Genomic DNA, 57,671 nt, shown 5'->3' on the forward strand with positions numbered 1-57,671 from the left:
AAGTGCCCCGCCTGGGGAGTACGGCCGCAAGGCTAAAACTCAAAGGAATTGACGGGGGCCCGCACAAGCGGCGGAGCATGCGGATTAATTCGATGCAACGCGAAGAACCTTACCAAGGCTTGACATGCACGGCGGCACTGCAGAGATGTGGTGGCATTTGGTTGGTCGTGTGCAGGTGGTGCATGGTTGTCGTCAGCTCGTGTCGTGAGATGTTGGGTTAAGTCCCGCAACGAGCGCAACCCTTGCCCTATGTTGCCAGCACGTGATGGTGGGGACTCGTGGGGGACTGCCGGGGTTAACTCGGAGGAAGGTGGGGATGACGTCAAATCATCATGCCCCTTATGTCTTGGGCTTCACGCATGCTACAATGGTTGGTACAGAGGGTTGCGATACTGTGAGGTGGAGCGAATCCCTTAAAGCCAGTCTCAGTTCGGATTGGGGTCTGCAACTCGACCCCATGAAGGTGGAGTCGCTAGTAATCGCAGATCAGCAATGCTGCGGTGAATACGTTCTCGGGCCTTGTACACACCGCCCGTCACGTCACGAAAGTTGGTAACACCCGAAGCCCATGGCCTAACCGTTTTTGTGGGGGGAGTGGTCGAAGGTGGGATTGGCGATTGGGACGAAGTCGTAACAAGGTAGCCGTACCGGAAGGTGCGGCTGGATCACCTCCTTTCTAGGGAGCCCGTTTTTGTGGGGAACAAGTGGTGCGTCTGCGTTTTGTGGGTGTGTTGCTTTGTTTTCTTGTGCTTGCATTTGTTCATCACTGTTTGTGGGTGGTGGGTGTGGGTGCGTTTTGGGTTGGGCATAAATGTTTGATGCAGATGAGCACACTGTCGGGTTCACGTTCAACACCGTGTTGGCGTCCGCCATTGTTGTGGTGGTTGCCCGCATGGCCTGCTGGCAGTGTTGTGTTGTTGGTGTGGGTGTGTGTGGTGGGTTGTTTGTGATTTGTATAGTGGTTGCGAGCATATTTGTTCTGTACTGTTTTTTGTGTTTTGTTTAGTTTTGTTGGGCATTCGGTGGATGCCTTGGCATCAAGAGCTGATGAAGGACGTTGCGGCCTGCGATATGCCTCGGGGAGTTGGCGAGCGAGCGTTATTATCCGAGGGTGTCCGAATGGGGGAACCTAACCTGGGTTGTGCTGGGTTACCATCATCTGAACGTGTATAGGGTGGTGGGGGGAACGCGGGGAAGTGAAACATCTTAGTACCCGTAGGAGAAGATATTCCGTGAGTAGTGGCGAGCGAAAGCGGAGGAGGCTAAACCAGATGCGTGTGAGAGGCGGCGGCTGTTGCGTGTTTGGTGTTGTGGGGCCATGTTGGATCCTTCTGCCGGGGGGTCGCGCATGTTGTTGCTGGGAGTTGAACAGTCTGGGATGGCTGACCGTAGAGCGTGAGAGTCGTGTAGGTGGACTGGTGATGGTGTGTGTGGATGTGGTGCCCGAGTAGTGCGGGACTCGTGGAATCTCGTGTGAATCTGCCAAGACCACTTGGTAAGCCTAAATACTACTTGATGACCGATAGTGCATAGTACCGTGAGGGAATGGTGAAAAGTACCCCGGGAGGGGAGTGAAATAGTACCTGAAACCGTGTGCCTGTAAGCCGTCAGAGCCTTGTGGGGTGATGGCGTGCCTTTTGAAGAATGAGCCTGCGAGTTAGTGATACGTGGCGTGCTTAACCCGTGTGGGGTATGCGTAGCGAAAGCGAGTCTGAAAGATGGCGTGTGTCGCGTGTTCTAGACCCGAAGCGGGGTGATCTACCCATGGTCAGGTTGAAGCAGAGGTAAGACTGTGTGGAGGACCGAACCCACCAGGGTTGAAAACCTGGGGGATGAACTGTGGGTAGGGGTGAAAGGCCAATCAAACTCCGTGATAGCTGGTTCTCCCCGAAATGCATTTAGGTGCAGCGTTGCGTGGTCCCTGGTGGAGGTAGAGCTACTGGATGGCCGATGGGCCCTGTGGGTTACTGACGTCAGCCAAACTCCGAATGCCATTAGGTGTAGCGTGGCAGTGAGACTGCGGGGGATAAGCTTCGTAGTCGAGAGGGAAACAGCCCAGATCATCAGCTAAGGCCCCTAAGCGTGCGCTAAGTGGGAAAGGATGTGGAGTCGCGGTGACAACCAGGAGGTTGGCTTAGAAGCAGCCATCCTTGAAAGAGTGCGTAATAGCTCACTGGTCAAGTGGTTCTGCGCCGACAATGTAGCGGGGCTCAAGCGTACCGCCGAAGCTGTGGCAGCAACACGTATGGCTGGCGCCTTTTATTGGTTGTTGGTGTGTTGTTGGGTAGGGGAGCGTCCTGCATGAGGTGAAGCCTGGAGGTGACTTCTGGTGGATTGTGTGGGAGTGAGAATGCAGGCATGAGTAACGAATCTGCGGTGGGAATCCGCAGCGCCGATTGACTAAGGGTTCCAGGGCTAGGTTTATCCGCCCTGGGTTAGTCGGGTCCTAAGGCGAGGCCGACAGGCGTAGTCGATGGACAACCAGTTGATATTCTGGTACCAGGTTGTGACCGCCCATGCTGAGGTCATTGTGCTAACCAATTTGCCTGCCGCGCTCTGGTCCTTCGGGATTGGGGTTGTGTGTGGGTCTTGGGGTCCCGGTGATGGTAGGCAAGCGTGTTAACAGGGGTGACGCAGACAGGTAACTGCAGTGCGCCGATGGTTGTGCGTATTTAAGGTTGTGGCCCGCCCTTTAGGTAAATCCGGGGGGCACTAGGGTGAGGACTGATGAGGGACACACGTGTGTGTGGACTTGTGGTGATCCTATGCTGCCGAGAAAAGCCTCGACGTGAGGGCATGACCTGCCCGTACCCTAAACCGACTCAGGTGGTCAGGTAGAGTATACCGAGGCGTTCGAGTGAATCGTGGTTAAGGAACTCGGCAAAATTCCTCCGTAACTTCGGGATAAGGAGGACCCCGTGACTTCCCAATGCTTTGCGTGTTGGTGGGGTTGTGGGGTCGCAGAGAATAGGGAGAAGCGACTGTTTATCAAAAACACAGGTGCGTGCGAAGCCGTAAGGCGATGTATACGCACTGACGCCTGCCCGGTGCTGGAAGGTTAAGAGGAACCGTTAACATTCTTTGTGGGTGTGAAGCGGTGAATTTAAGCCCCAGTAAACGGCGGTGGTAACTATAACCATCCTAAGGTAGCGAAATTCCTTGTCGGGTAAGTTCCGACCTGCACGAATGGCGTAACGACTTCTCCGCTGTCTCAACCGCGAACTCGGTGAAATTGCAGTACGAGTAAAGATGCTCGTTTCGCGCAGAAGGACGGAAAGACCCCGGGACCTTTACTATAGCTTGGTATTGGTGTTCGCTTGGACTTGTGTAGGATAGGTGGGAGACTGTGAAGCTGCCGCGCCAGCGGTGGTGGAGTCGTCGTTGAAATACCATTCTGGTTTAAGCGGTCACCTTAACCTTGGCCCGTGATCCGGGTTGGGGACAGTGCCTGGTGGGTAGTTTAACTGGGGCGGTTGCCTCCTAAAATGTAACGGAGGCGCTCAAAGGTTCCCTCAGCCTGGTTGGTAATCAGGTGGCGAGTGCAAGTGTACAAGGGAGCTTGACTGTGAGACCGACGGGTCGAGCAGGTGCGAAAGCAGGAACTAGTGATCCGGCCATGGCACGTGGGTGCGTGGTCGCTCAACGGATAAAAGGTACCCCGGGGATAACAGGCTGATCTTGCCCAAGAGTCCATATCGACGGCATGGTTTGGCACCTCGATGTCGGCTCGTCGCATCCTGGGGCTGGAGTTGGTCCCAAGGGTTGGGCTGTTCGCCCATTAAAGCGGTACGCGAGCTGGGTTCAGAACGTCGTGAGACAGTTCGGTCCCTATCCTCTGTGCGCGCAGGAAATTTGAGGAGGGCCGTCCCTAGTACGAGAGGACCGGGATGGACGAACCTCTGGTGTGCCAGTTGTACCGCCAGGTGCATGGCTGGTTAGCTACGTTCGGAAGGGATAACCGCTGAAAGCATCTAAGCGGGAAGCCTGCTCCAAGATGAGGTTTCCACGCCCCACTTGTGGGGTGAGAGGCCCCCGCCAGACGAGCGGGTTGATAGGCCAGAGGTGGAAGCACCGCGAGGTGCTCGTGAGCCGACTGGTACTAATGGGCCAACACTAAACAACAACCCCAACCAATCAAGGGGACGGGTAAAACAACAGTGAACAACTTATTGCCGCAACCACTATACGAACCACGATCAACCCACACCCCCCACACACAAACAGTGAACGGGGGGAACAGTGTTGAACACCAAGTCTTGTGGTGGTCACAGCACCGGGGAAACGCCCAGCACACATTCCGAACCTGGAAGCTAAGCCCGGCAGCGCCGATGGTACTGCAACCGATAGGTTGTGGGAGAGTAGGACACCGCCACAACACACCCAACGGGAGCGGCCAGAAACCTCAAGGTTTCTGGCCGCTCCCTATTCACACACCCAGACCCAGACACAGAGGACCCACACACACCCACCCACAATTCGACCAGCCCACACCATCCAACACGCGAGGCCCCCACAGTTTTATATACAGCTGTATGTCGGTTGAAGGGCGTCAGGCAGCAAGATAGGGTTTAATGCGTCGGGACACTGTAGGACCTGTATCCTAAGCGATATGAGTTTTTCCTTGTCAAGTACCGTCGGTGCATTTATAGTAGTTGATGTTTCAATAAGACTTTGAAAGGAAACATCATGACTTCCGTTGCTATCGTTCTCGGTTCCGTACGCCCCGGCCGCGCTGGTGAGCAGGTCGTCCGTTGGATCGAGGAGCAGGCCCGTCAGGTCGACGGCGTTGCGACCGTCTTCTTCGATCTGCGCGACTATAATCTGCCGCTCTTTGCTGAGGAGATGCCCCCGTCGATGCAGGCTCCTGAGCTGCCTGAGGCCGTTCGTCTGCGCACGAACATCGAGGCGCAGGATGCTGTCCTTTTCGTAACCCCGGAGTACAACCACTCCGTCTCTGCGGTTCTGAAGAATGCAATCGACTACCTGCCCCCGGCGACGCTCAAGGATAAGGCGGTCGGCCTCGTTGGATACTCTTGGTACGGTGCTGTGAAGCCTCTCGAGCACCTGCGCGAGATTGTGGCGACGTTCGGAGCTGACGTTCGTGAGCAGCAGGTCGGTATTAACCTTGGTTCTGACTTCCAAGACGGCGTTTTCAAGCCCTCCGATGAGCTCAATGCTCAGATCCGCGAGATCCTGACTTCCTTGGCCTAAGATGCGCCTGTGAGGGTCTGGTTAGCTCTCATGCTGACACTGAATGCTTCTCCCGCTGAGGAATGTAGTGAAACGGGTGGCTCGGCTTTTCTGCCGAGCCACCCGTTTCTCGTACGCTGGATTCAGATCCAGGATGGCAACCACATGTGTGCCCGCCAGAAGTCGTAGTCGACGACGTCGGCGCGCCACAGCGGCATGAAGTAGAGTGCGCATCCGAGGATCGCGACGATGAGGACCCCTGCCATGATGCGTCCGGTGATCACCGTGTGACGCGGCGGGAGAACGGCCTCGGGGACTCCATCCACCGTGACGAACCCGGCGAGCAGCGAGATCATCCAGGCGACCGCGAGGGCTACGAAGGGGACGAAGGCGACCGTGTAGAAGGTGAAGATCGTGCGGTGCGCGTAGAGAAGCCACGGAGCGTACAGCGCGAGATAGCCTGCCAGAATGACTCCCGAGCGCCAGTTTCGACACCACAGGGTCGCCACGATCACGACGAGCAACGCTCCGATGCCGATCCACCAGAGTAGAGGGTTGCCCAGGGCAACGACGTTTGTTGCGCAGTTGCCGGAGGCGCAGCCGGTAATCGTCGCGTCGTTAGCCCAGTGGAAGGAGGTCGGGCGCACCTGGGTGAGCCACATGTAGGGATTGGACTGGTAGGTGTGCGGGGTTGTCAGGCCGGTGTGGAACGTCCACATTTCCTTGTGGTACAGCCATAGGTCGGCGAGTGCGCCGGCGAAGCCTGGAATGCCCGAACGGCCGTGCCCGTGTGCCTGGGGGTGCATAAACCAGCCGATCCAGGAGGCGATGTAGGTCAGGATCGCGCTGGGGACCATCAGGATGAATGCCCACCAGACGTCGGCGATGAGAGCGCCCCGGATGGGGGAGGGGTGCCCGAGTCGCCAGCGGTAGGTGACCTCGCGAATTGCGACGAAAAGGCCGAGGCACGCCAGGACGTAGATTCCGGACCACTTGACCGAGGAGGCGAGGCCGCACAGGATGCCGGCAGCGAGCAACCAGGGGCGTCTGCCGGCATTGGGGCCGACCATGAAGCCGCGTCGGTCGCGTCCGCGCAGGAATTCACCCAGGTCGTGCCATCCGCTGCACGGAGCGCCAATGCCGTCCCATGCGGTGAGCCTGTGCGCCAGCATCGGTCGGGACATCTGCTGGTCTTTGACGAAGCAGAAGAAGGCGGCAAGCGCGAACATTGCGAGGAAGCCGTCGAGGATAGAGGTGCGGCTCATGACGATGGCGATGCCGTCGGTTGCCAGGAAAAGCCCAGCGAGGAGGGTAAGGGCGGGGGAGCGGAACAGGTTCTGCGTGATCCGGCAGAGGAGAAACACGGTGATGATGCCGCAGATTGCGGTCGTGATGCGCCATCCCACGGGGTCTGTTTGTCCGAATATCTTCATGCCGATCGCAATGATCCACTTGCCGGTGGGCGGGTGGACGGGGTAGCCGCCCGCGGCGGAGAGCCCGGATACGTTGCCTGCGACGAAGGAGGCGTCGTAGTTGTTGGGCCACGTGCCCTCGTAGCCGAGCGTGAGCAGGGACCATGCGTCCTTCACGTAGTAGGTCTCGTCGAAAACGAGTGTGCGGACGTTGTTCAGGCCGGGCAGGCGGATGAGTGCTGCGACAATCGTCGCGATCGCGGTCGTCGCCCAGCCGGCGGCGGGGCTGTGGAGGCGGGCACGCCAGGGGCTTGGCTCGGTTGTCGACGAGGCCGTGGCTGGCTCCGCGACAACGGTCGCCGCAGGGGAGTCCTCTGTCGGTGACGAATCCGCGGGCACGGAAGCTGTTTCCCTTGCCTGCGTGTTGTCGGCTGTCTGGACGTGGGTATCGGGTGCCTCGGCGTCCTCGGATGTGTCGTGGTGTGCGTTCGTTGTGTCCATTACTGCCGAGTGTAGCTGTCTGCGCCAAGGCGTGAACAATTGCCTGCACGCCTGTTGAGGGGTGTGGGAGGATGTGCACTGCGACAGTCTTGAGAATTATTCTCGAATGATTCTATAATTTTCGGGTACCCGAAAATATCGTAGGAGCTATGATGATCCTCTCAACAGCTCGCCGTGCGGCTGTGGCCGTCCTGGGCCTCGCACTCGTACCCCTCGCGGCGTGCGCCCCCGCCTCCTCGGCTCACGGCCTTAAAATTGTCGCCACAACCACACAGATCTGCGACTACGTCACCCAGATCGCGGCGGCTTCCACCGACCTTTCCCTGGACAAAACCGACGCATCGGGCAAGCAATCCCACGTCGGCCCTGCCCCCGACAGTGCGGCCCTTACGATGAGCCTAACCTGTCTGCTGGCCCCCAATGCCTCGGCGCACGAGCATGAGATGACTCCCGCTCAGACCGCCGCCCTGGCCGAGGCAGACGTCATGGCCGTGTCCGGCGTCGACCTCGAGCACTTTCTCGACGACGCGGTTGCCTCCTCCGGCTTCCACGGACGCATGGTCGTCACCTCCGGCGTTCTGACCGCCGCCGACGTCGACAAGCCGGGTGCCCCCGACCCGCAGGCTCCCTACACGATTGACCGTGGCAACGAGCGCGTTGAGGTCGCCCCCTGGCCTTTCCCTCCGGAAAACGCGGGCGAGGAACCCGAATTCCGCTTCGACCCCCACGTGTGGACCTCGCCGGTGCGTGCCAGCATCCAGGTTGGTAACCTCGGCGCAGGCCTCGCTGCCGCCGCGCCCGACGCTGCCTCTTCGATCAACGCGGCCACGGCCTCGTACCTGGAGGACCTGGGTGCCCTCGACGCGTGGGTGGCGGAGTCGATCGAGACTGTGCCCGAAGGCCAGCGCGTCCTGTTCACCTCCCACGACGCCTTTGGATACTTCTCGGCTGACTACGGGATCCGCTTCATCGGCGCGGCTCTCACCGACTTCAACGATCAGCAGGACGCGACGGCCGACCACATCGCATCCGCCGTGCAGGCCGTTAAGGACTCGGGCGCGGTCGCCCTCTTTGCTGAAAACTCCAACAATTCGAAGTCCATCGAGGCGATTGCGCGCGGTGCCGGCGTGACCCCTATCGTGGGCGACGACGCGCTCTACGGAGACTCGCTCGGCCCCGACGGGAGCGCCGGAGCCACCTACGTGGGATCGATCATCCACAATGTGCGCACGCTGACCGATGCGTGGGGAGGGACCGTCCCGGCGCTGCCCGAGCGGCTGGCGGGTCAGTGATGTCTCACCTCGTTTCTTTTCAGGATGCGGCGCTGGGGTATGGGAATACCCCGGCGCTGTCCGGCCTGACCCTCGACGTGGATGAGGGCCAGGCCCTGGCGCTTGTCGGTCCCAACGGCGGCGGCAAGACCACGCTCATGCGCGGCATTGTCGGCGGCTGCTCGCTCCTGTCGGGCAGCGTGCGCGTCGCCGCCTCGCGAATCGGTCTGGTCCCGCAGAGCGCCGACCTGGACCTGACCTTCCCGGTCAGTGCGTCCGAGGTCGTCACCATGGGACTCATTGCCGAGGCCGGGTGGGGTCGGCGCATCACCGCTGACATGCGGCGTCGGGTGGGGGAGGCCCTCGAGCGGGTCAACCTCTCCGACCGCGCCTCCCATCGATTCGGTACGCTCAGCGGCGGGCAACGCCAGCGAGTCCTCGTGGCGCGTGCCCTCGTCGCCCGGCCCGAGCTGGTCATGATGGACGAACCCTTCAACGGCCTCGACGCGCCGAGCCGCGACATCATCACGGGTCTGATTGCCTCTCTGACCGGCGACGGGGTGGGCGTCGTCGTCTCCACGCACGACCTGTCGCTCGCACGCGACGTGTGCTCACGGGCGTGCGTGCTCGCCTCGCGGCTGGTGGCCCTCGGCCCAGTCAACGAGGCCTTGGACCCCTCCGTGCTCGCGCGCGCCTACGGGTCGGGGGCCGACGAAGCGATAGCGGCGCTGTCATGATCGCTCCCTATCTGCTGCGTCCCATCATCGTCCTAGGGCTGCTGGCCCTGGCGGCGGGGCCGGCCTCGACGCTCGTGAACCTGCGCCGGGCCGAGTTCAGCGCCGAAACAATGGTGCACGGCGTCTTCCCCGGCATCGTGGTGGGCATGGCCGTGGGCGGGCGCGACGCCATCATTCCCGGCGGTGCCGTATGTGCGGCGCTCATTGCCGCCTCCCTGACGGCGGCCTCGCGCAAGCCACGCTCCTCCGAGGCCACCACCGCCGTCCTGCTGACCGCCTTCTTCTCCCTGGGTATCGTCATCTCCCTGCGCATCGGTGACATGTCCGGTCAGCTCGAATCCCTCATGTTCGGGCGCCTCCTCGACATTACGCCCTCTCGGATGTGGACCAGCGCCGCGGTGCTCATGGTGGCCGCCGTGGTCCTGGCGCTTACGTGGCGCGCCCAGATCGCCGTCGCCTTCGACCGCGAGGCCGCGCGTGTGTCCGGCATCCCCGTCACCTGGATCGACATCGCCTTCAACGCCGCGCTCGGTGCCATTGTCGTCGCGGCCTCGACGGCCGTGGGCGTCCTCCTCGTCGTGGGCTACCTCATTGTGCCAGGTGCTTTCGGGCGCTTGCTGGCTGCCGGGACGCGCTCGATGGCGGTGTTGTCCGGTGCCTGCGCCCTGCTTGGCGGCTGGGCGGGCTTCAGCGTCGCGCTGGTGCGTGTGCCCCGGCCCCTGTCCCCGCAGGCCTGCGTAGCCCTGGGCGTTCTCGCCTGTTTCGCGTTCGCATGCGCGCTCCGGCAGCTGCGTGAGGTTCGCATGGGTCGGGACGAGGCCTCGGCGGGCTCTCAGGGAACCCTCACCGCGCGTGAAACAGTACGTGAAACGGGAGATCGAGTCGGCGATAACGCGGCAAGCGTGCGTGAAACGGCGCGTGAAACGCGGTCCTCGGATCTGCTGGCGCTGGGGGAGGCATCGTGATCCTGAGCCTCCTCATCGTCCCCGCCCTGCACGTCACGCTCATCGGAGCGCTCGGTGGCCTCGTCGGCGCGTTCGCATACCTTGATCGGCGCATTTTCTTCGCGGAATCCGTCACCCACGGCACCTTCCCCGGCGCGGTCCTCGGCGTCGTCGTCGCTGCCAGCCTCGGCCTCGGCCATTCGGGCATGTCCGCCGCGCTCTACGTCGGTGCCTTCCTCGGGACGATCCCGCTGGTTGCACTCATGCGCTACCTCGCGTCGATCCCCGGAATCTCCAGCCAGGGGGCCGCCGGCATCGTCCTGACGGCGGGATTCGCCGCAGGATACTTCCTGGCGACCTGGTTCAAGCCCCTGCCCCTCGCCGTCAGTTCCTTCCTAACCGGATCCGTCATGACCGTCTCGCCCGCGGACGTCGCGTGGGCCGGGGCCGTCCTGCTCCTCGCCTCGGTTCTCATCGCCGTCGGACACCGCCAGCTCCTGGCCCACTGCTTCGACCCCGTCGAACCCGGCGCGGCGCGCGGGGCTGCCCGCAACGAACGCATTATTCTCGGGCTCATCCTCGCTGCCGTCACCGTCGCGATCCCCGCCGTCGGCACTATTTTGTCGATTGCGCTCATCGCCGCCCCCGCTGCGGCGCTCGCGCCCAGCGCTCGCAGCGCCCGCTCCTTCCTCATCGGGTGCCCCCTCCTCGGGGCGGCCCTCGGCCTAGCCGGTCTGGGAATCGCCGTGCCCGCTCGCCTCAGCGCCGGCGGCACCATCGCGCTCCTGTGTGCGGGCGCCGTCCTGGCCTCGCGCCTGCCCGGCTGGGTGCGCGCGCGAGGTACCGCTCGCCCGCGCGCCGCGGTGGCCTCCCACTGAGGGAAACCAGGCCTCGGGGCTTCTCGGCATAAACGCCCGGCGTCGCGATGCGCGCGAAGGTCACCCAGGCCTCGTTTCCGAGCAGGGAGGTTGGGCGACAGGCATCCATTGTCCCTTCAAAAACCCCGACAAACGCGGCGTCTAGGCGCTCGGTGGGTGTCGATGCTTCCCTTCCCTCACTGAGCAGATCACAAGCAAATCTGCGCAGAGATCGTGACTCAAAATGCCTGCTGACCAGGGATGTTGAAAAAAGCGTTCCTGAGCAATTAGACTGAGAAAAAATTACGTTTTAACGCGGTCAACGAGACCCGGAAGCGCGGGGGAGGCACGATGATAAAAACCAGCACGCAGATCGTCGTTATTGACGACCACCGCGTCGTCGGCCTCGGTGTGAAGGCCGCATTCGAAGATCGTGGTGCCGACGCATCCATTAGCTGGGCACCAACCGTCCGCGAAGCGCGGTGGAAGCGCGGGCAGATCGCCGTCCTCGACCTGCGCCTCGCCGACGGCTCCGCCCCCGACAAGAACATCGCGTACATCAACGGATACGGGATCCCCGTCGTCGTCTACACCTCCGGCGACGACCCCTACCTGGTGCGACGCGCGATCGCCGGCGGGGCCCTGTCCATCATCCGCAAGAGCGCGCCACCCGACGACCTCGTCGAGGCCGTCCTCGCCGCCGCCGAAGGCGTCACCTTTCCGACCCCGGATTGGGCCGCCGCACTCGACGCCGACGAAGACTTCGTCGCCGAACACCTCTCAGACCTCGAGGCGCAGATCCTCGCACACTACGCCTCCGGTGAGAGTTCCGCCTCCGTGGCGCGTGCCCTCAGCGTCTCCAAAAACACCGTCAACACCTACATCGCCCGAATCCGCGACAAATACAGGGAATCGGGACGCCCCGCAGAATCGCGCGTCGACCTCTTCCGACGCGCTGCTGAAGACGGCCTCGTCAGCTACTACGACTAATGCACCCGCGCGACCTCGGCCCCTACGCGCTGCACATGCAGCGCCTCATCGTCCTCGCCGCCGTCTGCGCCGCCGTCTGCACCACGATCATCAGCGGACCCCAGCTGATCCCCGCCTCGGCCTCGCCGTCCGACCTGGCGCAATGGGTGTTCTACTCACCGAACCTAATTCTTCCGCTCTGCGCCGGAGCCTGCGCGCTCGCTGCGATCATCAAGGCGGTAACCGCACGCAGACACACGCACATGTGGACCGATACCGGCTGGTTCATCCTCACGCGCCTCTACCTCGCGTGCTACCTGGCACTCATCGTCGCGTGCGCGATCCTGCCAGCCATGCACCTCGGCTCCCCGGTGCCCCCGGTTTATGTCCACGCCATCGCCTCCGACACGAACCCGATCCTGGCGCTCTACCCACTCGCCGCGATCAGCAGCATCGCAGTCCTGCGCGGACGCTCCACCGCTGCCTACCTCAGCGCCATCGCTCCACTGCAGATCATCGCCATGATGAGTGCCAACCCCGACAACAAACTACTCGAAACATCGGTCGGCCCCCTCTACTTCCTGCTCGTCGCCATGGCCAACGCGGGAATGCTCGAATGGACCCTCATGATCGTGCGCGGCCTCGACCAGACCCGCAGCAACGCACGCGACGCCGAGCGTGCGCTCGCGGGAGAACGCGCCCAGGGGCGCGCACGGTCGCGTAGCAACGGTCTCATCCACGACTATGTGCTCTCGGCCCTGATTCTCGCGTGTAAACGGGGCATCGACAATATTGAGGTACGCGCGGCAGCCCACTCCGCGCTGTGCGCCCTCGTCCCCGCCCCACCCTCCAACGGGTTCATGGACGCTACACAGATGCGAGGGGCCTTCGAAGCCCTCGTACGCCCTCAGCAGTCGCGCTGGAAGGTCACATGCCACCTTCCTGCTCAAGGCTGGCAGATCCCCGCCCAGGTGGGCACCGCGCTCGTCTCCGCGACCCACGAGGCGCTCAACAACGTTCGTCTCCACGCAGGATCTGACACCTCGGACCCGACCCAGCCCGCGCGCTGCCGCGTCGTCGTCTCAGCCGAGGTGGACTCCATACGCGTGACGATCACCGACACGGGACAGGGCTTCGACCTTGAACACCCCACCGAGGGGCGTCACGGCGTCCGCCGCTCCATCGTCAATCGGATGGAGTCGGTCAGGGGACACGCAACCCTGGTCTCGCAACCCGGCGGAGGGACGTGCGTGACCCTGGAATGGCACGACCCCCAGAGTCGACGCTTCAGGCCGCGGCAGGCGATTCGCTCCGCCTTCGCCTGGCGGCCCCGCGCGGGTACGCGCGACAAAGACCCGTCGCGCACTGCGTGGGATTCGCAGGTTCGCGCGGCCGCAGAGTCGCGCGGCGCGCGGCTGCTTGTTCTGGTCGGCGTTGTGTTTCATAGCTATATGGTGGCGATCGAATTCAGCCACGGGGCCTACTCACATAGGGGCCCCGTCATCCTCTCCCTCGCGATCATGGCGGTCGCAGGAACCCTGTTGGTGGCACCGTGGCCCGACCGCGTGCCCCCGAAACTCGTGACGTGGGGGAGTGCCGCTGTAATCGGTGTGTCTAACCTGCTGGTGCTCACCCCGATTCGGGGAGCGTCCGCATGGCCGGGCTGGTCCGGGTGGAGCGCGGGCGCATCGATGTTCCTCGCTGCGCTGCTCCTCCTGCGTCAGCGCACGGCCGAGGCCGTCGTTGGTTGCGTCTGCTTTGTGGTCGCAGTCGCCGCATGGGTTGCACTCTCAGGTAGGCCGCCCGGCCTCGTCTTCACCTTCACGATCGGCCACATCATCACGTTCATATTCTGGTTTGCTCTCGTGTCGTGGTCGGGCACCGTGACCTCCGCGATCGAACGAGCCCTCAAAGCCGAGGAGCAGGCTCGCCTGGAGAGGGAACTGCAGGTGAGCATTAATTCGGCTATGGCGGTCAAGCTCGCCGACGTGTCCGTTCGCGCGCGCGGGACCCTCGAGGCGCTCCGGGATGAAGAAGTGACACCTGAGATCGCCATGGAGGCGCGCCTGCTCGAGGCGGAGCTGCGCGACGAGATCCGCGCTCCCTTCTTCACCGGAACCGCCGTCGTGGAAGCGGCGCGTCGCGCGCGAGGACGAGGGGTCGAGGTCCTTCTGCTTGATGACCGCGGCAACGGGGACCGAGGGGAGGATAAGGAGAACGAGGTCCGGCTGCGTGACCTCATCGTGGCGCGGGCAACCGCCGCACTTGACGAGGCCGTGGCCGGGCGCGTCGTCGTGCGTGCCTGTCCCGCTGGCAGACGGTGGGCCGCGACGATCCTCACCGACGCGGGGCTGGCCGTCGTGGAGTCTGAGGAGAGCACTGTCGAGGTGGGGAAAGGAACTCTTCGCATGTGAGGGTGCAGGGGTGGGGCTCGGCGTGTCGTGGCCGTGTAGGGGTTGAGGTCTTTCGATGATAGAGATTCCTACACCGTCCATCTGAAAGACCTCGACAGGTCCAATTCTGTCTTCTCACGCTACGTCAGCCCTTGGGAGCGCTTGGCTCTCCCCTTGTACAACTTCTAGTACAGTCCTGTGCTCCCGAGTGAACCCGCGTCGTGCGCGCACCGGAAAGCAGTGAGACGATACCGGCATGGAAGCCGCGACCGACCAGACTCATCCCGCCGAACCCGCCCAAGCCTCGTCCCCGACGACCCACGGCGGGCGCGGACCCCAGCCCTACCGGCAGGATCCCGGTTCCATCCTACTGGCCGCCACCCCCATCGGTGACGTGCGCGACGCCTCGCCCCGCGTCATCGCAGCGCTCGAGGAAGCAGATGTCGTCGCTGCTGAGGACACGCGCCGTGCGCTCGCACTGGCCTCACGCCTGGGCATCAAGCTGGGTGGTCGCCTGATCGCCCTGCACGACCACAACGAGGCCGAGAAGGCCGCGGGCATCGTCGAGGCGGCCAGGGGAGGGGCGCGCGTCGTCTTCGTGTCCGACGCGGGCATGCCCACCGTCTCCGACCCGGGCTTCCGCCTGGCGTGCGCCGCCATCGACGCGGGCGTGCCCCTGTCCGTCCTGCCCGGCCCTTCCGCGCCGCTCGTCGCCCTCGCGCTGTCCGGCCTGCCCTCTGACCGCTTCGCCTTCGAAGGCTTCCTGCCACGCAAGGACGGGGAAGCCACGCGCTACCTGCAGGACCTAGCCACCGACCCGCACACGCTGATCTTCTTCGAATCGCCCCGGCGTGCAGCCGCCACACTCACTCGCATGGCCGAGGTGCTGGGCGGCGACCGCCGTGCAGCCCTGTGCCGCGAGCTCACGAAAGACTACGAGGAAGTGCGCCGCGGCACGCTCGGGGAACTCGCGGAGGGGGCGGACGATATCCTCGGCGAGGTCACCATCGTCGTTGCCGGGTACGAACGCAGCGCGCGCGCCGAAGACCACGTCGGCGCGGTCCTCGCGCTTGCGGCTGAGGGCATGCGCCTGAAAGACGCCGCCGCCGAGGTCGCCGCCGCAACGGGCGCGCGCAAGAACGACCTCTACAAGGCTGCCCTCGCCGCGAAGTGACGAGGCCGGGGCGCGGATCTGCGATCAGCGTGGCCCACGCGGATAGGAAACGACTAGCTGGATAGGTTATCACCTCGTGGATAGGTTAATAACCTATCCGGATGCCCTGTTTCCTATCCGCACGTGCGCAAGCTATCCACAAGCGTGCGCCTACCGGCTGCGATGTGGCAGCACCCGAGCCTCAGACGAGCAAGACACCCTCCGTCATCATCCACTCGCGGGCCTGCGCGCCCAGCTCCTCGGTGACGGGGGCGGTCAGCTCACGCAGGACGCGCGTCGGGAACCCGGCGCGCACAGCGTCCACGGCCGTGCAGGCCACGCAGTGCGACTCGGCCAGGCCCACGACATCCACCTCGGTGACGCCGGCGGCGCGCAGCGCCTCCTCCAGCGTCTTCCCGTCCTCGGTCGTGCCCTCGAAGCCTGAGTAGGCGGCCTCGTACTGGCCCTTCTTGACCGTCACGTCCGCGTTCACGTTCGCGAGCGCCGGATGCAGCTCGGCCTCGTCCGTGCCCGCTACGCCGTGCGGGGGCCACGTGTCCACGAAATCCGGCGTCTCGGAGAAGTGCGCGCCCGGATCGATGTGCCAATCCTGCGTCGTCACGATCAGCTGGTAGTCCCCGCGGTGGGCCTCCACGTAGGCGGCCACGGCCTCTGCGACCGCGTTGCCTCCCGTCACCGGGAGGGCCCCGCCCTCGCAGAACGTAGGCTGAACATCGACGATAATGAGCGCGCGGGTCATGTTTCCTCCATGAATGTGGCGTTTTCGCCAGGATAGCACCACGGCGACTTTCCTCGGAGGGTGCGACTATCCCGCAACAAGCCACCAATTCCCCCTTCGAGCGTGCCAAGCAGTATTGTTAGTGACTATGAGTCGTATTCTGTCCGCCGTCGCATGGCCCTACGCCAACGGCCCCCGTCATATTGGCCACGTAGCGGGATTCGGTGTCCCCTCCGACGTTTTCTCCCGGTACATGCGAATGGCCGGGCACGACTTGCTCATGGTGTCCGGTACCGACGAGCACGGCACGCCGATCCTGGTGGCCGCCGACGGCGCGGGCATGAGCGCTCGCGAACTCGCGGATCAGAACAACCGCCTCATCGTCGAGGACCTCGTGGCCCTCGGCCTGTCCTATGACCTGTTCACCCGCACGACCGCTGGCAACCACTACCGCGTCGTCCAGGACATGTTCGCCACCGTGCGTGACAACGGCTACATGATCGAGCAGGTCACGCGAGCCGCCATCTCCCCGTCCACTGGCCGCACCCTGCCCGACCGCTACATCGAGGGCACCTGCCCGATCTGTGGTGCCGAGGGGGCGCGCGGCGACCAGTGCGACAACTGCGGCAACCAAATGGACCCGACCGAGCTCATCAACCCGCACTCGCGCATCAACGGTGAGACCCCTAACTTCGTGGAGTCCGTCCACTACTTCCTCGACCTGCCCGCCCTGGCCGATGCCCTGTCCGCTTGGCTGGATGAACGCGAACAGTCGGGCACGTGGCGTCCCAACGTCATCAAGTTTTCCCAGAACTTCCTGGAAGACATCCGCCCGCGCGCCATGACGCGCGACATCGACTGGGGCATCCCGGTTCCCGGCTGGGAGGACCAGCCCACCAAGCGTCTGTATGTGTGGTTCGACGCCGTCATCGGCTACCTGAGCGCCTCCATCGAGTGGGCGCGCCGCACCGGCGACCCCGAGGCGTGGCGCAAGTGGTGGAACGACCCCGAGGCCCTGTCCTACTACTTTATGGGCAAGGACAATATCGTCTTCCACTCCCAGATTTGGCCCGCCGAGCTGCTCGGCTACAACGGCCAGGGCGCGAAGGGGGGCGCTCCCGGTGACCTGGGTGTCCTGAACCTGCCCACCGAGGTCGTCTCGTCTGAGTTCCTCACCATGGAGGGCAAGAAGTTCTCCTCCTCGCACGGCATCGTTATCTACGTGCGTGACTTCCTCTCGCGCTACCAGGCCGACGCCCTGCGTTACTTCATCAGCGCGGCTGGCCCCGAGACCTCGGACTCCGACTTCACGTGGGCCGAGTTCGTGCGCCGCACCAACGGCGAACTCGTCGCCGGCTGGGGCAACCTGGTCAACCGCACGGCCTCGATGATTGCCAAGAAGTTCGGCGAGATCCCGGCCCCCGGTGAGCTGCAGGACATCGACTGCGCCCTCCTGGACGCCATCGAGGCCGGTTTTGAGACCGTGGGCAACCTGATTCGCCACCACCGCCAGAAGGCGGCGCTGTCCGAGGCCATGCGCCTAGTCGGCGAGGCCAACAAGTACGTGACCGACACGGCCCCCTTCAAGCTCAAGGCCCCCGAGGAGCGCGAGCGCCTCGCGACCGTGCTGTGGACTCTCGCTCAGGCCGTCGCGGACCTCAACCTCATGCTCTCCCCGTTCCTGCCTCACGCGGCCAATGACATCGACCGCGTCATGGGCGGCAGCGGCGAGATCGCGCCCATGCCTCGTATCGAGGAGGTCGTCGAGCTCGACCCGCAGGTCCTGCCCGTCGACTTCGAAGGCCGAAGCGGCTACCCGATCATCACGGGCGACTACACGAACGTGCCGACCTGGGAGCGCCACGCGATCACCGTGGGCACTCCGATTGCCAAGCCCACGCCCGTCTTCGTCAAGCTCGACGAAGCAATCGTCGAGGAGGAGCTTGCCCGCTACGCGGACGCTCACCCCGACGACGTGACGGGTGCCTGATCTGGTTTTTCCTTGAAATATCGCCCCTTGTAACAATTGTGGCGTACGTTTGACAGCGCGCGGGCGGGACAGATGCGTCCCGCCCGCGCGCTCGTCTATGCGAGGGTGTTACCTTGTGGTCATGGCCGAAGATTTTCTCGCGTCCGCCCTCGCTGCCGAGGCCTCGTCGCGCGCCCCTCACGATCCCGACTACCCGCTCTTCCACGTCGCACCCCCGGTGGGACGACTGAACGACCCGAATGGCCTCATTGAGGTCGGCGGAACCTATCACGCATTCTTCCAGTACACGCCCGAGCACCCGCGTAAGCTCGTCTACTGGGGCCACGCTACGTCGCGTGACCTGACCCGCTGGGACTACCACGCCCCCGCGATCCTGCCCGACACCCACCAGGACGCGAGCGGTGCCTACTCGGGCACCGCCATCGACGCTGGGGACCACGTCGAGCTGTGGTACACCGGCAACTACAAGGATCCCGAGACGGGGGAGCGCGAGGCCACCCAGTGCGTCGTCACCTCGACCGACATGGAGCACTTTAAGAAGCAAGTGCCCCCGGTCATCGCCCGCCAGCCCGAGGGCTACACCGCTCACTTCCGCGACCCGCAGGTGTGGCGCGATGTGGACGGATCCTATCGGATGCTGCTCGGCGTTCAACGCGAGAACCTCACGGGCGCGGCCCTGCTCTACCGCTCCTCAGACCTGCGCGCGTGGGAGTGCGAGGGGGAGATGACCTTCCCGGACGCCGACAGCGCGTTCGATGCGTTCGGTTACATGTGGGAGTGTCCCAACCTGGTGCGCCTCGTCGACGAGGAGACTGACGAGGCACGCGACGTCCTCATCATCTGCCCGCAGGGCATCTCGCCGGAGCGCGAGGGCTTCGAGAATGTCTTCCCGTGCATCGCCATCGTCGGCGAACTCGTGGGCACCGAGCTGCGCGGGGCTGACGGCTCCTTCGAGGAACTCGACCGTGGCACCGAGTTCTACGCGCCCCAGGTCATGGCCCGCTCCGCTTCTTCGGACCCGGGCGCGCCGACCCTCCTCTTCGGCTGGGCGGGCAACGCCGGCGAGGACGACCAGCCCTCCATCGAGACCGGCGGCTGGGTGCACTGCTTCACTGCCCCGCGCGCTCTGACCCTGCGCGGTGGACGCGTCATTGCACGCCCGTACCTGCCGGGCCTGCCCATTGCGCCCGCCACCCTCGAGGGCACACCAACGGACGAGGCCGGGACTCGCGTTGTCGAGCTGGAGGGGTCGCGTTCGTGGCGCCTGGCCTTCGACGCTTCTTACGAGGGGGCGCTGTCCGTTCGCATCGGCTCCGATTCTGGCCTGTCGATCACTCTCGAGGAAGGGCGCCTGACCGTCGACCTGACGGGCACGCGCTACCCCCACGGTGGCCGTCGCATCGTCACCCTGGATGCGGGGGAGGCCAGCCGCGTGGAGATCCTCCATGACCGTTCTATCACCGAGATCTACCTGGGTGACGGCTCGCGTGTCTTCACCACCCGCAGCTTCCTGCGCGGCGAGGGCACCGGAGTGACGCTCTCGGGCGCCGCCTCCGTGACGAATGTGAGCGCCGTGCGCGCCGACTGAGTAACCCCAAGACGAGGCCGTGGCTGCGTTGGTGGCTACGGCCTCGTTCTATGTGAGGGGAGTCTCAGTGCTCGGGCGTGAGATTTTTTCTCATCACCTTGCTAAGTAAAGTTCCGCACTCTACTATGTCAATCGATTGCTACACACTGCCCAGTGCGATGCGGACAATGACGTACTGCGTGGGTTTTTCAGAAAGGAATGTGGTCAGCAATGGATCATGCCAAGGTGGCAGGGGAGGTCGTCGAAGCAGTCGGCGGTGCCTCCAACATCAGCGCAGCAGCTCACTGCGCGACACGTCTCCGTCTGGTGATCGCGGATCAGTCCAAGATCAACCAGCAGGCCCTCGACGATAACGAAGATCTGAAGGGCACATTCGCTGCCGGCGGTATGTTCCAGATCATCGTCGGCCCCGGCGACGTCGACCAGGTTTACGCCCGCATGGTCTCCGACCATGGCGTGCGCGAGGTCTCCAAGGATGAGGCCAAGGAGGAAGCCGAAAAGGGCGGCAACCTCTTCTCGCGTTTCATTAAGATGATCGCCGACATCTTCGTTCCGATCCTCCCGGCGCTGGTCGCCGGCGGTCTGATGATGGCCATCAACAACGTCATGACCGCTGAGGGCCTGTTCGGCGAGCAGTCCCTCACCACCATGTACCCGGCGATCGCTGACTACGCGGCCCTGATCAACATGGTTTCCTCCGCCGCCTTCGCCTCCCTGCCTGTGCTCGTCGGCTTCTCCGCCGCCAAGCGCTTCGGTGGCAACGTCTACCTGGGTGCCGCAATCGGTGCGGCCATGGTGTCCTCCGACCTGCTCAACGCCTGGAATACGGGCGCGGCGCTGGCCGGTGAGCAAACGGTTAGCTACTGGCACATCTTCGGCATGGACGTCGCCAAGATCGGCTACCAGGCGCAGGTTATCCCCACCTTGGCCGTCACTTACGTCATGTGCCTCATCGAGAAGAACCTGCACAAGGTCCTTAAGGGTACCGCAGACTTCCTGCTCACCCCGCTCATCACGATGCTGGTCACCGGCTTCCTGGCCTTCACGATCATCGGCCCCGTTACCCGCGTGGCCGCCGAGTACCTGACCTGGGGTATCAACTGGACGTACACGACGCTCGGCGTGTTCGGCGGTCTGCTCTTCGGTTTCATCTACAGCCCCATCGTAGTCACCGGCCTGCACCAGTCCTTCCCCGCCATCGAAATCCCGCTGCTGCCTGTTAACGGCGGTGTCGGCGACTTCATTTTCCCCGTCGCCTCCATGGCGAACGTCGCGCAGGGTGCGGCCGCTCTGGCCATCTTCTTCAAGACCCGCGACGCCAAGCTCAAGGGCCTGGCCGGTGCCGGTGGTGCATCCGCCGTCTTCGGCATCACCGAGCCCGCGATCTTCGGTGTCAACCTGCGCCTGCGCTGGCCCTTCTTCTGTGCCATGGCCGCAGCCGCCATCGGCTCCGCTGGCGTCGCGCTGCTGAACGTGCGCGGCCAGGCCCTGGGTGCCGCCGGCTTCGTCGGCTTCGTGTCAATCATGCCCAAGTCGATCCCCGCGTACCTCGCCCTCGAGATCCTCGTGTTCGTCCTGTCCTTCGGCTTCACCTTCGCCTACGCCATGACGCGCGGCAAGGCTGACATGGAGGGCCGTGCGCCCGCCGCTAAGGCTGCCGCTCCCGTGACCGCCGCTGCGGTTGCTGTCCCCGCGGCTGCCCCGGCTGCCGCGCCGGCTGCTGAGGCTGCCCCCGCCCCGTCTTTCAGCGACGAGGCCAAGGCTGACCTGACGCTGACCTCCCCCATGACAGGTGAGCTGGTTGCGCTCTCCGACGTGAATGATGAGGTCTTCTCCGCCGGCGCGCTCGGCCCCGGCGTCGCCATCTCCCCCGCCGCTCACGCGGTCGTCGTCGCCCCCTGCGACGGCAAGGTGACGGTCGCCTTCCCGACCGGCCACGCCTACGGCCTCAAGTCCGCCTCCGGCGTCCAGATCCTTATCCACATCGGTATGGACACGGTCAAGCTGGACGGCAAGGGTTTCACGCCCCGCGTCTCGAAGGGCGACATCGTCAAGCGTGGCGATGTCCTGGCTGAGGTCGATTGGGACGTCATCCGTGAAGCCGGCTACGACACCATCACCCCGATGGTCGTGACGAACAAGAAGAAGTTCGGCGAGATCACGCCCGCCGCTACCGGCCCGGTCAGCATCTCTGATACGGTCGTGACGGTGGCTCCCAAGGAGGCCTGAGCCGCTTCGGAGTGAATCCTCGGGTGGGCGGCACCAGCATCGAGCTGGTGCCGCCCACCCGTTGTTTGTTGTCGCTGGTAACCGCCTCTTCCGCACGTTAACCGGCTGATCTGAACGTGGGCGGGGGTGCCCACGTGCGGAATAGCAGGCCCACGTGCGCAATAGGGAGTCCACGTGAGGAACGTGGACGTGCCAGTCGATGGCCTCATACGCGGAAGGCGATGAAGATACGGGAGAAGACCCGTCGCCGCGAGGCCGAAACGGCTCATGGAGAGAGGGAGCGCCCCAGCTGGGGTGCGATGGACACGCGGCAGATGGTGACAGGCGGTGTGGGCCTGTTGCCGTGGCACGAAGACCGGAATGCGAGCTATAGGCTGAGGGAACGCCCCTGAATCAGCGTGCCCGCAAACTCGAGCGTCGGAGCGGGATTATCCCCGGCCTCGTCGATGGGACGGGGGAGCGTACCCCTCATTTGCCCGAGGAGGATGTCGACAGCCGCGCGGGCAATCTGCGCGATGGGTTGACGGATAGTTGCTAGGTGAGGCAGGGCACGGCGCATCGTTTCAGTGCCGTCGAAGCCGATGATGGACAGGTCGCCGGGTACGGACAGGTTGCGGGAGCGCGCCCACTCGAGGACTTCGGCGGCGGCCAGGTCGTCGGTGGCGAAGACTCCGTCAATGGGAGCCTGGGCGCGCGCCTCGTCGAGGCTGCCCTGCACGAGCGCGAAGCGCTGCGGGATCGGTGTGTCGAAGGGGACCGTGACGATTCGGGGTTCGAGTCCGGCGCGTTCGACCTCGGCGCGGTAGCCGGCCTCGCGCAGGTTGCGCGGCCCTGAGCGGGAGGTCAAGAGGAGCGGATGGCGTCGGCCTGCCTCGATGAGGGCGCGCGTGGCCATGGCACCTGCGTCGCGGTTCGCGCAGCGCACGTTGGGGATCGATGGGCTGAGTTCGCGGTCGATGGTGACCAGGGGCATACGGATCGTGTCGTATTCGTTGAGTCCCTCGTTGTGTGCGCCGGAGATAATGCCGTCGACGCGGTTACCCACGAGCAGGGATAGGTATTCGCGTTCGCGCTCGGCTCGGCCCATCGAATTACAGATGAGGATGCGGTATCCGGCTTCGGCCAGCGCGTTTTCGACCTCGACGGCGAGTTCGCCGAAGAACGGGAGGGAGACGGCGGGCACGATGAGGCCCACGGTCTGGGTGCTTTTGCCGTGGAGGGCGCGCGCCAGTGAGTTGGGGCGGTAGCCCAGGGTGGCGATGGCGTCGGCGACGCTGCGCTTGGTCTTTTCTGATAGGTAACCCCGGTTGTTGAGGACTCGCGAGACGGTCGTCGGGCTGACGCCGGCGAGCTGGGCGACGTCGGCCAGCGTAGGTTCGCGGGAACTCATGCTCGCTTTCCTTTCGTTGATACCTCTCTAGTCTAGTCGGTGAGCGCGCCGTGGGCCTGGTGTCTCACGGACGAGGGCGTGGCGTGTTCCGTGGTCGGCGCTCGGTAGTGCGGGGTACGGGGGAGTGTAATGGATGGTTTGTTGGCATTTATGAGGGTGATTCATCCCATCTGGCCGCGTGGTGAAATCGAGTTTTCAAATCAGTGCACTACGTCATAGTATGGGCCGTACGGGTCCCCGTGTCTCACGATGGACATGCCCGCATTCGAAAGGAATGACTATGATTTCCCGCACCGTTGCAATTGGTTCCTCTGTTGGCCTTCATGCACGCCCCGCTTCCGTCCTCGCCGAGGCCGTGGATGACTCCGGCGTCGAGGTCACCATTGCGTTTGACGGCGAGGAGGCGGACGCTGCGTCGCTCCTCGAGATCATGACGCTGGGTGCCAAGCACGGCGACGTTGTCACCCTGTCCACCGAGGACGACGGCGCGGGCGAGGTGCTCGACTCGCTCGTCGCGCTGCTCTCGCGCGATCTCGATCAGGAGTGAGCTGATGGCGACGCACGACGTTCTGCACGGTATCGGTGTTTCCGCCGGTACCGCTGCTGCGCCCGCCGCGATCGTCCAGCCTGCGCCCGGCGTTGACACGTCGGAGCCGGGCAGCGTTGATGCTGCAGCTGACGGCGCGCGTGTCCGTGAGGCGCTCGCAGCTGTTTCCTCGCGCCTGAGTGAGCGCGCGGCAAAGGCGCCGGAAGAGACGAAGGCAATCCTGAAGGCCACGGCTCAGCTCGCGGGTGACCGCGGTCTGGCCAAGGCTGTCGATAAGAAGCTCAAGAAGGGCCTGGGTCTGACGCAGGCCGTCCATGACGCGGTCGAGGATTACGCGCAGATGCTGCGTGGTCTGGGTGGCTACATGGCGGAGCGCGCGACCGACCTGTATGACGTGCGTGACCGTGCGATCTGCGAGCTGCGTGGTCTGCCCGAGCCGGGTGTTCCCGCGTTCGAGGGCACGGTCATCCTGGTGGCCCGTGACCTGGCTCCCGCCGAGACTGCGACGCTGAACCCGGAGACCGTTCTGGGCATCATTACCGAGGTCGGTGGTCCCACGTCGCACACCGCGATTCTGGCTGCTCAGCTGGGTATTCCCGCGATTGTTAAAGCAGAGGGAATCATGGGCGTCGAAGAGGGCACGATGTTGGCCCTCGACGGCGGCGTCGGCGAGGTCATCATTGCTCCCACCGAGGACGAGGTCACCCTGCTCAAGGAGCGTTCGCTGCGTCGTGCGCAGGCACTGGCTGGCTCGACCGGTAAGGGCGCGACGTTCGATGGGTACCCCGTGAAGCTCCTGGCCAACATCGGCACGGTCGATGACGCGCTCAAGGCCTCCAAGGTGGACCTGGAGGGTTCTGGCCTGTTCCGTACTGAGTTCCTGTTCCTGGAACGCGCGGATGCTCCCTCCCTCGAGGAGCAGACGGACACCTACACGAAGGTTCTCCAGGCCTTCGGTAACCGTCGCGTCGTCGTGCGTACCCTGGACGCGGGCGCTGATAAGCCGCTGAGCTTCGCGGATCTGGGTGCCGAGGAGAACCCCGCCCTGGGCGTGCGCGGCCTGCGCCTGTGCCAGAGGCGTGAGGATCTCATTGACACGCAGCTGCAGGCCCTCGCGGCCGCCTACAAGGCGACCGGCGCGGAGCTGTGGGTCATGGCCCCCATGGTTGCTACTGCCAGCGAAGCTAAGTGGTTCGCTGACAAGGCGCGCGGCTACGGCCTGCCCAAGGTCGGCATCATGATCGAGGTGCCCGCGGCAGCCCTGCGCGCCGAGCAGCTTCTGTCGATCGTGGACTTCGCCTCCATCGGCACGAATGACCTGACGCAGTACACGATGGCGGCGGACCGCCTGGACGGCAACCTGGCGACCCTGCTCAACCCGTGGCAGCCGGCCGTCCTGGAGATGATCCGTACCGCCTGCAATGGTGGTCGTGCGACGGGCAAGCCGATCGGCGTGTGTGGCGAGGCTGGCGGCGACCCGCTGCTGGCCCTGGTCCTCACGGGCCTGGGTGTCGCTTCTCTGTCGATGGCACCCTCCAAGGTCAACGCGGTTCGTGCGGCCCTGCGCATGCACGACCTGGCGACTTGCCAGCAGATGGCTGCTTTCGCGGTGGACGCTCCCAACGCGAAGGAAGGCCGTGAGAACGTCCTGAAGCTGGTCGCTCCGGCCATGTTGGATCTGCTCTGATCTGCGGCGCGACGCCATAGAACGAGGGGTGGGCCCGGGAACCGATGGTTCCCGGGCCCACCCCGTTACGCAACGCCGCTGAGCGGCGCGTGATCTACTGCGTACGGATCGCGTCGGCGGCGCTCGTGGATTGGCCGCCACGAGACTTCTTTGAACGACCGGAGAAGATCGCGGTCAGAATCAGGATGACGCCGAGGGCCGCGACGGCGCTGATACCGAGAACAGGCAGGTTGAAGGTCGTGATGTAGGCTTCGGCGATCAGGAACGCGCCGACCATGCACACGAGGAGCGCCCAGACGAACGCGCCGACGCGCACACCCCTGCTGGGTGCCTCGGGCAGGTCGTGATAGTTGACGGGCCAAGCGGGGGCACTCCACGTCTGTGCGCCCGAAGCGCCCGGCCCCGTTCCCGTCGCCCCGGCGTGTGTCCCCGAGGGGTCCTGCGAGCGCGAACCGGCCCCGGCCTCGGGCTGGGAGGCCCCGGGGGACATCGCAGCCGCAGACGCCGTCGTCTCACCCGTGAACGCCGGATCGAAGGCTGTGCGACTCCCAGATGCGGTGGTACCATCGGCACCCTCCTCCTCGCGGAAGATCGCGAGCGGATCAGTGGAGGGCATCTCCAGGGTCGGTTCCGGGGTCGTGGGCAGCGTGCTCGTCACATCCAGTTCGGGGTAGCGCGAGGTGACGTCGATCCCGGTGAACTCGCTGGTCGCGTCGTTGTTGGGGGTAGTCATGGTCGTTTCCTTCCTCAGTTGCCCGGAGTGGTGTAGGCGGGGGTGGACGAGGGGGACGCTGACTGCGTCGGGTTGGGCGTCGGGTTAGACGAGGGTGCCTGTGCCGGGGTGGAACCCCACGTGCCCGAGGTGTCGGGGGACTGCAGGATCGTCAGGTTCTCAAGGTCCGCGTCATCCGTGATGAGGACGGTGATTCCCCCGAGCGACGTATCGCCCCATGAGGGGGAGGACACGGTCTGGCCCGGGCAGTTCTTCAACGGGGTTGCCCAGCCGTCGTTCGTCATGTTCGTTACCAGGGAGCCGATACTCGACTGGCACACGATCTGGACGGGCTGACCCTCCGCCGTCTGGATTGCCAGGTGCTCCCAGGCTTGCCAGCTCACGGTGATCTGCTTGGTTGTGCCGACAGGCGCCCCGGTCAGGTCGAGGGTGACGGTGCCCAGGGGACTCGCGCCCTGTACGGAGGTGACCGTCCAATCGACGGTTTTGTCGCCCGTGGAGTTGCTGATCGAGGAGCTGAACGTGGAGATCGTCTGCTGTGTCGCTTCGGTGCCGATGGCGGCCGTCGGCAGCGCGACGATGATGCCGAGAATCGACAGCGTGGTCAGCCAGCCGGCGCTGCGGTCACGCAGGGCGGCAACCGCCAGGGACAGTCCGACGATGAGGAGGCACACACCGCCGCCGATGACGATGATGCGCGCGACCGTTTGCTCCCCGGTTTCTGCTGTGATGAAGGGGATGACGGGACCCTTGTCGACCATGTAAATGCCGGCGAAGACGGCAGCCGCCACGAGGACCAGCAGGCCGGTAATCGCCATGTTGACGCGCGAGGAAACGGTGCGGGGGCGGTGGGTCGGTACGGGGGGCGCGGCCCATCGACGAGGCTTGGGCGCGCTCGGTGGAGGCGTCCAGCCCGGGTGGGGCTGGGAGGGGCGAGCGTCTGCCGGGCGAGGCCCGGCCTGCGTGTCGGCCTGTGTGCTGTTGGCGGGTTCCCCGTAGGTGGGGAAGCCGTGGGCGCTCTGCTGTCCGCCCATGGTGTCCCCCTCCACGTTAGCGGTCGGGGTGGTCTGTCCAAAAGGGGCGGTTGTTCCCGCTCCTCCCGGAGTGCTCGGGGTGCCGTACTGCGGTGCCGAGCCGGTGCTCTGGTTCTGTCCGGACTTGTTCGCGTTCGAGATGACGAAGGCGATGAGACCGACGACGAAGGCGGAAACTACGAGGAAGCCGAGCCAGCTGGCACCGAGACCGATGCCAACACCGCCGAGGACGCCGACGGAGGGCAGGACGGAGGACACACTGACAAGGCACAGGAGGAGACCTCCCAGGAAGGCAATGTCGAAGCGTCCTTCGGCGGTTTCCTCCGCGTGGATGCGCCCGTCCTGAGCCTCGGGCAGGAGGAGCCACGCCAGGCCGTAGGCGAGCGTCACGAAGGGCAGGCACAGGGCTGCGATGACGGTGAGGACTCGCACGAGCGACAGGTCCCATCCGCTGCGTGCAGCGATGCCCGAGCAGACGCCGCCGATGACGCGAGGGTGGGCTCGGTACCAGCCGGAGGCTCGCATGGACTCAAAGAAACGCTTGCGGGGCGGACGCTGTCCGTAGGCACCGCCCTGGTCCGACGGACCGTTTGACCAACTCATGGTGCACTTCCTCTCGATGGGATCCGCATACATTCGGATCGGATACCACTACTCAATCAAACGGGAGTCCCCTCGCGATAGTAGGGGACCCCCTGAACCGCCCCTGATTGTGCCGGGGGTACCCCCGGCCTCGTCCCCGGACGTGCCACAATAGACACGTGAGCAGCACGGTCAACAACCCGCATCCTGGGTGGACGCCGCCGATTCCGGCACCGCCCGCCAGGCCCCCTCTTGCACGCGCGACAGCCTCCAGTCCGGACATGCCTGCCCCCTGGATGGCGGGCGTGTGCTCGGGCCTGGCCGTGCACCTGGGTGTCCCGGTCATGGTGATCCGCGGCGGCCTCATCGCCCTGACCTTTCTCGGTGTCGGCGCGGTCGCCTACCTGTGGCTGTGGGTGACGGTTCCCGAGGATTCGCCCGAGGCCTCGGCGTCGGGCACGCTCAGCCCCGGCCTCGTGCGTGTGCGTCAGGAGAGGGCCGCCCAGGTCGCGCGTAACCGCTTGGTTGTCACGGGCGTGGCCCTGCTGGTTGCCGCGGTGCTTGGGGCGATCCTGAACGCGACGAGCGCCCTTGAGTGGAGCGACATGGGTTCCATCGTGTCGATCGTCGCGGGCATCACTCTGGTGTGGAGCCAGAGCCGCGAGGTGCGCAATTGGCGCTCGGTGCGCTTTATCGGCGCGGTCGTGGGCGGTATTGCGCTGCTGAGCCTCGGCGTCGTCATGGCTGCCTCGCGTGACAACCCGCCCGTCATCCTGCTGCGTGGTGGCCTCATTGGTGCTGCCCTGGTTGCCGGTGTTCTCTTTGCGCTTGTTCCCATGTGGCTGCGTACGACGAAGGATTTGTCCGAGGCCCAGGCGCAGCGGGTGCGCGAGGCTGAGCGCGCCGACATTGCCGCACACCTGCATGACTCCGTGCTTCAGACGCTGACCCTGATTCGCGCCTCCGCCGAGGACCCGGCGCGCGTGCGCGCCATCGCCCTGACCGAGGAACGTGAGCTGCGCGCCTGGCTGTACACGGGCCACGCGCAGGCCGCCGACTCTCTCGAGGCCGCTGTCACCGAGGCCGTTGTCGGCGTTGAAAGCCGCTACGGTGTGCCCATCAGCGTCGTTGTCGTCGGCGACATGCGGCCCGGCCCGGGCGAGCTTGCCCTCGTTGCGGCTCTGGCCGAGGCCTGCCAGAACGCCGTGCGCCATGGTGCCCCGCCCGTCTCCGTCTACGTCGAGGTGCGCGCCCGCGTCGTCGAGGCTTTCGTGAAGGACAACGGCGAAGGATTCGACCCCGCCACCATCGCGGCAGACCGCCACGGCGTGCGCGACTCCATCGTCGGGCGCATGCGCAGGGCCGGGGGAAGTGCCACAATCCGCGCCCTGGCCCACGGCACCGAAATTGCTCTGAACGTGCCGCGCTCCGATATTCTGGAAGAAACAGCCCCCACTGGGAGGACACAGTGACTATCCGCATCCTTGTCATCGACGATCACCCCATGGTTCGCGCCGGGGTGCGCTTCGAGCTTGAACACTCCGGGGCCGACCTTGAGATCGTCGGAGACGCCGCCGACGTCGAAGGCGCCATCGCAGCGTGCCGCGCCCTGACTCCCGACGTCGCTCTCCTTGACGTGCACCTGCCCGGGGGCAACGGCGGCGGCGGTGCCGAGGTCGCCAGCTCCTGCCGCGACATCGACGGCCTGCACTTCCTGGCCCTGTCCGTCTCCGACTCCGCCGAGGACGTCGTCCAGGTCATCCGCGCGGGCGCTCGCGGGTACGTCACTAAGTCGATCTCCACGCCCGAGCTGGTCGAGGCCATCAGTCGCGTCGCCGCCGGCGACGCCGCCTTCAGTCCGCGCCTGGCCGGTTTCGTGCTGGATGCCTTCGGGACCGGCGAGGTCTCGACGACCGACTCTGAGCTGGACCTGCTGTCCGCGCGCGAGCAGGAGGTCATGCGCCTCATCGCTCGCGGCTACACGTACAAGGAAGTCGCCCACGACCTGTTCATCTCCATCAAAACCGTCGAGACGCACGTCAGCTCGGTCCTGCGCAAGCTCCAGCTCTCCAACCGTAACGAGCTGACACGCTGGGCCATGCAACGACACATCGTGTGAGGTCAGCCCCCTTTTGCGCGCGCCGATCATCGCCCGCTGGTCCGGCGTGCCTACAATGGAATCCCGAGAGCGTGACAGCGCCTGACCGCCCCGCACGGACGGCCTCTTTTATTTCCGCGACCTCGGAGGACGCATGCACCGCATCGGTTTTGACAGTGATCAGTACGTCGAGATGCAGTCTCGGCACATTGCCCAGCGACGCAGTGAATTCGGCGGCAAGCTGTATTTGGAGTTCGGCGGCAAGCTGATCGACGACATGCATGCCTCGCGTGTTCTGCCCGGTTTCACGCCCGACAACAAGGTGCGTATGCTGCGCGAACTGGCCGACGAAGTCGAGATCATCGTAGCCGTCAACGCCAAGGATTTCGCGCGCCGCAAGGTTCGCGCCGACATGGGAACCACCTACGACGACGAGGTCCTGCGCCAGATCGACGAGTTCCGCGAGCGCGGCCTGTACGTCGGTTCCGTTGTCATCACCCAGTGGACGGACGACAACAAGGCGGCTGCCGAGGTCAAGGAGCGCTTTGAGAAGCTCGGCATCCGCGTCTACCGTCATTTCCCGATTCCCGGCTACCCGTCGGACGTGGAGCGCATCGTCTCGGACGAGGGTTACGGCGCGAACGAATACGTGGAGACCAGCCGTGACCTCGTGGTTGTGACTGCTCCCGGCCCGGGATCCGGCAAGATGGCGACCTGTCTGTCGCAGCTATATCACGACCACAAGCGCGGCATTGAGTCGGGGTATGCGAAGTGGGAGACCTTCCCGATCTGGAACATTCCCCTCGATCACCCGGTGAACATCGCCTACGAGGCCGCCACGGCCGACCTGGACGACGTCAACATGATTGACCCCTTCCACCTGGAGGCCTACGGGATCAAGACGGTTAACTACAACCGCGATGTGGAGATTTTCCCGGTTTTGAGCCGCCTGTTCGAGAAGATCCTCGGCGCTTCCCCGTACAAGAGCCCCACGGATATGGGCGTGAACATGGCTGGCAATTGCATCGTCGACGACGAGGCCTGCAAAGAGGCGTCGCGCCAGGAGATCATCCGCCGCTACTACAAGGCCCTTGTGACCGAGAAGAAGGAGATGAGTGAGCCGGTGCAGTCGGCTCGCATCTCCCTGCTGATGAGCCGCGTCGGCGTGGGCCGCATGGACCGCCCGGTCGTTCGCCCCGCCCTGGAGCTGGCCGAGGCCACGGGTCAGCCTGCCGCCGCAATGGAGCTGCCCGACGGTCAGATCGTCACGGGCAAGACCTCGGCGCTGCTGGGCTGCTCCTCGGCGATGCTTCTTAACGCGCTCAAGAAGCTCGCGGGCCTGCCCGACGAGGTCCAGCTCCTGGCCCCGCAGTCGATCGAGCCGATCCAGCGCCTCAAGACTCACGACTTGGGTTCTCGCAACCCGCGCCTGCACACCGACGAGGTCCTCATCGCGCTCGCGGTCAGCGCCAACGGTGACGACAACGCGCGACGCGCCCTGGATAAGCTGAGTTCGCTGCGCGACTGCGATGTGCACGAGTCGGTCATCCTGGGGCCCGTGGACGAGGGCATCTTCCGTTCCCTGGGCATCCAGGTGACGACCGAGCCGGTGTACGCGACGAAGTCGCTGTACCGCAAGAAGTAATCGCATCGACGAGGCCGGGGTTTCTGCCGCGTATGAGCGCGGGGAGGCCCCGGCCTCGTCGCGAACCGCCCTTTGAACTGCCTCCCGTTTCTTGGACATTGAGATTGAAGTCCAGGGAATGGGAGGCTTTTTATGCTTGTGGGGGTGGGGCGGTCTAGGCTTGGAGGCGATGAGTGACGCGACTTCTTTGCCTGACCTTGGTTTCCTGATCGGCTCCGATGGGGGATTCCAGGACGACTACGTGCCGCCGGAGGTCCCCGCCTTCGATGTGGAGGACGCCCTGGGCGCCGACTACGACGACGGGTGGTCCGAGAGTGGTGTGCCCGGCGGCGAGTCGGGGGAGTCTTCTGCGTGGGAGCCTGCCCAGGCCTCGTTCGAGTCCTCCTGGAATCGACCCCAGCGCCCCAGTGTGGACCCCGATTCCCTCACGCGTGGCCTGAACGACCGCCAGCGCGAGGCCGTCACTCACGAGGGCTCGCCGCTGCTGATCCTGGCGGGTGCGGGTTCCGGCAAGACGCGCGTCCTCACGCACCGCATCGCCTACCTGCTGGCCACGGGCCGGGCGCGGGCGGGGCAGATCCTCGCGATTACGTTCACGAACAAGGCGGCCGCTGAGATGCGCGAACGCGCGGGTTCCCTCGTGGGGGACGACGCGCGGCGCATGTGGGTGTCGACATTCCACTCGGCGTGCGTGCGCCTGCTGCGCTACGAGCACGAGGCGGCGGGCCTGTCCTCGTCGTTCACGATCTACGACGCGCAGGACTCTCAGCGCCTCATCCAGATGGTCCTCAAGGCCCAGGACGTCGACATTAAGCGCTTCACCCCAAAGATGGTGGCGGCGCGCATCTCGGACGCGAAGAATGAGCTGATCGGCCCGGCGCGCTACGCGGACCTGGCAGGCAAGGACCCGGTGTCGCGCATCGTCGCGGCAGCCTACGTCGAGTACGACAAGCGTATGCGCGCCTCGAACGCGCTGGATTTCGACGACCTCATCATGCGTACGGTTGAACTGCTGCGCGACAACCCGCTGATCGCCGAGCACTATCACCGGCGATTCCGCCACATCCTGGTCGACGAGTACCAGGACACGAACCACGCCCAGTACGTCCTCGTGCGCGCCCTCGTGGGCGATGGCACCGACGGCGTGGAACCCGCCGAGCTGACGGTCGTCGGCGACTCGGACCAATCGATCTACGCCTTCCGCGGGGCCACGATCCGCAACATCGAAGAGTTCGAGCGCGACTTCGCGGGCGCGCGCACCATCCTGCTCGAGCAGAACTACCGCTCGACGCAGAACATCCTGTCGGCCGCGAACGCCGTCATTGCCCGCAACACGGGGCGCCGCGCAAAAAACCTGTGGACGGCCTCGGGCGACGGCGCGCTTATCACCCTGGACGCCGCGGACTCCGAGCACGACGAGGCCCGCTTTGTCGTCGGCGAGATTGATCGCCTGGCCGAGGCCGGCACCGACTGGGGAGACATCGCGATCTTCTACCGGACGAACGCCCAGTCCCGCGCGCTCGAAGAACTCCTCGTGCGCCAAGGCATCCCGTATCGCGTCGTCGGCGGCACCCGCTTCTACGAGCGCCGCGAAATCAAGGACGCGCTGGCCTACCTGCAGGTCATCTCCAACCCCGACGACACGGTCGCCGCCCGCCGCATCCTCAACGTCCCCAAGCGCGGCATCGGCGCCAAGGCCGAAGAAGCCATCGCCGCGCACGCCGCCCGCTATGGCATCTCGTTTGGTGCGGCCCTGCGCCACCTGTGGCTGCGCGCCGGGTGCCCCGCCGGTGAGGGCGAGGGGATCGACGTTGACGCGCTCGCTCATTCCACGTCCCCGGACGAGGCCTCGGCCGGGTCTTCGGCTCCCGTGTCCTCCGCTCAGGGGGCGGGGGAGAACCCGGCGGCAAGCTCCGCTGAGGATAAGAGCGCGGCTGCGGCCCCGGCCTCGTCCCAGACGACGCCGGAGGCAACCGGAGTCACGGATTCTGCTCGCACCCCTGATCCCGCGAGCGTGCCCGATCCCGCGAGCGTGCCCGAGGTCGTGGGCATCACCTCGCGCGCTGCGAAGTCGGCGGCCGCTTTCTGGGGACTCATCGAGACGCTACGCGCTGCTGAATCCCGCGGCGCATCCCAGGCCGACATCCTCGAAGAGGTCCTCGACCGCACGGGCTACCTCGCGGAGTTGCGCCGCAGCGACGATCCGCAGGACGCCTCGCGCGTCGAAAACCTGGCGGAACTGCACTCGGTCGCGGGTGCCTTCGCGGCCGACGCGCCCGGCGGCACCCTCGCGGACTTCCTCGAGCGCGTCGCCCTCGTTGCCGACTCGGACCAGGTGCTCGCGGAGGGCGAGCGCGGCGGGCAAGTCACCCTCATGACCGTGCACACCGCCAAGGGTCTCGAATTCCCGGTCGTGTTCGTCACCGGCATGGAGGACGGCACCTTCCCGCACCAGCGCAGCCTCGGGGACGAGAGCGAGCTGGAGGAGGAACGCCGACTGGCCTACGTGGCGATCACGCGTGCGCGCGAGCGCCTCTACCTGACGCGCGCGGCCGTGCGTAGCGCCTGGGGGACTCCGCAGGAGATGCCGCCGTCGCGATTCCTCGACGACATTCCCGCCGAGCTACTCGATGTACGCCGCGCTGCCACATCGGGGGAGCGCATGCGTGCCTCCTACGGCGGATCCTACGGGTCCGGATCGTACGGCTCAGGGGCCCATGGGCGCTCGCGCGGATCCGATGGGCGCGACCCGTGGGGCGATACCGACACGGGTGCCTTCGGGTCGGGGCGCCGGGGCACGGCCGCCCAGCCGTCCGGCGTGCGCAAGGTGACCCGCATGGGCGTCGCCTCCGCCGCTAAGCTGGCCGACGACAGGCCGGTGCTCTCGCTCAAGGTCGGGGACCGCATTAAGCACGCGACCCTGGGGGTCGGCACCGTGACCGGCGTCGAAGGGGAGGGACCGCGCACCGTGGCTCGCATCCGTTTCGATATGGGCGAGAAGCGCCTCCTCGTGCGCATGGCCCCGATGGAAAAGATTTCCTAGCGTTTCCCCCTCGGGGGCGGGCTGCTTGGCGTGCCCGTGGGCGGCGGCCTGCCCGTGGGCGGCGGCCTGCCCGTGAGCCGTCCGCGCTGCGAGCTTCGCTCGGCGCGTCGGATCCTCGTGTCGCGAAAATCCCCCCGTTTGGTGACGGTGAGATCGTAGTTCGAGGTAGTGTCGCGCCCAAAGTGCAGACCACCTCGGCGAAAAACGCTGAAAACGGGCTGTTATGGGCGAGGTGGTCTGCGTTTTGGGCGCAATGGTGTCAGAGTGTGCCGTCATGCGGCATTGAGAAGTGCCAGGTGGTCGGGGTGCCACAAACTATCCGCCCCAACGACGCCAGCAGCCCACCTCGCAACGCAAAGCAACGTCAAAGGAAAAGCGTGCTCGGGTCAAGGCTGCGACAAACCTTGATAATGTGCAGGAACGAGGGCAATCCCACCGGTCCCACGCTAGAATTATTGCGCTGACCACACCACGTTCAACGGAGGGAATAAGGTGGATCTTTACGAGTACCAGGCTAGGCAGATGTTCAAGGAGCACGGGGTGCCCGTGCTTGACTACCGCCTGGCGTCGACCCCCGAGGAGGCGCGTGAGGGTGCGCGCGAGCTGCTGGCGGAGGGTGCCTCCCTGCTGGTTGTCAAGGCTCAGGTGAAGACGGGTGGCCGCGGCAAGGCCGGTGGTGTCAAGCTAGCTCACACCGCCGACGAGGCCTACGAGAAGGCTGAGGCGATCCTCGGCCTCGACATTAAGGGCCACATCGTGAAGAAGGTCATGATTGCGGTTGGCGCGGACATCGCCGCCGAATACTACTTCTCGATCCTGCTGGACCGTTCGAACCGTCGCCACCTGGCGATGTGCTCGCGTGAGGGCGGCATGGACATCGAGACCCTCGCGAAGGAACGCCCTGAGGCCCTGGCTCGCGTGCCTCTCGACCCGGTCGTCGGCATCGACGCCGAGGTCGCTCGCCGTATCGCCATGGAAGCGGGTTTCGACGAGGCCACGGCGCAGGCCATCGCCCCGGTCCTCGAGACCCTGTGGGCCGTCTACCGCGATGAGGATGCGACCCTGGTTGAGGTCAACCCGTTGGTCTCCAGCCCCGACGGCTCCGTGTGGGCTGTGGACGGCAAGGTGACCCTCGACGACAACGCGCGCTTCCGCCACCCTGTCCACGCCGAGCTGGTGGACGTGGCGACGCAGGATCCGCGCGAGGCCGCCGCGAAGGCAGCCGGACTCAACTATGTGCGCCTGGAAGGCCAAGTTGGCGTGATCGGTAACGGCGCGGGCCTCGTCATGTCGACGCTCGACGTGGTCGCGATGGCCGGCGAGGAGTTTGGTGGCATGAAGCCCGCGAACTTCCTTGACATCGGCGGCGGTGCCTCGGCTGAGGTCATGGCTAAGGGCCTGGACATCATCCTCGGCGATGAGCAGGTCCGTTCCGTGTTTGTCAATGTTTTCGGCGGCATCACTGCCTGCGACCAGGTCGCTCGCGGCATCATCGGCGCGCTCGAGACGCTGGGGGATGCGGCATCCAAGCCGTTAGTCGTGCGCCTCGATGGCAACAAGGTCGAGGAAGGGCGCGCGATCCTCGAGCAGGCCGCGCACCCGCTCGTCCACATGGAAGAAACGATGGATGGGGCGGCCCGGCGCGCAGCCGAGCTCGCAGCCCAGGAGCCGTCGAAGTAACGACCCGAGAACCGCAGGAGAACACCCATGACTATCTTCGTCAACTCTGACACCCGGGTCATCGTCCAGGGCATGACCGGTGCCGAGGGCCGCAAGCACACCCAGCGTATGCTCAGCGCCGGCACGGCCATCGTGGGCGGCACGAACCCGCGCAAGGCCGGCACGACCGTCACTTTCGACGTGCAGGGCTACGGCCCGGGTGCGGACAAGGTCACCGACGGCCAGGTCGAGATCCCCGTCTTCGGCACGGTCGCCGAGGCCCGCGAGGCCACCGGCGCGAACGCCTCCGTCATCTTCGTCCCCCCGGCCTTCGCGAAGGGTGCTGCCCTGGAGGCCATCGAGGCGGGTATTGAGACGATCGTTCTCATCACCGAGGGCATCCCCGTCCAGGACTCGACCATCGTGGTTGAGCGTGCTCTTGAGGCGGGCGTGCGCCTGATCGGCCCGAACTGCCCCGGCATCATCTCGCCCGCGCAGGCGAACCTGGGCATCACCCCGGCGGACATCACGGGTCCGGGCCGACTCGGCCTCGTCTCGAAGTCCGGCACGCTGACCTACCAGCTCATGTACGAGCTGCGCGACTTTGGCTTCACGACGTGCCTGGGTATTGGCGGCGACCCGGTCGTGGGCACCACCCACATTGACGCGCTGGCTGCTTTCGAGGCGGACCCCGACACGGATCTTGTCATCATGATTGGCGAGATCGGCGGCGACGCCGAGGAGCGCGCGGCCGCGTGGATTCAGGAGAACATGACGAAGCCCGTCGTCGCCTACATCGCTGGCTTCACGGCCCCCGAGGGCAAGACGATGGGCCACGCGGGCGCGATTGTTTCCGGTTCATCCGGCACGGCCGCGGCGAAGGCGGAGGCGCTCGAGGCCGTGGGGGTACGCGTGGGTCGCACTCCTTCGCAGACGGCGCAGATCGCTCGTGAGATCCTCTCGCGATAACGTCACAGCTTGAATCGGCCCGGGGTCGGCGCGCAGCGTCGCGGCCCCGGGCCGATTCTGTCACCATTGGCCTGTGAGTGAGCGCATCAGAGAAGTACCGATCACCCGACGGACGACAACCACGTATGTGGCGGGTCGAGCGACCATTCGCGTCAGGGTCCCAAAGGGATGGGCGCGTGGCCTCGTCGCGGGCGTGGAGGCGGCCTTCGCGGGGTGGGCGATTACGACCGTGACCACGATGATCGTCTACCTGTCGCTGCGCTCGAACACGTGGATGAGTGACACGCTGCCGCGTGATGCGCTGGCGTTGGGCGGTGACCTGTGGGTGGCGACCCTGGGGGGTACGTCGGTGGCCGGGGGAGTGTCCTACCGTGTGATTCCGACGCTTTTTGGTGCGCTGTTGGTCCTCCTCGTGCGGCTTTTGTTGCGTACGACGACGGGGTTTCCGAGGTCGTCGGCGTTGTTTGCGGTGCCCGGGTTCCTCCTGACCGCGTGGTTTCTGGCGGGTACGTCGGGGGTTCATTCGCAGTGGTGGACGGGCACGGTCGGCGCGATTCTGATTCCTCTCATTGGGTCGGGTTGGTTCGTGGTGTCCAGTTATTCGCGTGATTCTGAGGCTCCGTCGATGCAGCATTGGATTTCTGGTGGCTTCAAGATGGGTGGCCTCGTGAGTCTGGTGACGGTGGTCGCGGCTGCTGCTGCGGCGGTGGTCGCGCTGGTGGCGGGCTGGAGTCGTGCGAGTGGCATCCAGGAGCTGCTGGGCGCCTCGTCGCTGGTGGATACGACGTTTATTGTGGGCGCGCAGGCGCTGTTTGCTCCCACGGCGATGGCCTGGGCGGCGGCCTGGTGGTCGGGCTCGGGTTTCATGACGGCGACGGATTCGCTGCATTCGCCGACGGTCGTGGACGCGGGGCCGATTCCGCCGATTCCGCTGCTGGGGACGGTCCCGGAGACGGCTCCCGGCAACTGGGTGGTTTTTGTGCCGGTCGTGTTGGGTATCGCTTGTGGCGTTGCCTCGGCGCGCGTGTATCGGCGTTCTCACCTGTTGCATCAGAGCGCAGAGGGTCTCCTGGCCTCGGTTGTGTTTGTTTCGATTGTTGCGCTGTGGATGTGGAGCGCGACGATGAGCATGGGGTCGGTGCGCTTGGCGTTCATGGGGCCGCTTGTGGGGCGGTCGACGTTGTATTTGTTCTTGGAGGTTGGGCTGCCGGCGATGCTCGTGCCGCTTGTCACGCATCCGACGACGCTGGCTTTGGTGGGGCAGAGTGCGGGCCGCGTGCGCTCCGGGGGTGAGGCCCTGCGCCGCCGCCACGCTGAGCGTTCGTCGCGTGAGGCGGCCACGGCCTCGTTGATCGAGGGGGACGAGGCTTGGGCTGAGCGCAGGGATGACGCGGGGTCGGCGGACGCGACGGAGGTCGGTGAGCCGTGGGCTGAGTCCGCTGAGGCCGTTCAGCCTGACAAGCTGCGGGCCGCGTGGAGGAACCGTGAGGTGTGGGCTGAGTCGGTGAAGGCAGCGAAGCGGCGGGTGAAGCGTCAGAAGCGCGTGGCTTGGGCTGAGCCCGCTGACAAGGATGACGAGGGTGACACGGATGACCCCGAGGCGCAGGGGACGAAGGGTGAGGGCCTGAACTAGACTGGGAGGTGCCGCGACTGGCGAGGGTGGATCACCACCGGGGAGCGGCTGCATGTCCCGCGAGGCGTCGCCCGCCTGGGCGCCTGGGTTTGGCTCTTAACCTGGAGGAATTATGTCCGTCTCCCTGGACAACCTGGAACCCATCGACGTGCGCCCCATTAAGCGGGCCCTGATTTCCGTGTATGACAAGACGGGCTTGGAGGACCTTGCGCGTGCGCTGGGTGAGGCCGGTGTGGAGATCGTCTCCACTGGCTCGACGGCTGCTCGCATCGCGGCCGCGGGTGTGGCTGTTACCCCGGTTGACGACGTGACCGGTTTCCCCGAGGTGCTTGAGGGGCGCGTGAAGACCCTGCATCCCTTCATTCATTCCGGCATCCTGGCCGACCAGCGTAAGGCTGCGCACCGCGAGCAGATCGCGCAGCTGGGCATCCAGGCGTTCGACCTGGTCGTGTGTAACCTGTACCCCTTCCAGGACACGGTTGCGTCGGGTGCATCCTTTGACGAGTGTGTCGAGCAGATCGATATCGGTGGCCCTTCGATGGTGCGAGCCGCCGCGAAGAATCATCCGTCGGTCGCGGTCGTGACCTCTCCGGAGCGTTACGCGGATGTCGCCGAGGCCGTGGCGGGGGAGGGCTTCACCCTCGAGCAGCGCCGTGTGCTGGCCGCTGAGGCTTTCGCCCACACGGCGACCTACGACCTGGCGATTGCTGGCTGGTTTGCCGACGAGCTGGGTCTTGAGGACGTGCGCGAGACGTTGGATGATGTCGCCGAGGCGCATCTGGACGCCTCGGATGCTGCGTTCCTGGAGTCGCTGGGCTACGAGGCCGGTGAGGACTGCGTGGTGGAGGTTGCCGAGGAGGGCGAGGCCTCTGGCATGCCCGTGTTCGTCGCGGACGCCTTCGAGCGCGTGGAGTCGCTGCGCTACGGTGAGAACCCTCACCAGGGCGCGGCCGTGTACCGCGAGATCGACGAGTCCTTCGAAGATGAATCCTTCGACGAGGAGGCTTTGGCCCCGGGCATCGCGAACGCGCGCCAGCTGCACGGCAAGGCCATGAGCTTCAACAACTACACGGACGGCGACGCCGCGCTGCGCGCCGCCTACGATCACGAGCGCCCCTGCGTGGCGATCATCAAGCACGCGAACCCCTGCGGCATCGCGGTGGCCGACGACGTGGCCGAGGCGCACCGCTTGGCGCACGCCTGCGATCCCGTGTCGGCATTCGGCGGCGTGATTGCGGTGAACCGCCCGGTGAGCGTGGAGCTGGCCCGCCAGATCGTCCCGATCTTCACCGAGGTCGTGCTGGCTCCCGATTACGAGGAGGGCGCGCTCGAGGTGCTCTCCGCGAAGAAGAACCTGCGCGTCCTGCAGGTTGAGCCCCCGGCTCGCGGATCGTACGAGTTCAAGCAGATCAGCGGTGGCCTGCTGGTCCAGGAGCGCGACGATATTGACGCGCCCGGTGACTCCCCGGAGAACTGGACGCTCGCGGCCGGCGCTCCCGCCGACGAGGCGACGTTGGCGGACCTGGAGTTCGCGTGGCGCACGGTGCGTGCGGTGCGATCCAATGCGATTCTGCTGGTCAAGGACGGTGCGTCTGTGGGCGTGGGTATGGGCCAGGTAAACCGCGTGGACTCGTGCAAGCTGGCGGTCGAGCGCGCGAATACGCTGGGTTCGCGCTCGACGGGTGACGCGGCGGCCTCCAATGTGGACAGCGCGGGCGGCGCTCGCGCGTCCGAGGTCGTGGCCGAGGCACCGGAGCAGCGTTCCATTGGCGCGGTCGCCGCGTCGGATGCGTTCTTCCCCTTCGCGGACGGTCTGCAGGTGCTCATCGACGCGGGCGTGAAGGCCGTCGTTCAGCCCGGTGGCTCCGTGCGTGACCAGGAGTCGATTGACGCGGCGAACGCCGCGGGCATCACGATGTACCTGACGGGGACGCGCCACTTCGCGCACTGATTTTCCCGTTTGTGGGTCTCAGGGGGGCGAGCGCCGGTGTGGCGCTCGCCCCCCTGTGATGTGCTCGGGTGTGCTTGACAGGGAGTGTCACACAGCATATTGTTCAATTATTGAATGAAAGGCCGTTGGCCCTGTTGAAAGGTGTCGTATGACCACCCTGACCGCTTCCCCCGTCGCCGCGCGCGAGAACCGCGTTCTCGCCGACCGTCTTGGCGGCACGCTCGTCCGCGAGATTGCTCTGATCGCCGCTGGCACGCTCGCCATGATCGTCCTGGCCCGCATCTCGGTCCCGCTGCCCTTCACGCCTGTGCCCGTCTCGCTCGGTACACTCGGTGCCCTGTCTGTGGGTACGACCCTGGGTGCGCGCCGAGGCCTCGTCTCCGTCGGCGTGTACGCCCTCCTCGGTATCGCGGGCGCTCCGGTCTTCACCGGTACGAACGTCGGATGGGCCTTCGCTTCCTTCGGTTACATCCTCGGCTACTTCCTCGCCGTCGCAATCGCGGGTCTGGCCGCCCAGCGCGGTGCGGACCGTCGCGTGCTTACGATGGCACCGACCGCGCTTGTGTCCCTCTTCTCTGTGTACATCTTGGGCTTGGCGTGGATGATCCCTTTCACCCACATGACGTTTGCGCAGGGGCTGGTTAAGGGCTTCGTTCCCTTCATCATCGGCGACCTCGTCAAGGCTGCTGTTGCCACCGGAGCTTTCCCGATGCTGCGCTCCTTCTTCCGCTGATACCACGCCTTCGGGCGTGACTCGAGTCGGCCTCGTCCCCACCCGGGGCGGGGCCGCTCCTATTTGCGCTGACGATAGGCGGTGACATGCGCTATGGTGTGCGACGGTGCGGGGTGTGCGCGGGTAGCATTAGGAGGGTGAACGCTACTGACATGCACCCCGTCCTCGTCGTCGACTTCGGCGCGCAGTATGCCCAGCTGATCGCGCGCCGCGTGCGTGAGGCCAACGTCTACTCCGAGATCGTCCCCCACACCATGAGCGTGGCGGACATGCTCGCCAAGGAGCCCGCCGCCATCATCCTGTCCGGCGGCCCGTCCTCCGTGTACGAGGAGGGTGCGCCCTCCGTCGATCCCGCGATTTTCGAGGCCGGGGTGCCGGTCCTGGGGATCTGCTACGGTTTCCAGACCATGGCCCACGCGCTCGGCGGCACCGTGGGTCGTACGGGCACCCGCGAGTACGGGCATACCGAGGCAACCGTGGCCGGTGAGTCCTGCTTGTTCGGTGGCACCCCCGATGATCAGATCGTGTGGATGAGCCACGGCGACGCCGTCCAGGGCGCGCCCGAGGGCTTTACCGTCACTGCGTCTACGACTGAGACCCCTGTCGCGGCCTTCGAGTCGCGCGAGCGTCGCCTCTACGGCCTGCAGTGGCACCCCGAGGTGGGTCACTCCCAGTTCGGTCAGGACGCGCTGAAGAACTTCCTGTACGAGGGTGCGGGCATTACGCCCACGTGGACTGCCGGGTCCATCGTGGATGAGCAGGTCGAGAAGATTCGCGAGCAGGTCGGCGACGCGCAGGTCATCTGCGCTCTGTCCGGCGGCGTGGACTCCTCCGTGGCTGCGGCCCTTGTGCACAAGGCCGTCGGCGATCAGCTGACCTGCTTCTTCATCGATCACGGCCTGCTGCGTGCGGGCGAGCGCGAGCAGGTGGAGAACGACTATGCGCGCGGCATGGGCATCCGCGTCATCACGTGCGACGAGTCCGAGCGCTTCCTGTTCGCCCTGGCTGGCGTCACCGAGCCCGAGGCGAAGCGTAAGATCATCGGCCGCGAGTTCATCCGCTCCTTCGAGGCCGCCCAGAAGCAGGTCATCGAAGAGGTTGGCGCTGCCGGCGGCGAGGTGAAGTTCCTTGTCCAGGGCACCCTGTACCCTGACGTCGTCGAGTCCGGCGGCGGCGAGGGCGCGGCCAACATTAAGAGCCACCACAACGTGGGCGGCCTGCCCGAGGACATGACCTTCGAGCTGGTCGAGCCCCTGCGCACCCTCTTCAAGGACGAGGTGCGCGCGGTCGGCCGCGAGCTGGGTCTGCCCGACTACCTGGTGAACCGTCAGCCCTTCCCGGGCCCCGGCCTCGGTATTCGCATCATTGGCGAGGTCACGCGCGAGCGCCTGGACATCCTGCGCGCCGCTGACCTGATTGCTCGCGAGGAGCTCACGGCGGCTGGCCTGGATCAGGAGATCTGGCAGTGCCCGGTCGTCCTGCTCGCCGACGTTCGTTCCGTGGGTGTTCAGGGTGACGGTCGTACTTACGGCCACCCGATCGTGCTGCGCCCCGTGTCCTCCGAGGATGCGATGACGGCCGACTGGACGCGCCTGCCCTACGACGTCCTGGCCCGCATCTCCACCCGCATCACTAACTCGGTGCCCGAGGTCAACCGCGTCGTCCTCGACGTGACCTCCAAGCCCCCGGCCACCATCGAGTGGGAGTAAACCTTCCGCGTCGGTTTAAACGTGTGTGCCCGGGAGCGCTCTGGTGAGTGTTCCCGGGTCCAATTCTCTTGTTCAAGCTCTCTTGTGGGAGTTTGAGGCTCAATCACCCAAAAGCGTACATCTATGCTTAATATGCGGTAATATTCCGCATAGATGTACGAGCTAAAAAGAGGCGATTATGACCTTAATTGAGATTGCGAAAGGGCAGAACGGCTACGTGTCTGCATCGCAGGCCACTGAAGCTGGCATTCCCAGAAGGAAGCTCACTGAGGCAGTTGATAAAGGAGAGCTTGTTCAAGCTGGACGCGGCCTCTACTCTCTTCCGGAGACATGGGAGGACCCATACTTCGTTGCCCAGCACCGATTCTCGCGCGGTGTATTTTCCGATGACACGGCGCTCTTCCTGCATGGTATGACCGACCGTGCGCCCTTTTCGCTCACCATGACCTTTCCTAGAACTTACAATGCCACACCCGCCAGAGAGCTGGGGATAGTCTGCCGTTCCTGTGCTGATGAGGTGCTCGAGCTAGGGTTGGTAGAACTGACTACCCAGTACGGCAACGCCGTCAGGGCATACGTCTTGGAGAGAACGCTTTGTGACCTGGTCAGGGGGCAGCGTATGGTCGATTCGCAGGTAGTTACCCCGGCGATGCAGACCTATGTTAGAAGCCCAAAGAGAGATTTAGCGAAGCTCATCGAGTACGCACGCAAGCTCGGCGTCGAGAGGAAGATCCGGAACTACCTGGAGGTGCTGCTGTGAGGACAAGGAATACAATGCAGCTTAAGGTGCGCGTGAATAGCATGGCCAAGGAGGCGGGTATCCCTGCGCAAGCGCTCATGCAGAGCTACCTCCTCGAGAGGATACTCGAACGCCTCTCGAGATCGAAGTGGAGGAATAACGTCATTATCAAGGGAGGTGTGCTCATCTCCTCCCTTGTCGGCGTCAGGTCAAGGACCACAATGGACCTGGATACGACGGTCAGAGGGTTCGCCCTTACTCACGAATCCGCAGAAAGAGCGTTCCGTGACATTGAGCGGTGCAAGCAGACGATGACTGGAAGTTCGAGTTCGACAGGACAGAGGACATTCGGGAGACCGATGAGTACACGGGTATTCGTGTGCACCTGAAGGGGATCTACGCGCCCATGGTGATCCCACTGACAGTGGACGTTACCACTGGTGACCGGATTACGCCGGACGCGGTGGAATATAGCTACCCGTTCCTCTTTGATGAGGGCGTTATCAGCCTCATGGCCTACCCGATTGAGACGGTGCTTGCGGAGAAACTTGAGACCGTGGTATCCCGCGGCGTTGCCAACACCCGCCCGCGAGACTTCTATGACATCCATGTCCTGCTGGGAGTCAAAAGAAGTGATGTCGATATGGGAATGTTGAAAAACGCTTTGGTGTCGACGTGCGAGAAAAGGAATAGTCAAGCCGCCATTGAGCGCTGGGCAAAGGTGCTCGACGATGTTGCCGGCGACGCAGTCATGCAAGCGCAGTGGGTGAAGTATGTGAGGAAGAATCCGTTCGCAAAAGGAATTTCGTTTCAAGAGTGCTGCAAGACGGCAAAGGCCGTTCTCGAAGAGTTGACCAACATTGGCAGTTAAGCGCTGCGGCAAATAGTATAAGAACTGAAATGGCAAGGTGTTTGACTTAGCGTTCGTCTGGGTTAATGGTGTGGCGCGTTGTGTTCCAAGGGGCAAATGTGAATGGCAATGAAATTAAGAATGAAGCATCGGCCGGAATGAAACAGCTGGCTGAAGAAATTAACGAGCGCATCGAATCTATTCGAAGATACATTCAAATTGATCGACAAGAGATATTGCTAATGGCCGTTAGCGATATCACGACTTTCAGTAATCCTATCCCTGAAGGTGATGTCCTCTTCTACAGGCAAGATGATGTGCTGTCCCGCCCCGTCGAATACCTGCAAAGTCTCATCGCTGCAACGGATAACACAATCTGTGCCCATGTCTCTGATGAAGATATTGACCGACTGGCGCATAGGTATGTTTATGACCAAAAAATACTGTTTTTTAAGTCGCTAAAATACTTGTCGTACCGGTACTGGGAGCTTGGAGATGACAGTGAAACAAGTCAGCTGGCCTTCGAAGCTCAATTAATGCATATGGTTAGAGGGAATAGATATCGCTTCCTTCAGATTGATTATCTTCGGCCACTTGTGCTCGCTCACGATGATGAATTTCAAAAATTGTTCGGTGTGACGGCAAATGAAGTGGTCGCTGGATATGAAAAAATTGAAATAGCGTTGTTAAACGGCCGACTTGAAGGCCTGGATGCTTTGAGGAAGCTTTGTGACAAGGCAAGATTGGCTGACGACTTCGATATTTCGAGTATTCCTGACGAGGATGTGAAAGCAGTTGAAGACGCGTTCTCTGTGAGCTTATTCAATGTCACTAGGATTACTGATTGGCCCGAGGCTTTTATCGATGCCCTGTCGTTTGCTCCGGGTGAGGCTTGTTTCTTCGAAGAAGGAGAAATGCAGTATTGGCCGATAGTTACGCTTCCGATCGTAGATCGGCCATTCATCAAGATAGGCGGAGATAGCTACTGCTTCGACTACTACTCGCTTACCGATAATTTCTATAGGGCAATCCAGAAATTAATTCTGCGTACCGATTTCGACTATTCAGAGCGATGGCAGCAAAGACAAAAAGAGGCTAGTGAAAGAATGGTCGAATCGCTTTTCAAGGAGATGCTTCCAGGGTGCTCCACGCATAGGGATAACTACTACGGCAGCAAGAAGCATCGAAGTGAAAACGACCTTCTGATTAGGTATAGAGATGCGTTGTTGGTGATCGAAGTTAAAGCTGGCAGCTTTACTGATGCTCCGCCGGTGTCGGGTTACGCTTCGCACGTCAACCGCTATAAAGAGCTGATAGGAAAAGCAAATAGTCAATGTGCTCAGATGAGAGATTATGTTCGCCGTTCCAACACTAAATTGGTCCTCTACGACGAGCACATGCAGCCGAAGCAAATACTTGATATCTCGGACATCAAGAGCATCTTCTGCCTCTCCGTAACGGTAGACAACATTAACACTTATGCGGCTTGTGCAGAGAAACTTGGTTTTTTAGACCTTGAAGAAGGCGTGTCTTGCATCGCAATCGACGACCTCATGACTTTCAGGGAATACTTTGATAATCCGCTAGAATTCCTCCACTTCCTCAAACAGAGAGAAATTGCGGCCCTCAATGAGAGGCTCATCGTCAAAGACGAACTCGACCACCTTGGCATGTACATTGCGCATAATTGTTATTCGCTAGAAGTTGACAGCGTCGCGAAAGATAAGACCATTTATGTCTCAGGTTACAGAGAGGAATTGGACGAATATTTCGAGCGGCTTGGCACTTTTTCGCCCCAGCTTCGGAAGCCTCGGCAAAGTATGCCTAAGCGCTTTCGTGAAATAATTGACGTGTTGCTCAGCTCTGGCAATCCTCAAGCTGTTCACGTTTCCTCGTACCTGCTTGATTTCTCCAGCGAAGCACGTGAGCAACTATCTGACGGCATTGAAATGTCCCTGGAGAGACAAGCCACAACTGGCAGACAGGTCGTTCTTTCCTTCTCAGGCACCGGGAATTCACTTCGTCTGACGTGTTTCGTGTTTCAAGATGAATTGTCTGACGTCATGTCTGATCAAGAAATGTTCGACTATGTTGCAACCATCCTTCTTGCGAACAGAGAAGACGAACGCATGTTGTTGTCGTTTAGATTCGATACGAGCCTAGCCCTCCAAACGGTTGATATGCGAACAATCACCGGTGGTGTCAATGGGTGGTAGCAATGAGTTGGTTGAATGCTTCTGTGGGGGTGCGGTAGCCGAGGGTGGCTCTGGGGCAGTTGTTCAGTTCGTAGGCGATGGCGTCGAGGTAGGGCTGGTGGCTGGTGATGGGGGTTCCTTTGGGAAGGTAGCGGCGGATAAGTCGGTTGGTATTTTCGTTTGTTCCTCGCTCCCAGGGGCTATGGGGGTGAGCGAAGAACACCTCCACGCCGGTATCTTGGGTGAGGCGCTGGTGGCGGGCCATTTCCCGTCCTTGGTCCCATGTCAGTGTTCGCATCGCTCCTTCGGGTAGGCCCTGGATGCGGCGGGTGAGCGCATCACAGACCTGGTCGGCCCTGCGTCCCAGTGGCAGGGCCACGATGATCAGGTAGCGGGTGGTGCGCTCGACCAGGGTTGCGCACGCACTGGCCCCATCTTTGCCGATGATGAGGTCCCCCTCCCAGTTGCCAGGGATCATCCGGTCAGCAATGTCGGGGCGTTCGTCAATTAATCGCATGCCGACAATGGGTGGTGTGCGCCCGCCTGCAGGGGGTTTCTTGCGCATCCACCGCCTGGAGGGCAGGCATACGCCGTGCTCGATCAGCGTCTTCTTGGGGTGGGCGTAGATCCACGTGTAGATCGCCTCGTGGCTGATCGTGCGGCCCTGGGCGTGGGGAGAATTATCCATAGGAGCCACTGTGCCACATGCCTCCACGCTCAGGCGTCCGCTGATCTGGCGGGGCGTGCGCCCCTGCGACAAATCAAAGATCACGCGGCGGCGGAGAATCTCATCGCGGTCCAGGAGCCGCTTCTTAGGGCGGCGCCTGGCCACCTGCGCTGCTCTCCCGGCATCCTCGGCCTGGTACACGCCGCCAGGACCCCGATGGCGGGCGATTTCACGGCACACCACCGAGGGGCTACGCCCAATCAAGTGGGCGATACGCGTCTGGGACAAGCCCGCCTCCAACCCCGCCATGATCGCCGCGCGATCCTCAACACTCAGCATCCGACGACACCCCATGATCAGCCTCCGAACAGCATCACCGCTACACGAAAATTGCTTACACCCTATGACACTGCCCTTTCTGGTCTTAATTGCTGTCTTAATGGCATTTGTGTTTCCTCGGAGCCATTCGGATCCTGCCCACCAGCAGACATCGATTTCATCGGCGTCCGCAATATACTTCTTCCATCTAATTCCATCTTTAAACTCCATCGTGGTGTGTAAAATCCCCTGATCGGCTAATGTGTTGGAAAGTCCAGCATCCCGAAGAGATTTGTCAGTATGCTGTTGAATCTCTTGAATGAGATCGTTCTTTCCAGATACTTCCCATAGGATTCCGATAGTGCAAGCGGTGATTATTGTGATCGATGCATTGTCAAGCAATGTCCAGAGTATATCAAAGACATTGCTTCCATCACGATATGTGTGTAGACATAAATCAAAGATGAAGCAGGTAAAAGCCATACAAACGCAATTCAAGATTATGCGATTGTAGTACCAATGCCACTTGTGTGAAGTATTGGTGCCATTGTAGTTCACTTCTCTTGAGTTGTTCATGGGAACTTATCCTTCCGGAATCTCGAGCTTCGGCAGGGTCTCCAGGAGTTCCTGGGTTCGCATCGAGACCGTCACCAGGCGCTTGATCAGGTCCACGACCGCGGCGGGGCGGCCCTGCTCGTGCAGGAAGTCGTTCGGGTCGTTGACGATGCCCGACGCCTTGTCCGTCTTCACGTGGTAGCGGTCGATGATCCACTCCAGGGGGCTGCGGCCCGAAATCGAATACCCCTGCGCCTCCGCAGGAATTCCCGTCAGGGTCACGTGGTCGTTGTACTCCAAGCGCGTGAAGTCCTTATCGCGGCGCCCCAGCTTCGGGAAACGCATCTTGCGCTCGCCGATCCGGTAGCACTCCCACGGGTCCGCGGGTGCGTGTAGGCTCGCCTCCTCCTGCACCGACGGGTACGGCTCCACCTGCTCGTAGTTCACGTGCAGGTCCGCCAGCTCGCGGCCCACGTTCGCATACGTGTGGAAACCCGCCGCGCGAGGAATATGCGGCAGCATCTTCTTCAAATCATCCTCGTAGCGCTCCCGATACTCCGGGTGATGCAGCAGCGCGTACACGTAGAAGAAAATGTCCTCCTTCGTGATACCCGCATCCCCGTAGTGCTCCCGGTACGAGGCCAGCGTCGCGTCCGTGACGTTATCGACGCGGCGATACCCGTCCAGGATCACTGGGATCTGGTCGCCGATCGGCCGCGAGAAATCCAGGGACGAGGCCGTGGCGGCCTCATCCGCCTGGCTTTCCGAGGCGGTCGCCAGGTCGGCGAACAGGTCGGGCTCGCTCCCGGAGGTGGGGGAGAGGGGCTCCCAGGTGTAGAGGGGGAACCACTGAGCCTTGGAGACCATCTCCAGATCGGGAAGTTCGCAGGTGAACCCGACGCTGAAGTCTCTTCTCCGTTCCCCTGATGGTCCCAGAGCAACATTCTGGTGATTCGATGTTGGGAAGAGTTGTGGAAGCTGATAGATCATGTCGTTCATTTCCCGAGCAAAGTAAACGCTCTGTGCACAGAACGGCCGGTAGATGCCAGAGCGGATTGAATCCGCGTTGAATTCGTGATGTTTGCGAGATACGAGATCGCGGATGAGCTGACGGTTCCAGTTGATTTGCGTGGAATCTGTGTTGATAGCTTCGGTCGCAGTTCCAGCGTGGACCTCTGCGTTGTAGTTGTCGATCATTTGGCGCATGTTCGATGCGACTGCTTCTCGGGAGAAGTTGTAGCACCAGGCATCACGGTTGGTCTTAAGGCCGCTTGAATACTGCCGGAAAATTGCAGGTGTGGCTTCCTTACCCTTGAGCGACTTGTTACCGATCTCCTGGAAAGTCACGAAGCGCTCGTCGCGGGAGCTGATCCAGTCACCGTGCTGGTTCGGTGCGATGGAACGGAATGCGTCCGCCCCACTGATCCCTTCGATCGATCCGTAGGCGGTTATCTGATCGAGCTTCTCCTGGCGGGTCGCGTAGTCCTCCGCCTCCGCGTAGAAGACCTCGGCGGTGCCGGAGTGGGAGGGGTCCTTGACGAGGACGGTGATAGCAACGCCGGTGCGAGACCCTTCCTCGAACACGTTTCCGCCCTCACGGCGTCGGCGCTCACCGGATGTTCGTGCGTTCCCCTTAAGGTCGTAGATGAAGATCTGGGAGAACTCCTCCTGCAGCGACAGTCGGACGCCATCCGCAGAGTTGCCATCCACGAAGGAGCTGTTGGAGACGAAGGCGATGACGCCGCGTTCACCGATGCGGTCCGATGCCCAACGAAGCGCGCGGAAGTAGGAATCGTAGAGGCTGTTCTTGTTGACGCCCGATGATTGATCCGCATAGGTGGCCGCGATGCGTGTGTCCAGGCGAGGGTACGCCAGGTTCTGGTTGTCGTCGTTTGCGCTGTTCTGACCCGATGAGTACGGCGGATTCATCACGATCACTGTGATCGCGGAATCCTTCTCTGCCTTCGCGCGCTCGTTGTTGGCGGCCAAGCCCTCGAAGTCCTCGGTGATCGTGCCGTCGCCCTCGTGCAGCTGGAAGGTATCCGTCAGAGTCATGCCCGGGAACTCCACGTAGCACTCGTCCGCGCCCTGCTCGGCGCGCACCTGGTGGTACACCTGCTCGATATTGATCGATGCGATGTAGTAGGAGAGCAGCACGAACTCGTTCGCGAAGATCTCGTTCTTATACTTGCGCTCCAGGGCCTCGGGCGGGATAATGCCCAGCTGCAGCAGGCGTGCGACGAAGGTGCCCGTGCCCGCGAAGGGCTCGATGATGGCCACGCCCGGATCCCCCAGGGTCTGGCCAAACGCCGTGCGCATCGCGTCATCCGCGCTGCGGATGATGAAGTCGACGACCTCGACGGGCGTGAAGACGATGCCCAGGCGCTCGCTCATGCGCGGGAACGCCTGCGAGAAGAAGCGATCATAGAGCGTGCGCATGATTTCCTGCTTGCCCGCCAGGGTGTGCACGGCCTCGATGCGCTCGACCATCGCCCGGTAGAAGGAATCCAGCTCGCGGCGCTCGTTCTCGAACATCGAGTGCGACGCCAGCATTTCCATAATCGTGTTCATCGCGCGGCTCACCGGGTTCTGCTTCGAGAACGAATGATCCGGGAACATCGCGTCAAAGAGAGGTGCCGTCAGGATGTGCTGGGCCAGCATCTCCACCGCGGACTCGTTGTCTACGGCCGGGTTCAGCGTCGCGCGTAGCGCGTTCACGAACTCCTGGAAAGCGTCCTGGCGCTCCGGATCTTCCAGCAGGTGATCGATGAGGTGAATGTAGCGCTCCGCGACCGTCGCAATGTCCTTGGACCAATCCTCCCAGTACAGGGACGAGCCCACCTTCTTCACGATCTGGCCGAACACTGACTCCTTCCAATCCGACGGCAGCAGCGTCAGCTGGCCCTGGATCCCCTGGGCCAGCCCGTCCGCGCTGGAACCCGATGACCCTGCCCCGGCCTCGTCCCCATCGGACGCAGAGCCGCCGAGCAGATCGTCCTGTTTGTTCTTCTTCTCGAGTGAGACCTGCTCGACGATGATGTTCTCCGGCCCCTGGCCGTTCAGCTCCATGGAGTTGATCGCCGCGTCGAGGCGCTCGTCGTGCGCGCGCAGGGCCTTGAGGACCTGCCACACGACCTGGAAGCGCTTGTTGTCGTCCAGCGCGCGCTCTGGCGCCATGCCCGCCGGCACGGCCACGGGCAAGATGATGTAGCCGAAATCCTTACCCTCGGCGCGGCGCATCACACGGCCCACCGCCTGAATGACGTCCACCTGCGACTTGCGCGGCGACAGGAAGAGCACCGCGTCCAGCGTGGGAACGTCCACACCCTCGCTCAGGCAGCGCGCGTTCGTCAGGATGCGGCACACCGGAACCTCGTCCGTGCCCGCGCCCTCGGTCAGCCAATCCATCTCGCGTGCACGCACCGCCGCGTTCATCGTGCCGTCCACGTGGCGGCACTCAACCTGCAGGTTATCCGACGCATCGTCGTTGCTGAGGTCGCTCAGGCCAAAGGGGCCGTTCACCAGGTCCGGGAACTGATCCGTCACCTGCTTCGATGCCTTGATGTCCTTGCAGAAGGCCACAGCGCGGCGCATTGGTGCGCTATCCTCGCCGTAGTCCACGTCCGAGCCGCGATTCTTGCGCTTGGCCAGCGCGTTCCAGCAACCCGTCAGCTTCGCAGCTGTGTCGAGGTTCAGCTCGCCGCCCATCTCAGCGATTGTCTGATATTGGCCCGACACCTCCTCCTCGCTGACCGTCAAGATGATGACCTTGTAGTCCGTCAACAGGTTTTCCTTCACCGCCTGGCCGAAGCCCAGACGGAAGAACACCGGACCGTAGGTGTCCTGATCGTCCATCGAGGTCAGGATCGCGTCCTTCTCCGATGCCCTGCTCTTCGCGTTCTCCGCGAAAATGCGCGGCGTCGCCGTCATGTACAGGGTCTTCGCGCGGCGGATGAACTCGTTGCTGTGGATCTTCGTGAAGGCGCTCTCGTCCTCGCCCGTCAGCGTCGCGCCCGTCGTGCGGTGGGCCTCGTCGCAGATAATCAGGTCGAAATCGCGCCAGTCGTCGCCCGCGATCTCCTGCGCGCCGTGAATGACGTCAATCGACTGGTACGTCGCGAAGACGACCTGTAGGCCCTCCGTCGCGTTGTTCGCATTCAGGGAGTCCGCGAGGCGCTGGCCGTCCGTCGTCGCCGGAATCGGCAGGTCCACCGCCGACTCCTCGGTCGTGTCATTACGCGCCGACGAGGACACCTTCGTATCCGAACACACCGCCCACGCCGTGAACGCGCCGTCGGCCTCGGCCGCCCAATCGTCCAGCGTCTGCTTGAGAAGCGCGAGGGAGGGGACCGCGAACAGGATCCGGGCGGTGCCACCCTCCTTCTCCACGAACTCGCGCGCGATCGTCAGCGCCGTGAACGTCTTGCCCGTGCCGCACGCCATGACAATCGTGCCGCGGTCGTGCTCCTCGAAGCCCGACATCACCGCGCTGCGAGCACGCACCTGATGGTCGCGCGGAACCTTGCGCTCGCGAGTCTTCGGAGCTTGCGTCGACCCCAGCGAATACGTGCGCCAATCAATGTCCGAATCGCGCAGATCCGCCAGCGTGATGCGCGAGACCGGGATCTGCTGGCCCTCAATCGCGTCCTGCGCGTTCTTGCCCCATGGCGCGCCCGACGTGTCCACGACGATGCGGCGACCGAACGGCTCCTTACCCGACGCCGACAGGAACGAGTCAATGTCCGCCTTCTGAATGCGATGACCCAGCGCGTAGAACTTGCACTGAATCGCGACCGGACCCTCTTCATCCCGGACCGGGATCGCCACCAGGTCGATGCCCGTGTCGCCCGTGCGGCGCTCCGGCCACTCGCTCCACAGGTAGATCTCCTTGAACTGGTGCGCGAAACGGGCATCGTGGAGCAGGAACTGACGCGTCAGCTCCTCAAAGAGCGTGCCCTTCTCACGCTCGCTTGTTGCGCGTGCACGGTACTCGTCCAGCAGCGCATCCAACGCCGACTTCGATGAGGTGTTTGACGAGGCGGGGGCGGCGTCATCTGACAAACGTTCCCTGACGTCGGGGGTGTCGGTGGAATCCGCTCCCGTACCGGGCAGTGCCATGAAATCGTCGTCGCGCGCAGCAGTCATGTGACCAAGGATAGCGGGTAATCTACGGCACACAAGTGAGGTGAGTGTGTCGGGTGGGGTACAAGGGGATTGCTGCGTCGGTGATCGGTAGCCGCGGGGTAATGGGTATGCGTTTCCGCCGTTTCATTGATTAACCCGGCCAACTTTGGGTATATTTTTCAGTAAGTGTTCGGGCTGCCGCGTTGCGTGCCCATAGTCCAAGGAAGGAAGTAGAATAGCGATGAGTAATCTCGGGGCATATCAGATGGTCACTACGGGAATCAAGGCAATGGGAGGACCTGGTCATGCAATTGCCAAGGTAACAGGCGTGATGGTGCTCGGTGGTGTGATTATCTTTCGAATGGGACTCAATATTGGTGCAAGACTGCGCAAAGGTAAGACTGCTGAAGCCAAGATCGCGGATTGGGCACGAGCGAAGTTCGCTCAATCCAATGCTGATGAGCTTTCTGAGGTGTATACAGTCTCTGCTGACGTTGAGTGTGGTGGTGGTCTGATGCTGCGCGCAGGTGATAGGTTCCGCGTGGGCAAGGTTATCGATGACATGGTCTATATCGAGGTTGATGGCAGTGATGACAACCCATTTATTGTGTCGGCTGAACAACTGACGCTGCACTCTGACTATCCCTTGCTTGTTGAGGAGGAAGAGGATGACCTAGCGGCTGGCCATTGAGTGCTACTGCAACAAGAGGGTGCGTGATAATGAGTCCGTATGTATAGGAATATACGAGTGGGCTGGCTCTTGCTCAAGTGATATGTGCACCAATGGGAGTAGCACTACCAATAACAAGCAATAATTCTCAAAACGGTGGTCTATAAAACCAGACCGAGCCAAAAGAAAGGTGTAGCTCAAATGGCCGTTTTCTATAGTTTTCACTATGAACGAGATGTTCACCGTGTGCAGTTAATCCGCAACATGGGAAGTGTTGAAGGGCAGAAACTCCTCAATGCTCAAGAGTGGGAAGCAGTTCGCCAAAGAGGTACTAAGGCAATCCAGAATTGGATTGATGAACAGATGAAAAGGAAGAGCGCTGTCGTTGTACTTATCGGCGCAGAAACTGCTTCTCGCCGATGGGTGAAGTACGAGATTCAGCGAGCATGGGACCTGCGTAAACCTCTCCTTGGAATACGTATTCACGGACTTTCATCAATGGGGTCTACAGACGCTGAAGGAGCAGACCCTTTCTGTAGCATCAACGGATCCGGAAGAAACCCTGGGCTTCCTATCTTTGATCCCACGCAGCGTGATTTTTGGGGAAAGATTGACTCTAAGGCTACATACGATAAGCTGGCATCGAACTTGAAATCTTGGGTAGAGCAAGGATGTGTCAGGGAATGACTAGCCTACAGTGCTGTCCCTTTTGTGCGATTGTTCGCGGAGAAGACGTGGTCGTGCGCGAAGTTGCACGCAATGACAAGGTCGTAGTGTTTTTCCCAACAGAGCCTGCTGTCCTCGGTCACTGTATGGTGATTCCTCGCCGCCATGTTGAAGAGTTCACCGCGTTGACTTCTGACGAGGTTAGCGCGGTGATGACTTCAGCCCAAGCCGTGGCTATGAGCCTGCGCGAAACCTACCATCCGGATGGAATCAACATCATCCAATCCAACGGTGAGGCAGCTACGCAGAGCGTTCCTCATGTTCACGTTCATATCGTGCCCCGATGGGATGACGATTCCTTTGGGAATATTTGGCCGACCAAGACAGACTTTTCTGATGAGGAGAAGGATCGTGCTCTAGCCAAGTTACGCGCAACAACTCTTCTTCCTCATAGCTCCGCTACACCTGAGGATCGTCGTCAGCACCTGGCTTTTGCCCAGAATGTCATCAGTCGCATGGCCCAATCGTCTTCCAACACGAAAAGTTGGTTGCTTCCTGTGGTGACGGCCGCCTATGGGTATTCATTTACAAAGTCTTCCGTCGCGCTTGCTGTCCTCGGGATCGTTGCGACAGTTGTTTTTGCGATCCTGGATGTTGGATACCTGAGAACCGAACGCAAATATCGCAACCTTTACGAACGTATAGCAGCCGGTGACCCCGATGTTGCTCCATACTCGTTGAACTATCAGTGCTCTGGGGAAACAAGGAAAACACGATTCTTGGACTACTGCTCGGTCATCAAAGGGTGGGCGATTTGGCCGTTCTACGGGGCTCTACTTGTTAGTGGGTTCGTGGCCTTAGGCATGGCGCTTCGGCATTGATAAGGCAGTCATTCCCACTCTGTTGCTACCGATGTCACCCGAGTGGCAATAGCAGTTGTTCCTTGTGGCCGTCGCTGCTGTAAGGATGGGAGTGCACCATGCCAGAGGTGACGTTGGCAACGTATATCCTCAGACTGTCAGGCCAGCCGCTCCGCCTGGGCGTTCAAAATCATGGCCACGAGAGCCAACATCTCCAACCGGCCAGCATTACTTGCCTGCCTCAAAGCCTCATAGAACGTGGTGACCAGCTCAGCCTAGGATCATATGCGATCTAGGAGGAACTGGACGAGGCGTGAGTGCAGATCCTCTTGCTGGATCCAGCCGGTACTGCACGTACCGCGCTTCTTTTAACTGGAGACACAATCCCGAATGATGCCTGCCCTCGTTCCTGGCAGAGATTGCCCTGAATCATGCCGTGCAGATGACCATTAGTACTCACTTGACGGAACTGGTCGACTCCGAGTTGTTGCTCCCCAGTTAGGTCCTGGTGCTGAGCCCAGAAAATGGCGAGACGACAGGCAAACTACTCTCGCAGTCGAACGACCTGCGCATTGACCTGTTATCAGCACGGGCCTCCCGAAGTTGGAGGCAATCTATGCGATTGTCGGGCGAGCGATTCCGCTCAGGTGCTGGTTGCGCGACCGGCTCGAATAACGAGCTATTAAGCCGCACAGACGTGCACGTATGCGACGTATTGCGGAACGGATGTTCTTGGTTCGGGGTACGCGTATGCGGGTTGGTAAGGGTTCAGGGTGGAAGATAGGGGTTCGTGTGTGCCACGCGCCGAACTGGTCCGACAAATCGCTCCAAAACCAGCCTCAACCTGCCCTGAAACCCCGCCCAGGCCTCGTCCGAAGCAGACCCAAAAAGTGAACGCCACCACGAAAAATGGCTTAGGATGGTGGGCGCGCCGACGAACCCCAATGACGGGAACGACCGGCACACCACAGTACCCAACGCAGCAGCAACACACCAACCAGCAGGCCGCAAGGCCAGCACAGCGCGGACGCACCGTCGCAACCGTGCGCAGCCGGAGCATAGCGGGGGAGCGGCACCGCAACGCGGCCAGCCGCGATAGCCCGTCGTGACCCAGCAAGCCGCGACCCGGCACGCAGCAGCACCGCGATGCCGCGCCGCACCACCGCGGCGGCACCGCACCGCGACGGCTACCCGCAGCGCGCACAACCACAACCCCAACACCGACGTTGACCACACCCAGAGGAGTTCCGATGAAGTCCCGCCTCGCAGCAACAGCACTCGTCACCATATCGGCAAGCGCCCTCGCACTCGGCGCTTGCACGACGGACGGGGGCACCACGACCCCGGGCGGCAAGGCCGCCGGAGACGGCAACTACACGATTGCCGTCGTCCCCAAGGACGCCACTAATCCGTGGTTCGTCCGCATGGAAACGGGCGTCAACAAGTACGCCTCGGACACGGGCATGAACGTCTTCCAGAAGGGCCCCGCTGAAACCGACGCCACCATGCAGGCCCAGGTCATCCAGGACCTCATCGCCCAAGGCGTCGACGCGATCTGCGTGGTCCCCGTCGACCCCGGTGCCATTGAACCCGTCCTCAAGCAGGCCATGGACGCCGGCATCGTCGTCGTCACCCACGAGG

At 63.2% G+C, this 57,671-nt stretch carries 38 protein-coding genes, 3 rRNA genes and 1 riboswitch (1 of these 42 running past the window's edge); of the genes, 34 read left to right on the top strand and 7 right to left on the bottom strand.

Translation table 11 applies throughout. The features are described from left to right. The 4 genes from QZ149_RS00680 to QZ149_RS00695 all read left to right on the top strand — a co-directional run. Nucleotides 1-676 (top strand): 16S ribosomal RNA (locus QZ149_RS00680); the annotation flags it as partial. A gap of 323 nt (nucleotides 677-999) precedes the next feature. Next, nucleotides 1,000-4,122, top strand: a 23S ribosomal RNA gene (locus tag QZ149_RS00685). Nucleotides 4,123-4,257: 135 nt separating this feature from the next. Continuing rightward, a 5S ribosomal RNA gene (gene rrf, locus QZ149_RS00690) occupies nucleotides 4,258-4,375 on the top strand. 311 nt (nucleotides 4,376-4,686) lie between these two features. Beyond that, the gene (locus tag QZ149_RS00695; protein ID WP_291448667.1) at nucleotides 4,687-5,211 is read left to right on the top strand and encodes an NAD(P)H-dependent oxidoreductase; all 525 of its coding nucleotides are present in this window, start codon (nucleotides 4,687-4,689) and stop codon (nucleotides 5,209-5,211) included. 122 nt (nucleotides 5,212-5,333) lie between these two features. Here QZ149_RS00695 and QZ149_RS00700 read toward each other — a convergent pair whose 3' ends face one another. Next, nucleotides 5,334-7,103: a phospholipid carrier-dependent glycosyltransferase gene (locus QZ149_RS00700; RefSeq protein ID WP_291448670.1), complete on the bottom strand. Its 1,770-nt coding sequence runs from the start codon at nucleotides 7,101-7,103 to the stop codon at nucleotides 5,334-5,336. Nucleotides 7,104-7,255: 152 nt separating this feature from the next. On the opposite strand from QZ149_RS00700, the gene QZ149_RS00705 reads away from it, so the two are divergent. The 7 genes from QZ149_RS00705 (at nucleotide 7,256) to rsmI (ending at nucleotide 15,448) form a co-directional block, all read left to right on the top strand. Continuing rightward, nucleotides 7,256-8,395 carry a metal ABC transporter substrate-binding protein gene (locus QZ149_RS00705; protein WP_009648142.1) on the top strand — a complete coding sequence of 380 codons (1,140 nt, stop codon included), beginning with the start codon at nucleotides 7,256-7,258 and terminating at the stop codon, nucleotides 8,393-8,395. Continuing rightward, nucleotides 8,395-9,111 carry a metal ABC transporter ATP-binding protein gene (locus QZ149_RS00710; protein WP_291448674.1) on the top strand — a complete coding sequence of 239 codons (717 nt, stop codon included), beginning with the start codon at nucleotides 8,395-8,397 and terminating at the stop codon, nucleotides 9,109-9,111. The genes QZ149_RS00705 and QZ149_RS00710 overlap by 1 nt, the downstream gene beginning before the upstream one ends. Beyond that, entirely contained in the window at nucleotides 9,108-10,076 is a 969-nt protein-coding gene (locus QZ149_RS00715) for a metal ABC transporter permease (protein ID WP_291448677.1), read from the top strand. Before QZ149_RS00710 ends, QZ149_RS00715 begins: the two co-directional genes overlap by 4 nt. Next, on the top strand, nucleotides 10,073-10,933 hold the full coding sequence (locus QZ149_RS00720) for a metal ABC transporter permease (protein ID WP_291448680.1): 861 nt from the start codon (nucleotides 10,073-10,075) through the stop codon (nucleotides 10,931-10,933). Before QZ149_RS00715 ends, QZ149_RS00720 begins: the two co-directional genes overlap by 4 nt. Nucleotides 10,934-11,263: 330 nt before the next feature. Further along, nucleotides 11,264-11,902 (top strand): response regulator transcription factor, encoded by a 639-nt coding sequence (locus QZ149_RS00725; RefSeq protein WP_291448683.1) that lies wholly within the window; start codon nucleotides 11,264-11,266, stop codon nucleotides 11,900-11,902. Next, nucleotides 11,902-14,295, top strand: a complete 2,394-nt coding sequence (locus QZ149_RS00730) for an ATP-binding protein (protein WP_291448686.1) — start codon at nucleotides 11,902-11,904, stop codon at nucleotides 14,293-14,295. Before QZ149_RS00725 ends, QZ149_RS00730 begins: the two co-directional genes overlap by 1 nt. A 235-nt stretch (nucleotides 14,296-14,530) precedes the next feature. After that, entirely contained in the window at nucleotides 14,531-15,448 is a 918-nt protein-coding gene (rsmI, locus tag QZ149_RS00735) for a 16S rRNA (cytidine(1402)-2'-O)-methyltransferase (RefSeq protein WP_291448689.1), read from the top strand. A gap of 181 nt (nucleotides 15,449-15,629) precedes the next feature. On the opposite strand, the gene QZ149_RS00740 is transcribed toward rsmI, so the two are convergent. Then, nucleotides 15,630-16,187, bottom strand: a complete 558-nt coding sequence (locus QZ149_RS00740) for an isochorismatase family protein (protein WP_291448692.1) — start codon at nucleotides 16,185-16,187, stop codon at nucleotides 15,630-15,632. 127 nt (nucleotides 16,188-16,314) lie between these two features. Between QZ149_RS00740 and metG the strand changes: the two genes are divergently transcribed. The 3 genes from metG to QZ149_RS00755 all read left to right on the top strand — a co-directional run bounded on the left by metG (nucleotide 16,315) and on the right by QZ149_RS00755 (nucleotide 21,973). Next, nucleotides 16,315-18,156 carry a methionine--tRNA ligase gene (gene metG, locus QZ149_RS00745; protein ID WP_291448695.1) on the top strand — a complete coding sequence of 614 codons (1,842 nt, stop codon included), beginning with the start codon at nucleotides 16,315-16,317 and terminating at the stop codon, nucleotides 18,154-18,156. A gap of 121 nt (nucleotides 18,157-18,277) precedes the next feature. Next, the gene (locus tag QZ149_RS00750) at nucleotides 18,278-19,744 is read left to right on the top strand and encodes a glycoside hydrolase family 32 protein (RefSeq protein WP_291448698.1); all 1,467 of its coding nucleotides are present in this window, start codon (nucleotides 18,278-18,280) and stop codon (nucleotides 19,742-19,744) included. Nucleotides 19,745-19,954: 210 nt separating this feature from the next. Next, complete coding sequence (locus QZ149_RS00755) at nucleotides 19,955-21,973, top strand: sucrose-specific PTS transporter subunit IIBC (protein WP_291448700.1); 2,019 nt, start codon at nucleotides 19,955-19,957, stop codon at nucleotides 21,971-21,973. A gap of 367 nt (nucleotides 21,974-22,340) precedes the next feature. Here QZ149_RS00755 and QZ149_RS00760 read toward each other — a convergent pair whose 3' ends face one another. Next, nucleotides 22,341-23,363 carry a LacI family DNA-binding transcriptional regulator gene (locus QZ149_RS00760; RefSeq protein WP_291448703.1) on the bottom strand — a complete coding sequence of 341 codons (1,023 nt, stop codon included), beginning with the start codon at nucleotides 23,361-23,363 and terminating at the stop codon, nucleotides 22,341-22,343. Nucleotides 23,364-23,643: 280 nt separating this feature from the next. On the opposite strand from QZ149_RS00760, the gene QZ149_RS00765 reads away from it, so the two are divergent. Next, the gene (locus QZ149_RS00765) at nucleotides 23,644-23,910 is read left to right on the top strand and encodes an HPr family phosphocarrier protein (RefSeq protein WP_291448706.1); all 267 of its coding nucleotides are present in this window, start codon (nucleotides 23,644-23,646) and stop codon (nucleotides 23,908-23,910) included. Nucleotides 23,911-23,914: 4 nt separating this feature from the next. Beyond that, nucleotides 23,915-25,597: a phosphoenolpyruvate--protein phosphotransferase gene (ptsP, locus tag QZ149_RS00770; RefSeq protein WP_291448708.1), complete on the top strand. Its 1,683-nt coding sequence runs from the start codon at nucleotides 23,915-23,917 to the stop codon at nucleotides 25,595-25,597. Nucleotides 25,598-25,691: 94 nt separating this feature from the next. Here ptsP and QZ149_RS00775 read toward each other — a convergent pair whose 3' ends face one another. Further along, a complete protein-coding gene (locus QZ149_RS00775) occupies nucleotides 25,692-26,330 on the bottom strand; it encodes a hypothetical protein (RefSeq protein WP_291448711.1) in 639 nt (212 codons plus the stop codon). A 14-nt stretch (nucleotides 26,331-26,344) separates the two neighbouring features. Then, nucleotides 26,345-27,967 carry a PspC domain-containing protein gene (locus tag QZ149_RS00780; protein ID WP_291448714.1) on the bottom strand — a complete coding sequence of 541 codons (1,623 nt, stop codon included), beginning with the start codon at nucleotides 27,965-27,967 and terminating at the stop codon, nucleotides 26,345-26,347. A 260-nt stretch (nucleotides 27,968-28,227) separates the two neighbouring features. Here QZ149_RS00780 and QZ149_RS00785 point away from each other — a divergent pair, with 260 nt between their 5' ends. The 14 genes from QZ149_RS00785 (at nucleotide 28,228) to QZ149_RS00845 (ending at nucleotide 47,191) form a co-directional block, all read left to right on the top strand. Next, complete coding sequence (locus tag QZ149_RS00785) at nucleotides 28,228-29,418, top strand: ATP-binding protein (protein WP_291448716.1); 1,191 nt, start codon at nucleotides 28,228-28,230, stop codon at nucleotides 29,416-29,418. Beyond that, nucleotides 29,415-30,065 carry a response regulator transcription factor gene (locus QZ149_RS00790; protein WP_291448719.1) on the top strand — a complete coding sequence of 217 codons (651 nt, stop codon included), beginning with the start codon at nucleotides 29,415-29,417 and terminating at the stop codon, nucleotides 30,063-30,065. The genes QZ149_RS00785 and QZ149_RS00790 overlap by 4 nt, the downstream gene beginning before the upstream one ends. A gap of 133 nt (nucleotides 30,066-30,198) precedes the next feature. After that, complete coding sequence (locus QZ149_RS00795; protein ID WP_291448723.1) at nucleotides 30,199-31,689, top strand: DUF1846 domain-containing protein; 1,491 nt, start codon at nucleotides 30,199-30,201, stop codon at nucleotides 31,687-31,689. A gap of 169 nt (nucleotides 31,690-31,858) precedes the next feature. Then, entirely contained in the window at nucleotides 31,859-34,732 is a 2,874-nt protein-coding gene (locus QZ149_RS00800) for a UvrD-helicase domain-containing protein (RefSeq protein ID WP_291448725.1), read from the top strand. Between the two features lie 492 nt (nucleotides 34,733-35,224). Beyond that, nucleotides 35,225-36,412 (top strand): ADP-forming succinate--CoA ligase subunit beta, encoded by a 1,188-nt coding sequence (gene sucC / locus QZ149_RS00805; RefSeq protein WP_291448727.1) that lies wholly within the window; start codon nucleotides 35,225-35,227, stop codon nucleotides 36,410-36,412. 27 nt (nucleotides 36,413-36,439) lie between these two features. Next, the gene (gene sucD, locus QZ149_RS00810) at nucleotides 36,440-37,360 is read left to right on the top strand and encodes a succinate--CoA ligase subunit alpha (protein WP_291448730.1); all 921 of its coding nucleotides are present in this window, start codon (nucleotides 36,440-36,442) and stop codon (nucleotides 37,358-37,360) included. Nucleotides 37,361-37,487: 127 nt separating this feature from the next. After that, nucleotides 37,488-38,993 (top strand): DUF6350 family protein, encoded by a 1,506-nt coding sequence (locus QZ149_RS00815; RefSeq protein WP_291448844.1) that lies wholly within the window; start codon nucleotides 37,488-37,490, stop codon nucleotides 38,991-38,993. 3 nt (nucleotides 38,994-38,996) lie between these two features. Continuing rightward, a riboswitch (ZMP/ZTP riboswitch) is annotated at nucleotides 38,997-39,081 on the top strand. Nucleotides 39,082-39,105: 24 nt separating this feature from the next. Next, on the top strand, nucleotides 39,106-40,944 hold the full coding sequence (gene purH, locus QZ149_RS00820; protein ID WP_291448733.1) for a bifunctional phosphoribosylaminoimidazolecarboxamide formyltransferase/IMP cyclohydrolase: 1,839 nt from the start codon (nucleotides 39,106-39,108) through the stop codon (nucleotides 40,942-40,944). 148 nt (nucleotides 40,945-41,092) lie between these two features. Then, nucleotides 41,093-41,677, top strand: a complete 585-nt coding sequence (locus QZ149_RS00825; protein ID WP_291448736.1) for a biotin transporter BioY — start codon at nucleotides 41,093-41,095, stop codon at nucleotides 41,675-41,677. A 152-nt stretch (nucleotides 41,678-41,829) separates the two neighbouring features. Further along, nucleotides 41,830-43,386, top strand: coding sequence for a glutamine-hydrolyzing GMP synthase (gene guaA / locus QZ149_RS00830; protein ID WP_291448846.1), 1,557 nt, complete (start codon nucleotides 41,830-41,832; stop codon nucleotides 43,384-43,386). A gap of 178 nt (nucleotides 43,387-43,564) precedes the next feature. Further along, the gene (locus tag QZ149_RS00835) at nucleotides 43,565-44,146 is read left to right on the top strand and encodes a type IV toxin-antitoxin system AbiEi family antitoxin domain-containing protein (protein ID WP_291448738.1); all 582 of its coding nucleotides are present in this window, start codon (nucleotides 43,565-43,567) and stop codon (nucleotides 44,144-44,146) included. Nucleotides 44,147-44,223: 77 nt separating this feature from the next. Further along, complete coding sequence (locus QZ149_RS09970) at nucleotides 44,224-44,514, top strand: nucleotidyl transferase AbiEii/AbiGii toxin family protein (RefSeq protein ID WP_366488023.1); 291 nt, start codon at nucleotides 44,224-44,226, stop codon at nucleotides 44,512-44,514. Beyond that, nucleotides 44,424-44,996: a nucleotidyl transferase AbiEii/AbiGii toxin family protein gene (locus tag QZ149_RS00840; protein WP_291448740.1), complete on the top strand. Its 573-nt coding sequence runs from the start codon at nucleotides 44,424-44,426 to the stop codon at nucleotides 44,994-44,996. The genes QZ149_RS09970 and QZ149_RS00840 overlap by 91 nt, the downstream gene beginning before the upstream one ends. Before the next feature lie 98 nt (nucleotides 44,997-45,094). Beyond that, nucleotides 45,095-47,191 carry a hypothetical protein gene (locus QZ149_RS00845; protein ID WP_291448743.1) on the top strand — a complete coding sequence of 699 codons (2,097 nt, stop codon included), beginning with the start codon at nucleotides 45,095-45,097 and terminating at the stop codon, nucleotides 47,189-47,191. Here QZ149_RS00845 and QZ149_RS00850 read toward each other — a convergent pair. Beyond that, nucleotides 47,178-48,191, bottom strand: a complete 1,014-nt coding sequence (locus QZ149_RS00850; RefSeq protein WP_034504165.1) for an IS30 family transposase — start codon at nucleotides 48,189-48,191, stop codon at nucleotides 47,178-47,180. The two genes, QZ149_RS00845 and QZ149_RS00850, sit on opposite strands and share 14 nt — an antisense overlap. A gap of 546 nt (nucleotides 48,192-48,737) precedes the next feature. After that, a complete protein-coding gene (locus QZ149_RS00855; RefSeq protein WP_291448749.1) occupies nucleotides 48,738-53,855 on the bottom strand; it encodes a type ISP restriction/modification enzyme in 5,118 nt (1,705 codons plus the stop codon). A 220-nt stretch (nucleotides 53,856-54,075) separates the two neighbouring features. On the opposite strand from QZ149_RS00855, the gene QZ149_RS00860 reads away from it, so the two are divergent. The 4 genes from QZ149_RS00860 to QZ149_RS00875 all read left to right on the top strand — a co-directional run. After that, nucleotides 54,076-54,525 carry a hypothetical protein gene (locus tag QZ149_RS00860; protein ID WP_291448752.1) on the top strand — a complete coding sequence of 150 codons (450 nt, stop codon included), beginning with the start codon at nucleotides 54,076-54,078 and terminating at the stop codon, nucleotides 54,523-54,525. A 135-nt stretch (nucleotides 54,526-54,660) separates the two neighbouring features. Continuing rightward, the gene (locus tag QZ149_RS00865) at nucleotides 54,661-55,191 is read left to right on the top strand and encodes a TIR domain-containing protein (protein ID WP_291448754.1); all 531 of its coding nucleotides are present in this window, start codon (nucleotides 54,661-54,663) and stop codon (nucleotides 55,189-55,191) included. Next, nucleotides 55,188-56,051, top strand: coding sequence for an HIT family protein (locus QZ149_RS00870; protein ID WP_291448757.1), 864 nt, complete (start codon nucleotides 55,188-55,190; stop codon nucleotides 56,049-56,051). Before QZ149_RS00865 ends, QZ149_RS00870 begins: the two co-directional genes overlap by 4 nt. A gap of 1,229 nt (nucleotides 56,052-57,280) precedes the next feature. Beyond that, nucleotides 57,281-57,671 carry the 5' portion of an autoinducer 2 ABC transporter substrate-binding protein gene (locus tag QZ149_RS00875; RefSeq protein ID WP_291448760.1) on the top strand. It continues 650 nt past the right edge of the window, so the window shows 391 of its 1,041 coding nt (coding positions 1-391); its start codon is at nucleotides 57,281-57,283; the stop codon falls past the right edge of the window.

Source organism: Actinomyces sp. ICM47 (genome assembly GCF_905369875.1).
In the GTDB taxonomy this organism is placed as follows: domain Bacteria; phylum Actinomycetota; class Actinomycetes; order Actinomycetales; family Actinomycetaceae; genus Pauljensenia.

Coding starts and splice junctions, on each gene's coding strand:
- QZ149_RS00695 (WP_291448667.1), top strand. CDS start 4,687: ATGACTTCCGTTGCTATCGTTCTCGGTTCCGTACGCCCCGGCCGCGCT.
- QZ149_RS00740 (WP_291448692.1), bottom strand. CDS start 16,187: ATGACCCGCGCGCTCATTATCGTCGATGTTCAGCCTACGTTCTGCGAG.
- ptsP (WP_291448708.1), top strand. CDS start 23,915: ATGGCGACGCACGACGTTCTGCACGGTATCGGTGTTTCCGCCGGTACC.
- sucD (WP_291448730.1), top strand. CDS start 36,440: ATGACTATCTTCGTCAACTCTGACACCCGGGTCATCGTCCAGGGCATG.
- QZ149_RS00855 (WP_291448749.1), bottom strand. CDS start 53,855: ATGACTGCTGCGCGCGACGACGATTTCATGGCACTGCCCGGTACGGGA.
- QZ149_RS00700 (WP_291448670.1), bottom strand. CDS start 7,103: ATGGACACAACGAACGCACACCACGACACATCCGAGGACGCCGAGGCA.
- QZ149_RS09970 (WP_366488023.1), top strand. CDS start 44,224: ATGCAGAGCTACCTCCTCGAGAGGATACTCGAACGCCTCTCGAGATCG.
- QZ149_RS00725 (WP_291448683.1), top strand. CDS start 11,264: ATGATAAAAACCAGCACGCAGATCGTCGTTATTGACGACCACCGCGTC.
- rsmI (WP_291448689.1), top strand. CDS start 14,531: ATGGAAGCCGCGACCGACCAGACTCATCCCGCCGAACCCGCCCAAGCC.
- QZ149_RS00760 (WP_291448703.1), bottom strand. CDS start 23,363: ATGAGTTCCCGCGAACCTACGCTGGCCGACGTCGCCCAGCTCGCCGGC.
- QZ149_RS00715 (WP_291448677.1), top strand. CDS start 9,108: ATGATCGCTCCCTATCTGCTGCGTCCCATCATCGTCCTAGGGCTGCTG.
- guaA (WP_291448846.1), top strand. CDS start 41,830: ATGCACCCCGTCCTCGTCGTCGACTTCGGCGCGCAGTATGCCCAGCTG.
- QZ149_RS00795 (WP_291448723.1), top strand. CDS start 30,199: ATGCACCGCATCGGTTTTGACAGTGATCAGTACGTCGAGATGCAGTCT.
- metG (WP_291448695.1), top strand. CDS start 16,315: ATGAGTCGTATTCTGTCCGCCGTCGCATGGCCCTACGCCAACGGCCCC.
- purH (WP_291448733.1), top strand. CDS start 39,106: ATGTCCGTCTCCCTGGACAACCTGGAACCCATCGACGTGCGCCCCATT.
- QZ149_RS00870 (WP_291448757.1), top strand. CDS start 55,188: ATGACTAGCCTACAGTGCTGTCCCTTTTGTGCGATTGTTCGCGGAGAA.
- QZ149_RS00800 (WP_291448725.1), top strand. CDS start 31,859: ATGAGTGACGCGACTTCTTTGCCTGACCTTGGTTTCCTGATCGGCTCC.
- QZ149_RS00710 (WP_291448674.1), top strand. CDS start 8,395: ATGTCTCACCTCGTTTCTTTTCAGGATGCGGCGCTGGGGTATGGGAAT.
- QZ149_RS00785 (WP_291448716.1), top strand. CDS start 28,228: ATGCCTGCCCCCTGGATGGCGGGCGTGTGCTCGGGCCTGGCCGTGCAC.
- QZ149_RS00755 (WP_291448700.1), top strand. CDS start 19,955: ATGGATCATGCCAAGGTGGCAGGGGAGGTCGTCGAAGCAGTCGGCGGT.
- QZ149_RS00835 (WP_291448738.1), top strand. CDS start 43,565: ATGACCTTAATTGAGATTGCGAAAGGGCAGAACGGCTACGTGTCTGCA.
- QZ149_RS00750 (WP_291448698.1), top strand. CDS start 18,278: ATGGCCGAAGATTTTCTCGCGTCCGCCCTCGCTGCCGAGGCCTCGTCG.
- QZ149_RS00730 (WP_291448686.1), top strand. CDS start 11,902: ATGCACCCGCGCGACCTCGGCCCCTACGCGCTGCACATGCAGCGCCTC.
- QZ149_RS00860 (WP_291448752.1), top strand. CDS start 54,076: ATGAGTAATCTCGGGGCATATCAGATGGTCACTACGGGAATCAAGGCA.
- QZ149_RS00825 (WP_291448736.1), top strand. CDS start 41,093: ATGACCACCCTGACCGCTTCCCCCGTCGCCGCGCGCGAGAACCGCGTT.
- QZ149_RS00850 (WP_034504165.1), bottom strand. CDS start 48,191: ATGGGGTGTCGTCGGATGCTGAGTGTTGAGGATCGCGCGGCGATCATG.
- QZ149_RS00775 (WP_291448711.1), bottom strand. CDS start 26,330: ATGACTACCCCCAACAACGACGCGACCAGCGAGTTCACCGGGATCGAC.
- QZ149_RS00705 (WP_009648142.1), top strand. CDS start 7,256: ATGATCCTCTCAACAGCTCGCCGTGCGGCTGTGGCCGTCCTGGGCCTC.
- QZ149_RS00780 (WP_291448714.1), bottom strand. CDS start 27,967: ATGAGTTGGTCAAACGGTCCGTCGGACCAGGGCGGTGCCTACGGACAG.
- QZ149_RS00765 (WP_291448706.1), top strand. CDS start 23,644: ATGATTTCCCGCACCGTTGCAATTGGTTCCTCTGTTGGCCTTCATGCA.